The organism is Bilifractor sp. LCP21S3_A7 (genome assembly GCF_052118825.1).
Lineage (GTDB): Bacteria > Bacillota > Clostridia > Lachnospirales > Lachnospiraceae > Bilifractor.
This window is the reverse complement of the sequence record NZ_JBQKGL010000017.1, coordinates 1-45199: the sequence shown is the minus strand read 5'-3', so window position 1 is coordinate 45199 and position 45199 is coordinate 1. Positions and strand designations below refer to the sequence as shown.

Genomic DNA, 45199 nt, shown 5'->3' with positions numbered 1-45199 from the left:
AATCGGCGCATCGATTCAGGGAGGCAAGCTGGCCGGAGATGCTGGAGCCGGAGACGTGCTTCTGCTCGATGTCACACCGCTGACCCTTTCCATCGAGACCATGGGAGGAATCGCGACACCGCTGATTCCGAGAAACACCACAATTCCGACGAAGAAGAGCCAGATCTTCTCCACGGCAGCGGACAACCAGACCGCAGTGGATATCAACGTTGTACAGGGTGAGCGTAAGTTCGCCAGAGACAACAAGTCCCTCGGACAGTTCCGTCTGGACGGAATTCCGCCGGCAATGCGCGGCGTTCCGCAGATCGAGGTAACCTTCGATATCGATGCGAACGGCATTGTAAACGTATCCGCCAAGGATCTTGGAACGGGTAAGGAGCAGCACATCACGATCACTTCCGGATCGAGCATGAGCGACGCGGAGATCGATAAGGCAGTCAAAGAGGCAGCGCAGTACGAGGCTGAGGACAAGAAGAGAAAGGATGCCGTAGATACGAAGAATGAAGCGGATTCGACGGTATTCCAGGTAGAGAAGGCTCTGAAGGAAGTCGGCGACAAGGTGCCGGCGGATCAGAAGAGCGGCGTTGAGGCAGACCTGAACGCACTGAAGGACCTGCTCGCGAAGGCTCCGGCAGACGGAAGCCTGACCGACGCGCAGGTAACGGACATCAAGGCGGCGAAGGAGAAACTGATGAATTCTTCACAGGCTCTGTTCACGAAGATGTACGAGAACATGCAGCAGAATCAGGGCGGCCCGAATCCGGGCGCAGGCGCAGGCCCGCAGGGCGGAGCCCAGGGCGGAAGCAGCGCAGGCAATAACGGCGGCGATGACGTCGTAGACGCTGACTACAAGGAAGTCTGATGTCAGGACCGGTAAATTACACAGACCGGAATGCTTCTGAGATACATTAAGATACATCATTAAGAGAAGATTATCACGATATAGCAGAGAGATCTGTGAAAGCGGCAGGAAGGCAGAAATGTCTCCTGCCGCTTTTCGAATTTACGCGAACAGTGAGCCGCAGCCGAATGCGAAGTATTCGTGTGCGGCGAGCGTCGCGATAGCGAGATAAAACTCGCGCAGCGTGTTTTATCTCGTTTGTACAAAAGGGAGCTGACCTGGGGAGAAGCGGAGATTGTTAACAGGAGGTGAAGGAATGTTAATGGTGCAAAAAAGAACGGATTCATCGAACCGTGCGGTGGCATCCCGCCGCGGATTATGATATTATCGGTATGTTCGAAAAAACGACGATAAGTGAGCAAAGTTTCCGCATACGTGTATTCCTGCGCCTGCGGTGATCCTGTCTGCATTTTCGAAGAACTTTCGTCGGGAGGTGATTTCATTGAATGAGATGATAAATACAGAGGAGCTGGAAGACCGGAAGGAAATGGTCGAGGCGTGTATAAAGGATGGCGACAGCAAGAAGCTGAATGAGATTTTCAGCGATATGGAAGCCATTGACTTCGCACAGATCGTGGAAGCACTCGAGGACGAGGAAATTCCAAAGGTCATGCAGCTTCTGAATGATGAGAACAGAACTGCGCTGATGGAGGAGTCCAGCGATGAGATGCGGATTCGTCTTGCGAAAACTCTGGATAATCACGCGCTTCTCGATATGTTCGCGGATATGCAGAAGGATGATATCGTAGATATGCTGGGAGATTTCCCTACCGGCAGAAGAAAAGAGGTTCTTAACCTCATGAAGGCGGATGACCGGAAGATTATCACAAACCTTCTCCAGTATCCGGAGGAATCGGCCGGAGGCCTGATGTCCACGGCTTACCTGGCTCTGAATGAGAATCTGACGGTATCCGAGGGCATTCACAAGATTCATGAGATCGGGCCAAAGACCGAGGTTATCGAGATTATTTACGTGACGGACCGGACACATCGCCTGACGGGAACCGTCGATCTGCGGGATCTCCTGTCGAGTCCCGGGTCAAAGCTGATCCGTGATATCATGCATGACAATGTGATCTATGTCACTCCTGAGGTCGATCAGGAGGAAGTCGCAAAGCTGGTATCCCGATATGATCTGCAGGCAATTCCGGTTGTCAGCGCGAAGAAACAGCTTCTCGGAATCATCACCGTAGATGATGTCATCGACGTCATCATTCAGGAGCATGATGAGGATATGCTTCAGATGGCCGGTGTAAGCTCGGAGGAAAGCCTCAAGACCTCCCTCGGGCAGTCGATCCGTTTCCGGCTTCCGTGGCTCCTGGTCAACCTTGCGACGGCATTTCTCGCTTCGTTCACGGTAAAGGCATTCGAGAGCACCATCAATAAGGTTGTCGCTCTTTCTGCGATCATGACGATTGTATCCGGAATGGGAGGCAACGCCGGTACGCAGACAATGTCCGTCCTGGTCCGTGAGCTCTCGCATAACAAGATAACGTTCGCGGAGGCGATGAAAGGGTTCTTTAAGGAAATACTGCTTGGCATTATCAACGGTGCCGCCAATGGTCTTGTGACAGGCGTCATTGTCTGGTTGATCTATGGAAATTTCTATCTTGGAGTGATTGTGTTCATCGCCATGATCGGGAATATGATCGTCGCGGGTGTCTTCGGCTTCCTGGTTCCTGTTGTGCTGGATAAAATCCATGCGGATCCGGCCGTTGCGTCCTCAATTTTCGTGACGACAGCGACCGATGTTCTTGGATTCTTTATCTTCCTCGGACTGGCAAGGCTCACCCTTCCGTTGCTCCTCGGTGCCTGAGTCCGTCTGAATTTGCAGCCATAGCGTATGTCTGTCTGAATTTCCAACCATAGTGTATGTCCGTGTGGATTTGCAGTCATAGCGTATGTCCGTCTGAATTTTCAGTCAGGTCATGGCTGCCCATCCTCTGAACCAATGACGCGAAGACCGGAGTCTGAGAGAGCCATGCATATTTCGTCAGCGAATGTCAGAGCATATGTCCGGCATCAGCATCGGCAGATACTTTTCATAATTAATTCCGTCGAGGAAGGAAGTGCCGGCTGCGATGGAGTCGTGAACGCCGGCGGACAGAAAGTTTCCGGCAGTCCTGACGGTTCTGTCCCAGCTCCATCCGTTGAGACGTCCGCCGAGGACAATGGCGGCGAAAAGATCGCCGGTTCCGGAAAAGTGCCCTTTTTCGTGCGGGAAGAGATACAGAGCTTCTCCCTCGTTGTTCACAAGCAGGTTGCCGATCTTCGGTTGTGTTCCGTCAGCGGAGTGATTGCCGGGCTGTAAGTCATTGCTGCCGGAGGAGATGACCCGGAAGGTGTCTGTGGATCTCCCAGAGCCTTTTCCCGGGGATTTCGACAGAGAGTGGTCTGACATATCCGGCCCCAAGACGGGAAATGTGGAATCACCTCCCGGGGATTCAGACATAGTGTGATTGCAGAGCTCCCCGGATAAACCCGTGACGAGAATTGTTTTTCCCGGCTTGTTCAGAAGGGAACGGGCCCGGTCCCGGATCTGTTCCAGAAGCGACGCTGCAGGAGAGGAAAGAAGTTCTGCGGGTTCGGCGCCGGTCAGAAGACAGAGCTCTGTGGTGTTTGGGGTCAGGATATCGGCCTGTTCGGCGAGAACCTTCATGTCGCAGAGCAGATTGGGTGAAAAATTTGCGTAGGTGAAGCCGTCATCTCCCATGACGGGATCGACCAGAAGTGTGGTTTCCCCGGTCTTGAACTGTTCCAGGAAATCCCTGACGAAAGAGGTCTGAGAGGAATCCGCCAGATAGCCGGTCAGAATGCCGTCGAAGCTGGCATGAAGCGAGGACCAGTGTGAGAGATAATGCGGCAGGTCCGCGGTGCAGTCTCTGGAGTAGTATCCCGTGTATTCGGTCTGCGCCGTCAGTACAGCGGTTGGTACCGGATTCACGGAAATTCCCATGGCGGAGAGAACCGAAATATCCGCCACCAGAGAACAGCGTCCCATGCCGGAGAGGTCGTTAATTGCGGCTGTTTTCTTAATCATTGAGCCATCCCTTTCAAATTTCATCTCAATCAATTCAATCATCAATCCTTATATTTTATAAGATTGGATCAGTAAAGATATAATCAGTACTCACTAATTTTTCACACCCAGTAAACCACCATATGTTACATCGTGGCACAAACGGTATAAGCTACGGATTGCTCCGTGCTGCGCACTCCCGCAATCTACAGGTATTCGCATACAGCCTCTTACGTGCGCTTCGCGGCAGGCAGCCTGTCTGCGTTTTCGAAGAACTGATACAACAGACGCCCGGTAAAGGACCCGCTTGTGCGGTGTGCCTTCACCGGGCGTCTGTCGCTCCGGACCATTTTTATTTTTCTTCAATAAACAGGCAGTCCATCGGGCAGGCCTGCGCACACTTGCCGCAGGCAATGCATTTGAATGCCTTTTCGGTTGCGGGATCCTTTCTCATCACATGCATCGGGCAGACCTCAACGCAGGTTCCGCAGCCTGTGCAGAGTTTCTTGTTCACCATGTAAACACCGAATTTGTTCTGTGTGATAGCGTTCTGCGGGCAGTTCCGGGCACACTTGCCGCACTGAATACAGGTCACCGGTTTGGTCTCGAAGGGGAATACTTCGTTTACCGTCTCGATCCGCAGAGCGGCAAGATCCAGATCGTCGCTCTTGAAATAGGTATTCGCGCATACCTGTACGCAGGTGAGGCAGTTCATGCACTCGGCTTCTTTGTTAACCTTCAGACGTTTCATAACTTGACATCCTCCTTGTCAATAGAAATAGTACTGCATTTCCCTTTTGCGGTGAATACCGCAAAAAAACACCCAGAGTCATCACTTCTGAGTCTGTTTCAGATTACCGAAAGATTGTGCAATATTTAACATACTTTCATAGTATTAATCTATCGTATTCAGGATATTTCGTCAATACGGGAATGGCAGAATCAGGCAATTTTCTGTACCGAATCAACAAAAAAATCAGAAGAGCTTCCTGAAAATATGACGAATCTGCACAGCGGGCAGGTAATGCCAGATAGATTTTGTCTTGTTGTTCGGCGCTTCTGGTCTTGAACCTTCTGATGACAGAAGTGCATAATAGAAAAATCGACAGAAGAACAGACATGGAAGAACGGGTATCAGAGGAACAACCGGCGGAGGTACAAGTTCCGGCAGCTCAGCGTCGGGATAATGAAGGGATATACGATAAAGATACATTGTACTACACACTGTATAAGCTACGGATTGTTCCGTGCTTCGCACTCTCGCAATCCTACAGGTGACCGACTTCGTCGGTCTGTCGCGGCGTTCGCCCTACCGCTTCACACTTTGTGTGAGCGGACGTGGCTCACTGCCCGCGCATATTCGCATTCCAGCGTTGCTTTGCACCGCTCCATGCTCATACCTGTTGTCGTCGCTAATGTTCTTGCTCACTGGTGAGCAAGCTCTCCGTGGGCCAAGAACATTGCGACTGGACTTATACAGTAGATATATGAAAGGAATTATTGATGAAGGTTTTACATATCGGGGAAAAGGGAAATATTGAGAAGTACGCAGCCGGAAACCCGTATCTCTCCAGGCTGGAGATCATAGACATGCCGAGGGGGCTGACGGATATCGAGTACCTTTCTCGGGCGAAGGATGCGGATTACATTGTAGCGGATGCCATCTCGAGGGTATCCGGTGACCTGATCGCCGGGATGCCGAATCTTCGGATGATTCACTCTGAGGGAGTGGCTTATGACCAGATCGACACAGAGGCGGCTGCTGATCGCGGGATCTATGTCTGCAGCAGTCAGGGAATGAATGCTTCCGCGGTAGCGGAGCAGACGGTTCTTCTGATGGTTGGGATGCTGCGGGATGTGGTGAACGGAGACCAGGCGGTCCGGGACGGACGGCAGATTCAGGTAAAAGGCGGATATATCCGGTCAGGATCGCTGAGGGAGCTGTCTGACTGCACGGTCGGGCTGGTGGGATTCGGAAATATTGCCAGGCGTACCGCACATCTTCTGAAGGCTTACGGAACGCGTGATATTTTCTATTATAAAAGACATCCCCTCTCGGCAGAGAGGGAGAAGGAGTACGGCGTGCAATATCTGCCGCTGGACAGATTGCTGGAACAGAGCGATATTGTCAGTCTGCACCTTCCCGTTACGCCCGAAACGGAATACATGGCGGACTTTGATTTCTTCCACAAGATGAAGGAGGGATCATATTTCGTGAATACATCCAGGGGAGAGCTTGTGGAGGATGATGCGCTGATTCACGCCCTGGCATCCGGAAAGCTGGCAATGGCCGGACTGGATACCCTCGACTGCGAGCCGGTGCAGAAGGATCATGTGCTGCTCGAACAGCCGCGGGAGATTTCGCGAAGGATTATTTTCAGTCCGCACATCGGCGGAATCACCGGCGCTTCCTTTGCCCGCAGCATGACGATGGTGCTGGAGGATATCAAAACTGTCGAAGAAGGCGGAAGACCGGCGCGAGCCGTGTGATCGCTGTCCACGGATAACGTTAAGTCATGGAATTTCTGCTCTTCAGAAAAACCGCGGGCCGATAACCTAACTGATTTCTGTTAAAAAAATACCGGACCGCGGGTATTGTCATACTGCAAAAAGGTTGCTATGATTTTCCCATAAATAAAAGTCAGAGACATCTGTGATACAAGGAAGTATCGTCGGCAGACAGCCGGGTACTTCTTTTTTTACGCGAACAGTGAGCCGCAGCCGAATGCGAAGTATTCGTGTGCGGCGAGCGTCGCGATAGCGAGATAAAACTCGCACAGCGTGTTTTATCTCGCTATCGTATCCTATATTCTGAATACAGACAGTGCAAAGGGGCATGTGGATTTATTCTGCATGCCCTTTTCTGTTTTCGCAGGTTTTCCGATAACGCGGAGAGGGCTGTCGGTTGAACGATTGGACTCGTCGCGTGACATCTGCAAGGTTGTTTGATAATGCGGAGAGGACTGTCGGTTGAACGATTGGACTCGTTGCGTGACATCTGCAAGGCTGTTTGATAATGCGGAGAGGACTGTCGCACATGAAGCGCGAGAAAGATTGTACACGGTTTTTGGATTGTGTATATTGTGTTGTATATCGTGTTATATATCGTGTTGTGTATCGGGTATTCAGAGACGTCTCTCCAGAGTAACTGTTGATTGGTTTTTGGATAAGTAGTGAGGTGAAGCACATGTCGACCGGTTTACTTTCAGTATTTATTATCCTGGCTATTATCGTTATTGCGGTCTTGACAAAAAGGTGCGCAGAGGTTCTGATTGCAGGATCACTGCTCGCGTGTCTGGTTTATTATAAAGGGAGTTTCCTGACAAAGTGGTGTCAGCTCATCCAGGACACACTCGCTGAAAATGTCTGGATCATCATCGTTTGCGGCCTTTTCGGCAGCCTGATTGCGCTGCTGACGGCATCGAAGGGAAGCTATGGATTTTCACGGCTTGTTTCCAGATTTTGCAACACGGAACGCAAGACGTTATTTACTTCCTTCATTCTCGGCATTCTCATCTTTGTAGATGATTATCTGAATGTGCTGACCATCGGTGTGTGCATGAAAGGTGTCTATGATAAGAGAAAGATCCCGAGAGAGGCACTGGCTTATATGCTGGATGCTACGGGCGCTCCGGTATGCGTTATGCTTCCGTTCTCCACATGGGCAGTTTTCTACGCGGGCATCTTCGCTGATCAGGACAGCGTGCAGAAGCTCGGCTACGCGACCGGTCTTCAGGCCTATACGCACGCCATTCCGTATCTGTTCTACCCGATTTTCACTCTTCTGATTGTGTTCCTGTTCTGCCTTGGCGTCATGCCGAAGATGGGCACGATGAAGAAGGCGTATCAGCGTGTCGCTGAAACCGGTATGGTATATAGCGAAAAGAGCCGCAAATACAACCATGACGAAGAGGGATACACGGAGGAAGGCAATATCTGGGATTTCATCATTCCGATGGGTGTGCTTGTCGCTCTCGCGATCGCGACAGGCAATCTGCTTCTTGCGGTCGTGGTAGGCATTCTGGTCTGCTTTGTGATGTACATACCGAGAAAGGTCATTCGCATGGAGGATTTCTATACGACGATCTGCAAGGGATTTGCCGACATGCTTCCGATCCTGATCCTTCTGATCATGGCGTTTTCTCTGGAAAAGGTGCTGGCCGACATGAAGATGACGGATTTCATCATTCAGATTGCAGAGCCGGTTCTTACCAGATCTGTGTTCCCGGCGGTTACCTTCATTCTTGTCGCGGTGCTGGCATTCACAACCGGATCTCTCTGGGGCATGAGCGCTATCGTAACTCCGATTGTTTTTCCGCTTGGAGCAGCGGTTGGCGCAAATACGATCCTGATCATGGCAGCGGTTATTTCCGGAGGTGCTTTCGGAAGCCACGCGTGCTTCTACACAGACGCGACGCTGCTGTCTTCGCAGAGCGCCGGCATCGACAACATGGAGCACGCACTATCGCAGCTGCCTTATGTGCTGATAGCTGCCGGTGCCTCGGTTGTCGCGTATCTGGTCTGCGGATTTGTCATGTAGCGCAGCGGGTTATCGGATTTGTCATGTAGCGCAGCAGGTTATCGGATATGATATGAGATGCGTAAATATCCGGACAGGCAGTGATCGGGCAATTGTTGCGGGAGGAAATCTGTGGCCGGACATGTACAGCCTGTGGTGCTCCGTATAGCGCGTGGCGTTTCATACAGCCTGTGGTGCTCCGTATAGCGCGTGGTGTTTCACTTAGCCTGTGGTGCTTCGTATAGCGCGTGGTGCTTCACTCAGCCTGTGGTGCTCCATACAGTACGTGGCGCTTCATACCGTCCGGTTGTTTATTTAGAAAGAGGAATGATTATGAGCAAGAGTAAATTTGTGGTAACCGTGAACCGACAGTTTGGCAGCATGGGAAGACCGATCGCAAAGCGTATGGCAGAGGATCTGGGAGTCGAGTATTACGACAGAGATCTGATTGAGAAGGCCGCGCAGGAGCTGGATCTTCCGGCCTCGGTGATTGAGGAATCGGAGGAATCGGCGAGGAAGGGCGTCGAGAATCCGTTCTCCCGGATGCAGTTTCCGCTGGGAGGAGGCACAAGTGATGTGCAGGACAAGATTTTTCATACACAGCAGAATATCATTAAGTTTCTGGCGCAGAGGGAATCCTGCATTATCGTCGGCCGGTGCTCGGATTTTATTCTGGCTGAGATGCCGAACACGATGCATATCTATATCTACGCTTCCTATTCAGACAGACTGCATCACTGCATCTATGATCTGAAACTGGAGGAGCAGGAGGCACGCCGCATGATCAAGGCGGTAGATGACGCGAGAGATGAATATCAGATGCATTACGCGGGCTATCTGCCGGATGATAAGAGGTATAAGGACATCATGATCAACAGCAGTCTGTTCGGCGTGCAGGGCACTGCGGAATATCTTACGGACGCAGTCAGACGGAAATTCAGTTTGTAAGGCGATGATCGTCAACTGCCCACTGCCTGAAGGCAGTGGGTTTTCGCCTGCAGCAAACGACAGGCAGTGCAGTGGATTACGCCTGCAGCAAATGACAGGCAGTGCAGTGGATTTCGCCTGCAGCAAATGACAGGCAGTGAGTTTCCGCCTGCAGCAAACGAAAGGAATTTATTTTATGAAATATTTGATCAGAAGTACGGCGGTATACAACGGACATGACGCTCTGCCTTCCCCGGAGTCGATTCTTGTGGAGGATGGAGTGATCCGGAAAATTCTTCCGTATGATGTGAACGCAGAGTCGCTTCTGGATAAAAGGGAAGCAGAGGCGTTTCCGGATAAAAAGGAAGCAGAGGTGCTTCCGGACAAAATGAACGCAGAGTCGCTTCCGGATGGGATAAAAGTTCTGGATTTCGGCGACCGGCTGGTGATGCCGGGATTCATCGATGCGCACACGCATTTTTTTACCGGAGCCATGGAGAACAGCGAGCATGTGTGCAGTGAGATCGCGGATTCGGTCTCCGAGGACGACTGTGCGCGGATCGTCGGAGAATACGCGGCAAAGCACCCGGAGGAAAAGGTGATCCGGGGAAGCGGATGGTTTCTTCCAAAATGGAGGACGACGACGCTTCCGACGAAAAAAAGTCTCGACGCGGTGGTTTCGGACCGTCCTGTTCTGCTGAAATGCGCGGACGCGCACAGCTACTGGCTGAACAGCGCGGCACTTCGACTGTGCGGGATTACGCCGGACATGAAGCCTGAGAGCGGTTCTGTCGGTCTTCTTCCGGATGGAGAGCTGAGCGGAATGCTGATCGAGCCGGCTGCGTATGAGCCCGCGGACAAGGTGTTCCGCACCTTTCCGGAGGATGAGTATCGGAAAATTATTGAGGATTTCGAGAAGGTTCTGGCAGGATATGGCATCACCGCGCTCAGCGAGATGTTCGCACCCGATTACAATGAGGAGAACAATCATCTCTGTGAGATGATTCATTCGATGGCAGAAGAGGACAGGCTGAGCGCTCATCTGTACCTGTTTCCGCGTCTGTTCGGTTATACGGATTTTTCCGCGGCAGAGAAATGGAAGAAGCAGTTTGCCGGGAAGTGGTTTGACATCCCGGGTGTGAAGGGATTCCTTGACGGGGTTACAGAGACCTACACCGGTCTTCTGCTGAAGCCCTATACGGACCGGCCGGATACCTGTGGAATCGGGGTGCCGCTGCGGGAATATGACGACGTCAGACAGTCTGTCATTGCCGCAAACAGGGAAGGATTTTCCGTCAGGCTGCACTGCATTGCGGATGGCTCCGTCCGTATGGCGCTGAATCTCTTCGAGGATTCGATCCGCGCCAACGGGGACAGGGATTATCACAATACAATTGAGCATATCGAGAATATCGATTCCTCGGATATCCCGAGGTTCCGGAAGCTTCACGTGATTCCGTCCATGCAGCCGGCACATCTTGTTCTGGATGAGAACGGCAAGATCCTCCATATCGGAAAAGAGAGAATCCGCTATGAATGGCCGCTCCGCTCCATGGCCGAGGCGACGGGAACGCTGGCGATCGGAACCGATTTTCCTGTGGTCGGCATTGATCCGTTTCAGACGATATATACCGCAGTCACGCGAAAGGATTATCAGCATCATCCGACCGGATTCAATCCGGAGGAAAAACTGACGATGCTGCAGGTTCTGTCCGGATATACCTTCAACGCCGCGCGCGCATACCACATGGAGGACAAGATCGGCAGCCTCGAGGAGGGAAAATACGCAGACATCATTGTGCTGAAGGAGAACCTGTTCACCATGCCGGAGGAGGAGATCATGGACAATCAGGTCGTCTTCACAATGTGCTGCGGAAAAATCACGAACGATACGCTGAAGACAGGATCGGTCAGAGACCGGTCTCTATGCCGTCCGTTCCGGACATGATCCGGAAAAGTTCCAGCCGTGAGGAAATATGAAACTTCCGGTAGATGTTCTGCATGTGCTTCTGCAGAGTGTTGTCTGTGATATGGAGCTGCTCGCGGATTTTTGCATTCGGAATCGCCTTCATGACAAGCCGGACGATCTCAGCCTCCCGCCGGGTCAGTCCGGCTTTTTCGATCAGGGCGTCTGTCCGTTCTGTGGTGAGGGCTGCGGATGCGGAATTCGGCAGAAGCGCATCCGGAGCTTTCAGAAGCAGACGGCCGTAGATGTAGTTCAGATGCTTGTCGAGAGACTTCAGCAGGGTCATGTCGTCTTCTGAGAAGGGCGGATCCTCCCGGGTGCGGAACAGTGTGATCACGCCCAGAAACTTCCGTTCATACACGATCGACATTTGAAGAGTGTCATAGATATGGTACGGGCGGTAACACTTTTCATAAATCGCGGAATGAAGGCGGCTTTCGTTCTTCAGAAGATCGCTCTCCCGAAGCACCGTGGAGACCTTGGAGTGGAGCATCCACTGGATTTCGTCGTCCTCGTAGTTATCGATGTATTTCTGCTCCGCAGCGGTAAAATCTGCCGGATCGCAGTACACGCCGTTAAAGGTGAAGCGGGGCGCATCAGGGTCCGCAGTCAGAAGACTGGCATAGGGGCTCGGAATCAGCATCCGGAGATAGGAGAGGAGATCGTGGTTAATTCCCTCGGCATCGTTGGAAGTATACAAAGAATACAGGAGATCACTGAAGATCAGCAGATGATTGGTATCCATTATTCTGTCACCTCATTTTAAGTTGGTTCATTTACTAGGGGAAGCTGCGGTACCACGGGATCGTACAGGATTATGGTATCCTGGGAAAACGTACCTGCAAATACCGGAAATCAAGTATAAAAATCGCAGAATCCGGGAATGGCAACGGCTTTCGGACTTTGCTAGAATATAATCAGCAGTTAAATATAACAGCACCGATACAAAGGCGTATCTGTCACTTGTCATGACGGATGCGCTTTTTTTATCAGTATCTGCGGTTACAGAACCTGCAGTTATAGAACTGTCAGTTTACAGAGTTATCAACAGTTAGAAAGAGTTATAAACAGGAGGGAAAAACTATGGCAGACACAGCAAAGACAATCAAGGATCTGGATCGTATTATAGGTCTTATCGAGACGGACAGCAAGGATATTCCGAAAGATGAGAAGAAGAGAATGGTTGCAGAGACGCTGGATTACTTCAACAACTATGTCAGCCCGGGCTGGCTGAAATACAGAAAGTCCGTATCCTCCGATTCGGAAGGCGGAGCGGTTCTGGAGTGGGAGGACGGCGGCGCGTATGTATACGGGCTGAACGGTGAGAAATTCATCGACTGTCTCGGCGGCTTCGGAATCTACACCTGCGGACACAGAAATCCGGAAATCCTTGACGTCGTGAAGAAACAGCTCGATCATCAGGCACTTCACTCACAGGAGCTGCTTGATCCGCTGAGAGGATATCTGGCAAAGGCGCTCGCGGACATCACCCCGGGTGACCTGCAGCAGTGCTTCTTCACAAACGGCGGCGCAGAGGCCGTTGAGATGGCTCTGAAACTGGCACGTATCGCTACCGGCGGCAGATGGTACATCTCCATGGTAGGCGCATTCCATGGCAAATCCATGGGTGCGATCTCTGTAGGAGGCAAGGATACCTACCGTGTACCGTACACACCGATGGTACAGCAGGTACAGCATGTTGAGTACGGAAACGCAGAGGATGTAAGAAAGGCAATCAAGAACCTTCAGGCAGTCGGTGAGAGCGTTGCGGCAGTTATCGCGGAGCCGATTCAGGGTGAGGCGGGAGTCATCGTTCCTCCGAAGGGATATCTGCAGCAGCTTCGTGACATCTGTGACGAGACCGGCGTTGCGCTGATCTTCGATGAGATCCAGACCGGCATGGGCCGTACCGGCACGATGTGGAGATGTGAGGCAGAGGGAGTGACACCGGATATCATGACCTTCGGTAAAGCCTTCGGCGGCGGCATCATGCCGATCACCGGAATCATTTTCAAGCCGAAGATGTGGGGACAGCAGCTGATCGACAACCCGTGGCTGCTTGGCTCTCCGACCTTCGGAGGAAACCCGGTATGCTGCGCGGCGGCACTTGCGACGATCCGCTATATGCTGAAAAACGATATCCCGGGCGTATGCAGAGAGAAAGGAAAGATTCTGAAGGCAGGACTTCAGTCCATGGCTGAGAAGTACCCGGATATCATTCAGGAGGTCCGCGGAGAAGGATTGATGCTCGCCGTAGAGTTTGTGAACTGCGAGGTCGGCTACGCGACCGCTAAGGGCCTGTTCGCCCGGAGAGTCATGACAGCGGGAACACTGGTGAACGCGAAGACTATTCGTTTCGAGCCGACAGCAGTTATCTCCGAGCAGGATATCAAGGATGTTATCACGAGACTGGATGAGTCGCTCGCGGACGTAAGAGCGGCAAAGTAAGTTCAGGATCATAATTAACGTCTGCGCTTATGAAATAAGGTAAGTTCAGACGATAATAATATTACGCGAACAGTGAGCCGCAGCCGAATGCGAAGTATTCGTGTGCGGCGAGCGTCGCGATAGCGAGATAAAACTCGCGCAGCGTGTTTTATCTCGTTGTCTGCATGAGCAGCAGGGTAAGCGCTATGTAAGAATAGCACCACATGCGGCATAAGCTCCGGATGGATCCGTGCTGTGTACTCTCGCAAAGCCTATATACAAGGAGGAAACGGATGGAAATCGTAAAGAATTATATCAATGGTGTCTGGAAGGAATCCGTATCCGGGAAGACAGAGGAAGTGATCGGACCCGCAGACGGCAGTGTGATCGGTGTTGTGACAGACAGCGTGCCGCAGGATGCGGAGGAAGCCATCGCCGCCGCGAAGAAATCCTTCTATACAGACCGCACCTGGAGGGATATGCCGGGTGTGGCAAGAGCGGGAATCCTGTATCGGATTGCGGAGCTGATCGATGAGAATGCCCATGATCTGGCCGTGACAGATACCCTGGACAATGGAAAACCGCTCCGCGAGGCGGAGGGTGACGTCTCAGACGCCGCCGAATGCTTTCGTTATTATGCCGGCCTGATCGATAAGCCGGAAGGCGGCGCTTATGCAACCAATAATGGATTTGGTGAAATGCTGAATATGACCGTGAAGGAGCCGGTGGGTGTCTGTGCGCAGATTACGCCTTGGAACTACCCGTTGCTGATGTCCTGCTGGAAGCTGGCGCCCTGTCTGGCAGCCGGAAACTCCCTGGTATTCAAGCCGAGTTCCAAGGCACCCCTGTCCACTGCAAAGCTGTTTCATCTCTTTGAAGAGGCGGGGCTTCCCGCCGGAACGGCAAATCTTGTGCTGGGCAGCGGATCAAATGTCGGAAATGTATTCGCGGAGAGTGAGGATGTCGATATGATCACCTTTACCGGAAGCACAAAGGTCGGTCAGGGAATCGCGCGGGCGGCAGCCGGCAACCTGAAAAAGGTAGGTCTGGAGCTTGGCGGAAAATCTCCGGTGGTTATCTTCGATGACTGTGACCTTGAAGCCGCTGTGGAATGGGTCATGATCGGAATTTTTTTCAATGGCGGCCAGGTGTGCTCGGCCACTTCCAGACTGATCATTCAGGATGGAATCCATGATGCCTTCATCAAACGTCTGGTTGAGAAGGCATCCAAAGTTACCATCGGCCCCGGAATGGAGAATCCGGATATTGGACCTGTTGTTTCCGAGGACCAGATGAACAAGATCCTGTCCTACATCAGGACCGGAATCGAGGAGGGTGCCGAGCTCGTATGCGGAGGAAAACGTTATACAGAGAACGGGTGCGACAAGGGCTATTACATCGAACCGACTGTCTTTGATCACTGCAGGCCGGATATGCGCATCGTAAAAGAAGAAATTTTCGGACCGGTTCTGAGCGTGCTTACGTTCCACACAGAGGAGGAAGCCGTAGCGCTTGCAAACGATACGGAATACGGACTGGCCGGAGCGGTGATCACCCGGGATGGCGCGAGAGCACTTCGCGTCACCAGAGAACTCCGTGCAGGAATCACGTGGATTAACTGCGATCAGCCTACCTTCTGCCAGGCACCATGGGGCGGCTACAAGAAGAGCGGCATAGGACGTGAGCTGAGCGTACAGGGACTGGATGAATATCAGGAGACGAAGCAGATCAATATTAATCTGCATCCGGAGAATCCGGTCGGGTGGTATGTACACTGAGCAGGCTCCCCGCGTGCCAGGAACATTGCGACTGGACTTGTGTATAAGCTGCGGATTGCTCCGTGCTTCGCACTCTCGCAATCCAACAGGCATTCGCACTTTCGTGCCGCTTGCGCGTCACTTCGTGCTCATACCTGTTGCCTTCGAAAGCGCATCCAGTCTCTTACACGCGCTTCGCGTGTGACGATCCTGGATGCGTTTTCGAAGAGCTTATACACAAAAATGAGTATTTTATTTTGGGGCGTGTTCTTATAGAATAGGGAACTGATGACAGGCAAAGATGCTTAATCATAAGAGCATCTCTGCCTGTCTTTTTTTACGCGAACAGTGAGCCGCGGCCGAATGCGAAGTATTCGTGTGCGGCGAGCGTCGCGATAGCGAGATAAAACTCGCGCAGCGTGTTTTATCTTGTTATGCGAAAGCAGCAGTCTCCGGGGATGCCGGGCCGTGTGCGGGCCGGCCGGGAGGCGGGGAAGAACTGCAGAAGAGCTGTATTCACTGTTGTGATGTGCATTCCCGGAATAGGAGGTAGAAAAAGTGGAAGAAAAAAGACTTGATTTTGTGAAATCCGTTCCTGAAATCTTCGGCAGCCTGGTATTCAACGATCAGGTTATGAAGGAACGTCTGCCGAAGGACGTATATAAGGCGGTTCATAAGACAATTAAAAACGGCAGCCATCTGGAGCTTGACGTGGCGAATACGGTTGCGGCGGTGATGAAGGAGTGGGCGATCGAGCATGGCGCGACGCATTTCACACACTGGTTCCAGCCGATGACCGGACTTACGGCGGAGAAGCACGACAGCTTCATCTCTCCGACCGGAGACGGCAAGGTAATCATGGAGTTTTCCGGAAAAGAGCTGGTAAAGGGCGAGCCGGATGCTTCCAGCTTCCCGTCAGGCGGTCTCAGGGCGACCTTTGAGGCGCGCGGCTATACCGCGTGGGATCCTTCTTCACCGGCATTTATTAAGGACGGATCTCTCTATATTCCGACGGCCTTCTGTTCCTTTGGCGGAGAAGCTCTGGACAAGAAAACCCCGCTTCTGCGTTCCATGGAAGCACTGTCCAAGGAGGCGGTCAAGGTTCTTCATCTCCTCGGAAATGAGAAGGTTACACATGTTGACACCACGGTTGGTTCCGAGCAGGAGTATTTCCTGATCGACAAGGATATGTACCTTCAGAGAAAGGATCTCCTGATGTGCGGACGAACCCTGATCGGAGCTCCGGCACCGAAGGGGCAGGAGATGGAGGATCACTATTTCGGCGTTCTGAAACCGAAGGTCTCCGAATACATGCATGATCTGGAGCAGGAACTCTGGAAACTCGGCGTTCCGGCGAAGACAAAGCACAACGAGGTTGCGCCCTCTCAGCATGAGCTGGCACCTGTATTTGAAACTGCCAACGTCGCGGTGGATCACAACCAGCTGACGATGGAGGTCATGAAGAAGGTGGCGGACAAGCATCATTACGCATGCCTGCTTCACGAGAAGCCTTTCGAAGGAATTAACGGATCCGGCAAACACAACAACTGGTCCATTGTCACCGATATGGGCGAGAACCTTCTGGATCCAGGCAGAACACCGGCGGAGAATACCCAGTTCCTGGTATTTTTGATGGCTGTTATCGAGGCGGTCGATGATTATCAGGATCTGATGCGTGTATCCGTGGCAACCGCAGGAAACGATCACAGACTGGGAGCGAACGAGGCGCCGCCGGCAGTTATCTCTATCTTTGTGGGAGACGAACTCGCCGCGGTGCTGAAATCCATCGATGACGGAACTGCCTTTGTGGGAACCGGAAAGACGAAGATGGGAATGGGCGTTCATGTACTGCCGCACATCACCAAGGATACGACCGACAGAAACCGTACATCACCGTTCGCATTTACCGGAAACAAATTCGAATTCCGTATGCCGGGTTCTTCTCTGTCAGTAGCTGATCCCAACATCATCCTGAACACAGCTGTTGCAGAGTCTCTTTCCCGCATCTATGACGCGCTCAAGGATGTGGCGGCAGAGGATCTTGACGCGGAGATTCACAAGCTTCTGAAGAAGATTCTGGATGAGCACAAGAGAATCCTGTTCAATGGTAACGGTTATACGGATGAATGGATTTCCGAGGCGGAGAAGAGAGGCCTCGCGAACCTGAAATCTCTTCCAGACGCGATGCCGAAGCTGCTTGACAGTAAGAACGTGGAGCTCTTCACAAAGCATAAAATCTTTACAAAGGAGGAGATTGAATCCAGATATGAGATCTTCCTGGAGAACTATTCCAAGACCGTGCACATTGAGGCACTTACCATGGAGGAGATGGTACGGAAAGACTTCACCAGCGGACTTCTCGGATACATGAAGGATCTGACGGAGGAAAGCACGCAGAAGAAGGCACTGCTCGGAGATGAGGGCGGTACATATGAGACCGGAATCCTGAAAAAACTGGACAGCCTCTCCGGAGAAATCGGAAGCGCTCTGGCGAAGCTGACCGAGGACACAGCAAAAGCAGAGAAACGCGATGGTCTTGAGGGAGCTCGTTATTATCATGACGTGATCCTCACGGATATGGAGAATCTTCGCAGCTATGTAGACTCGGCAGAGATCTACGTTCCGGAGAAATATCTGCCGTATCCGACCTACGGAGAACTTCTTTTCTCACTTCGGTAAGAAAATCCGGAAAAGGACGGCCGGAGAGACGGAAATCCACAGAGACCGGACACCGGCAGATTGGGACGGAAATCCACAGAGACCGGACGCCGGCAGATTGGGACGGAAATCCACAGAGACCGGACGCCAGAAGAATGGAATGCATCGTGAATATCAGGAACTGTCGCGGGTAAAAACGCGGCAGTTCCTAAAACTGTATTTAAAATCAGATTTGCAGGGTAATTGATTTTAACCATAATTGAAAGCGGAGCCCGCCCGGAATAAAGTACAGGACAAGTACAGAAAACGGCCCGGATGATTATTTAAAAGCAGATATTCTGCAAAATATGAGAACAAATGGCGCAAAAACTGCTTGCATATCCCTGATAATCACTATATAAAAAAATCAGAAGCTCATAAATCCTGCGGGATCATTACCTGCAGACTGCACAGATGAGGAAGAATAAGTATGGATGAGTATACACAGCATATCAGAAAGTATCGACAGCTTCAGAAGGATCATGATGCCTGCGGTATCGGTGCGGTTGTAAACATTGATGGACACCAGGACAACCGGGTTCTGGACGATGCGCTTGCCATCGTTGAGAAGCTGGAGCATCGTGCCGGAAAGGATGCGACCGGGACAGTCGGAGACGGTGTCGGCATACTGACACAGATCAGTCATGACTTTTTCCGCAAGGCCGCGGCGCAGGAGGGCATTGCGCTGAAAGGCGCCGGAGATTACGGCGTTGGCATGTTCTTTTTTCCACAGGACACCATGAAACGCACCTTTGCGATGCGGATGATGAAGGTCATTGTGGAGAAGGAGGGACTGAAGCTGCTCGGCTGGAGAACAGTTCCGACAAATCCCGGCATCCTCGGAAAGGCTGCGCTGGACTGCATGCCGTATATTATGCAGTGCTTCATCGAGCGGCCGGAGGAGCTCTCCAGAGGAATTGAATTTGACCGGAAGCTGTACGTTGTGAGACGTGAGTTCGAACAGAGCTCCGATGATACCTATATCTGTTCCCTGTCATCGAGAACCATCGTATACAAGGGAATGTTCCTGGTCAAGCAGCTGAGAAGGTTCTACGGCGATCTCCAGGACAAGGATTACCGGACGGCGATTGCAATTGTGCACTCCCGGTTCTCCACAAACACGACTCCGTCCTGGAACCGCGCGCATCCGTACCGCATGATTGCGCACAACGGAGAGATCAATACGATTCGCGGCAACATGGACCGTATGCTCGCCCGTGAGGAGACCATGACCAGCCCGATCATGGAGAAGGACATCGACAAGATTTATCCGGTGATCAGCGCGTCTGGTTCCGATTCGGCGATGCTGGACAACACGCTGGAATTCCTCTACATGAACGGCATGGATCTTCCGCTTGCCATGATGGTGACCATTCCGGAGCCGTGGAACCACAATCGCTTCATGGACGAGGACAAGAAGGATTTCTACCATTACTATGCGACCATGATGGAGCCGTGGGACGGCCCGGCGGCAATTCTGTTTTCCGACGGAGATGTACTCGGTGCGACCCTTGACCGGAACGGACTGCGTCCTTCCCGGTATTACATCACCGATGACAACCGGCTGATCCTCTCCTCTGAGGTGGGAGTTCTGGATATTCCGCCGGAACACGTGGTGAAGAAATCCCGCCTGACGCCCGGAAGAATTCTTCTGGTCGACACGAAGAAGAAGAAAATCATCTCCGACGACGACTGCAAGAAATACTATGCTCACCGGCAGCCGTACGGTGAGTGGCTGGACCGCAACCTGCTGAGACTCAAGGACGTTCCGATTCCGAACAAGAAGATCCCGGTACACAGCCAGGAGATGAGAGACCGCCTCTACAAGGTATTCGGCTATACCTATGAGGATGTCAAGGATTCGATCCTTCCGATGGCGGAAAACGGCGTTGAGCCGACCGCCTCGATGGGACACGATGTTCCGCTTGCGGTACTGTCCAGACAGCACCAGCTTCTGTTCAACTACTTCAAGCAGCAGTTTGCGCAGGTTACCAACCCGCCGATTGACTCTCTCCGCGAGGAAATCGTCACGGATACCACCGTATATATCGGATCGGACGGCGATCTTCTGAATGAGAAGAGCGGCAACTGCACGATGCTGGAGGTCAGCCATCCGATTCTGACCGGCGTCGACCTGATGAAGATCAAGTCGCTGGATCGCCCGGGCTTCCACGCACAGGTGGTTTCCCTTCTGTATTACAAGAACACCTCCCTTGCGAGAGCGCTGGAGCAGCTGAACATTACGGTAGACCGTGCCTATGCAAACGGAAAAAATATCATCATTCTCAGCGACCGCGGCGTGGATGAGAACCATGTTCCGATTCCGTCGCTTCTCGCGGTATCTTCTGTCGAGCAGCATCTGGTCCGCACGAAGAAGAGAACGGCCGTTTCGCTGATCCTGGAGAGCGCGGAGCCGAGAGATGTTCATCAGATCGCGGCGCTGCTGGGATTCGGTGCCCGTGCCATCAATCCGTATCTGGCTCATGAGTGCATCGCGGAGCTGATCGATATCGGCATGCTGGACAAGGACTATCACACTGCGATTGCCGACTACAACAAGGCCCTTCTCGGCGGAGTCGTAAAGACAGCCGCGAAGATGGGTATCTCGACGATTCAGTCCTACCAGTCCGCGCGTATTTTCGAGGCGATCGGTCTGGACAAGGAGACCATCGACAAATACTTCACCGGAACAGTGAGCCGCGTGGGCGGCATCGGCGTCAAGGAGATCGAAGAGGGTATCACCTTCCGCCACAATCATGCCTTTGATCCGCTTGGACTGTCCGTGGATACCTCTCTGGATTCCGTAGGCTTCCATTATCTCAGAAGCGGCAAGGACAAGGAGGATCACCTGTATAATCCGGAGACCATCGTCACCCTGCAGCAGGCGGTAAAAACCGGCGACTACGACAAGTTCCGTGAATACACCGATATGGTGGATGATTCCAAGAGACCGCATACCCTGCGTGGACTGCTGGAATTCGTGCCGAAGCAGGATCCGGTTCCGCTGGAGGAGGTAGAGCCGGTGGAAAGCATTGTGAAGCGCTTCAAGACCGGTGCCATGTCCTTCGGATCGATTTCGAAGGAAGCGCACGAGACCATGGCCATCGCGATGAACCGGCTGGGCGGCAAGTCGAACACCGGTGAGGGCGGTGAGGATCCGGCCAGATATGGAACCGAGAAAAATTCGGCGATCAAGCAGGTGGCTTCCGGACGCTTCGGCGTCACCAACGCGTACCTGAACAGCGCCGCTGAAATTCAGATCAAGATGGCACAGGGCGCAAAGCCGGGCGAGGGCGGTCATCTTCCGGGCAAGAAGGTCTATCCGTGGGTTGCCTCAACCAGATTTTCAACCCCGGGCGTAGCTCTGATCTCTCCGCCGCCGCACCATGATATTTACTCCATCGAGGATCTGGCACAGCTGATTTATGATCTGAAGAACGCCAACCGGGACGCCCGGATCTCCGTCAAGCTGGTATCCGAGTGCGGCGTCGGAACGATTGCTTCCGGTGTAGCCAAGGCGGGTGCCCAGGTCATCCTGATTTCCGGATACGACGGAGGAACCGGCGCTGCGCCGATCTCCTCAATCCATAACGCTGGCCTGCCGTGGGAGCTCGGCGTCTCCGAGGCGCATCAGTCCCTGCTTCAGAACGGCCTGAGAGACCGTGTCATTATCGAGACAGACGGAAAGCTGATGAGCGGCCGCGATGTCGCGATCGCCGCCCTGCTCGGCGCAGAGGAATACGGCTTCGCGACAGCACCGCTGATCTGCATGGGCTGCATGATGATGAGAGTCTGCTCCAAGGACACCTGTCCGGCCGGCGTGGCCACACAGAACGAGAAGCTCAGAAAGCGCTTCGCAGGCAAGCCGGAATATGTCATGAACTTCATGATTTTTATCGCAAGGCAGCTTCGTGAGATTATGGCAAGGCTCGGATTCCGCACCGTGGATGAGATGATCGGCCGGACCGACTGCCTGGAGAAGCGGACCAATCTGATCACAGACCGCGCGGCGGAGGTCAATATGGACCTGATCCTGGATCCGTCCTACGCACACGCGGAAAAATCGCACTTCGACCAGAAGGACGTATACAACTTCCATCTGGAGAAGACGCTGGACGAGGCGGTTCTTCTCCCGAAGTTCAGAGACGCCCTTTCAGGAAGAGCCGGAAGCAGACCGGACAGACAAGAGATTACGCTCAAGGTTTCCAGTACGGACCGCGCATTCGGAACCATCCTCGGATCCGAGATCACCAGGAAATTCGGCAGTGATCTGGACGACGACACCTTTGTCGTACATGCGGTAGGCGGCGGCGGACAGTCCTTCGGCGCGTTTGCTCCTAAGGGCCTCTCCCTCTATCTGGAAGGCGATGCAAACGACGGCTTCGGAAAGGGTCTTTCCGGCGGAAAGCTTGTCGTCGTGCCTTCTCCGAAGGCTCCCTTCCGTGCGGACGAGAACATCATCATCGGAAATGTTGCCTGCTACGGCGCGACCTCCGGAAAGGTTTATGTGGCCGGTATTGCGGGTGAGAGATTCTGTGTCCGCAACTCCGGCGTGACGGCAGTCGCGGAGGGCTGCGGCGATCACGGCCTTGAATACATGACCGGCGGAAGAGCCGTTATCCTCGGGACAACCGGGAAGAACTTCGCGGCAGGCATGTCAGGCGGAATCGCGTATGTACTGGATTCCGATCACACCCTCTACCGCAGGATGAACAAGGATATGGTTACCCTTCAGGAGCTTACGGACAAATACGACATCCAGGAGCTGAAGAACATTCTGGAGGATTATGAGAAGGAGACCGGATCGAAGCGGGCGGCCGAGATTCTGTCTGACTTTGAAAAATGGATTCCCGACTTCAAGAAGGTCGTGCCGAATGACTATCAGAGAATGCTGACGGCGATCGGAAAGTACGAGGAGCAGGGAGTAAAGCATGAGAATGCCGTACTTGAGGCGTTCGAAGAAGTAACAAGGAGGGTGTCCTGATGGGTAAAGCGACAGGTTTTCTTGAATACAGCAGAAAAGACAATGCCGATGTTCCGGTAAAAGAACGGGTGCAGAATTTCAGGGAGTTTCATGTGCCCCTCGGAAAAGAGGACCGGATGGAGCAGGGCGCGCGCTGCATGAACTGCGGCGTTCCCTTCTGCCAGTCCGCAATGAAGCTGAACGGGATGGTGACCGGATGCCCTCTTCACAACCTGATCCCCGAGTGGAACGACCAGGTGTACCGCGGCCATTTCCGGCACGCGTTCAGCAGACTGATCAAGACCAGCAATTTCCCGGAGTTCACCGGAAGAGTCTGCCCCGCACTCTGCGAGAAGGCATGTATCAACGGCGAGTACGGGGACCCGGTGACAATTCATGACAATGAGCGGTTCATCATTGAGACCGCCTTCGAGAAAGGGTACATTCAGCCCCGGATTCCGCAGGTCAGAAGCGGAAAAAAGGTAGCTGTCGTGGGAGCGGGGCCTTCCGGACTCGCCGCGGCGGACGAGCTGAATCACAGAGGACATTCGGTGACCGTTTTTGAGCGTGAGGACCGGATCGGGGGACTCCTGATGTACGGTATTCCGAACATGAAGCTCGACAAAAGCGTCATCTGTCGCCGCCAGAAGCTGATGGAGGCAGAGGGTGTGGTCTTCCGCACCGGTGTGAATATCGGAGAGGAGTCTGTGAAGGAGCTTGAGAAGGAATACGATGCCATCATTCTGGCGTGCGGCGCAAAGCAGCCAAGAGCCCTTGCGGGAGCGGATCCGGACAAGATTCACGGGATTTACTACGCGGTTGATTTCCTGAAGGCGACGACAAAGAGCCTTCTCGATCACGGCATGACGGACGGTGTCTGGAAGACCGAAGCAAGCCGTGATGCCGAGACCCTTCTGAAGCAGAAGGATTTTATCAGCGCGAAGGGAAAAAACGTCGTCGTTGTCGGCGGCGGCGATACCGGAAATGACTGTATCGGAACATCAATCCGGCACGGCTGCAAATCCATCACAGCGCTTGAAATGATGCCGGAGCCGCCGGTGGAGAGAAGCGCTTCCAATCCGTGGCCGCAGTGGCCCCGTGTGAAGAAGACCGACTACGGTCATGAGGAGGCGATCGGGCTGTTCGGTCATGATCCAAGAGTCTACGAGACCACGGTCAAGGAATATCACACCGACAAAAAAGGAAACCTCAAGGAAATCGTGACCGTCAGGGTCAAGTTTGAAAACCGCAAGATGGTCATGATTGAGGGAACGGAGAAGACTCTTCCCTGTGATCTGCTTCTGATCGCTGCCGGTTTCACCGGGTGCGAGAACTATGTGGCGAAGGCCTTCGGTCTGAAGCTTACGGCGAGGAACACCGTTGAAACGGAGCCGGACCATTACAAGACCAATGTGGCGAAGGTCTTCACGGCAGGCGACATGCACCGCGGACAGTCCCTGGTGGTCTGGGCGGTCACCGAAGGCAGAAAATGCGCCTGCAGCGTCGACGAGTATCTGATGGGCTACACCAACATGAGAGAAGCGTGAGGATGCACACGGTTCGTGCTTAAAAATAAGTATTTTCAATGGCTCCTTATTCTTATAGAATAGGAAACTGATGACAGGCAAAGATGCTTTCAACAGAGTATCTTTGCCTGTTTTTTTACGCGAACAGTGAGCCGCATCCGAATGCGAAGTATTCGTGTGCGGCGAGCGTCGCGATAGCGAGATAAAACTCGCGCAGCGTGTTTTATCTCGTTTCGTGTATAAGTCCAGTCGCAATGTTCTTGCCCCACGGAGCAATCCGTAGCTTATACAGAGTGTGGTGTTATTTACAGCACGGAGCAGTCCACATCTTATACGTAGGTGGCGCTGTTTATATTATGAAAGAAAGAGGATGAGATTATGTGCAGTATACTAGCTTATTGCAGTGAAGGCGGATCGGAAGAAGCACTTGCCAGAGCCCTGAGAAAAACCACCTCCCGCGGACCCGATGCTTCCAGACTGATCAACACAGAAAAGGGATTTCTCGGATTCAATCGTCTGGCCATCATGGGTCTTACACCGGAAGGAATGCAGCCTTTTGAACTGAACGGCAATTACTGCGTATGCAACGGAGAAATATACGGATTTCGTCCTCTGAAGGAAGAACTGATCCGGAAGGGGTATACTTTCCGGTCAGACAGTGACTGTGAGATTCTTCTCCCCCTCTATAAGGAATACGGTGTCTCCATGTTCCGCAGGCTGGATGCCGAGTTCGCGCTGGTGATCTACGATGCGGACTCGGATGAGTACATCGCCGCGAGGGATCCGATCGGCATCCGTCCGCTTTACTACGGGTATGACAGCAGACACGTGATCCTGTTCGCCTCTGAGCCGAAGAACCTGATCGGTCTGTGCGACAAGATTTATCCGTTCCCTCCGGGCACCTACTATAAAGACGGCGATTTCCACACCTATCATGATCCGTCATATGTCGGCGGGGATTACAGCCACGACGACGCGGAGACCATCAGCGCGAACATCCATGACAAGCTGGTCGAGGGAGTCCGGAAACGGCTGGATTCCGATACACCGGTCGGCTTCCTTCTCTCCGGAGGCCTGGATTCGTCGCTCGTCTGCGGCATCGCCGCAAAGATGCTGGACAAGCCTCTCGAGACCTTTGCCATCGGAATGGATATAGACGCAATTGATCTGAAGTACGCCAGAGAGGTCGCGGAATATATTCACAGCAACCATCACGAGGTCATCATCACGAGAGACGATGTCATCAATGCCCTGGATCCTGTCATCGCGGCGCTCGGGACCTACGATATCACCACGGTCCGCGCTTCCGTCGGCATGTATCTGCTGTGCAAGTGGATTCATGAGAACACGGACATCCGCGTCATCCTGACCGGTGAGATATCCGATGAGCTCTTTGGATATAAATACACGGATTTCGCGCCGAACGCGGAAGCGTTCCAGAAAGAAGCCGAGAAGCGGATCCGGGAGATCAATGTCTATGACGTGCTCCGCGCAGACCGCTGCATCTCCGTGAACTCGCTGGAAGCGCGAGTTCCGTTCGGTGACCTGGATTTCGTGGATTACGTGATGCACATTGATCCGGAGAAGAAGTTGAACACCTATGGAATCGGAAAGTATCTCCTGCGTCACGCCTTCGAGAAGGACGCGTGCATCCCGCACAGCATTCTGATGCGTGAGAAGGCCGCATTCTCCGACGCAGTGGGACATTCTCTTCGAAACGATATCATTGAATACGCGGACAGCTGCTACACAGATGAGGAATTCCATGAAAAAATCCAGAAGTACACCTATGTGCAGCCGTTTACGAAAGAATCGCTTCTCTACCGCGAGATCTTTGAGAAGTACTACCCGGATCAGGATCAGCTGATTCCGGCGTACTGGATGCCGAACAAGGAGTGGGAGGGCTGCGACGTCAACGACCCGTCCGCCCGCGTGCTTTCCAACTACGGCGCTTCCGGTGTCTGAGGACAGCAATATCTGAAGCTGGAAAACAATGACAACGGAAACTGTGAAAAACTGATAAAAAAGTAAGCTAATCCCCCGGTCTGGCCGGGGGATTTATTATATTTCTCTAAAGATGATTAGCATAGAGAGTTTCGTGTTAAAATATTAGGAAAAGTTACTGTCTGCGTCATATCTGCGGGACAGAGAGCTCACAGCCGGTAATGTTCTGACAGAGGTTCTGTGAAATCATGATCTTGCCGTCTGCAGGTGATCAGTAACTGGTTGAGAGGAGCATTATGAGCAGCGAGATCAGATATCCGGATTATGACAGGAGCCTTCTGGCATTGACAGCTTCCGTTCTGAAATATTACGGAGTCTGTGATTATGGACATACCACACTGCCGGAGATGGATTCGCTTCTGGGGCAGGGCGCGGACCGCGTGATTGTGATTATTCTGTCCGGAATGGGAACCGCAAATCTGAAGCGACATCTGTCGGAGACGGATTTTCTTCGGGCAAATAAAGTGTGCGATCTGTCGGCAGTTTTTCCCTCGTCGACAGCCGCCGCATGTGCCACGCTGCAGAGCGGGGAATCGCCGCTGGAGCATTCGTGGCTTGGAAGAGACCTTTATTTTCCCGAGGTGGATCGAAACATCTCACTTTTTTGCAATCGGGTGCAGGGGACGCGGAAGAAGGCGGCGAACTATAATGTTCCGCTGAAGTATATTCCGTATCGACCATTATCAGACAGGATTCGCGAGGCGGATTCCCTGGTGGAGACACATTTTCTCTCACACCGCGAGGGTGAAAGAGTCTGGAGCTTCCGTCAGGCGATGCAGCGGATCCGGAAAATCGCTTCAGGTTCCGGGAAGAAATATATCTGCCTGTTTTGGGATGAGCCGGATCTGGAGATGTACACCTTCGGCACGGCATCCGGAAAGGTACACAACCGGATGCGGTTTCTGAACCGCGAGATCGAAAAGCTCTCCGGAGATCTGTCAGATTCGCTGGTGGTTGTCACCTCGGATCACGGAATGATCGATTCGCACTGGATTTATCTGGAGGATTACCCGCATCTTGCCGGACTTCTGGAGAGAGCCCCTTCCGTAGAGCCTCGTGCGGCGGCCCTGTATATCAGGCAGGGGAGGAAACTGGAATTCGAGGAGGTTTTCCGCGATCTGTTCGGAAGTGATTTTCTTCTCCTGAGCCGGGAAGAGGTTCTGGACAGAGGCCTGCTCGGATCCGGACACCCCGGAGAGAAGACGTACGGTGCCATCGGGGACTATCTGGCGGTTGCCGCCAGAAACGTGAGCCTCGGATGGAAGCACAGGAAGCGGGAGAAGAAGAAGATCGGAAGTTATGCGGGGCTGACCGCAGAGGAGATGACGGTTCCCTTCATTGCTTGCACAAAAAAATGAAAATTTCAGGTACGGTAGCGTGTCCGGAAGGGCACGCTATTGGTCGTTATTGCACAAAATGACAGAAGGGAGTAATATTTTATATGTTAAAATACAGAAAATCTAAGTAACTGTATAAGCTATGGATTGCTCCGTGCTCCGCACTCTTGCAATTCTGCAGGTGACCGACTTTGTCGGTCTGTTTTTTCGAAGAACTTATACAGCAGCCGACATACCGCGCAAGCGGGTGAGGCTTAAATGGAGCAGAAAAAATGAAATTAAGTATGTGGATGATCGCCAACCGTCTGGCGCCGCTTATGGATATCCGGACGGAGATTCATAAGGATGCCAGGCCGATTCTGAGCAGCGCGCGGCTGGCTTATGCAACGAACTGTGTGCATGTCTATGCGGAAAAGGATTATGTCGTCTATGAGGGCGAAGATGGAGATCGTATCCAGATCTATAATCTGAGTGTTCTGGAGGCGTTTGAGATCCTTCAGGGCGTATTTGACTATTATCAGGACTGGGAGGCCAGGGTAGAGGAGGATGTCCGCAAAGGGAACTACAGGGACATCATCGAGCAGACGGAGTTTATCTTCCGGAATCCGATTCTGATACAGGACGGGAATACCAAGGTTCTGGCCATGAGCCATGTGGACAAGTTAGAATCCATGGATTCCGAGTGGCAGTACATCGCCCGCTACGGCTATTCATCTCTGAACAGTATCTATCAGATTGAATATGAGAATCTGGAACCGGAGAACCGGGAGAGCTGTTCGGTCTTTCACTGGAAGCAGAAGGTGGAGAATTCGTTTCACGGCATTTCCAAGGCACTGTATATCGGCAATACAGAGTGCGGAAGGATTTCCGTCGTCGAGCGCGGCCATGCGGTGAATGCGGGAGATGTGCAGCTTCTGGACAGGCTTGGGCAGATTCTTCAGCCGTATATCGGCATCGCGATGCAGAATCAGGTGAGACCTGAGAATCCGCTGTATGATTATCTTTTTGAACATTCAGAGGATAAGGAGAAAGTTCTGCGGCAGCTCGCCCATTTTGGCTGGAGCGAGGATGAGAACTTTGAGATCGCGCTGCTGGATCCGGAGGGGATGGACAACGGGATGAATCCCACAAAGGCCAGAAACGTCATCGAGCATGCGATCATGCACAATTTTTCAGGATGTTTTGTGATGCAGAAATCGCCGTATGTGATAATTCTGACAAACCGGAATCTCTATCGGGATCGTGTCTTCCAGACTTTTCTCGTGTCGTTTACCGAGCAGAATTCCGTGTACAGCAGCTTCAGTCTGCAGGTGCGCGGCATAGAGAACATTCCGTGTCTGTACAGGCAGGCCGTGTACGCGCTGGAGGCAGGAAGAAGGGACAGCAGACTGATGGAGGAGGATGAGCTTCTCCGGCACATCTTCCGGTTCGGAAGCTATGCCAGCCGGTTCATCATCGAGGCGCCGGATATGCAGGACAAGATCTGTGCCTGCCATCCTGCGGTGGTCCGGCTGTGGGAGCAGAAGGTGCGAAAGGGAAAAACCGAGCCATACGACACGCTGAAGACATTTCTGGAAAGTGAACGTTCCATTCAGCGAACCGCTACCGAGATGTACGCCCACCGGAATACCATCACCTACCGGCTTGGGAAGATTCAGAGCATCCTGAAGGAGGATCTGGATGATCCGGAACTCCGGATGTATCTGCTGCTCAGCATGATGATTCTGGAGATGCAGCAGAGCCGGGAAGAAGCCGGGGAGAAATGCTTTTCAGAGGCTGCAGGAAAATAAAAATATTCAGATAAAAATGTTCTTCAAGGTCGTTCAGGCGCACATACAGTCACACGGAACGGGGCAGCTGGCCTTATACACATTGTGGCGCCCTGCTTGGGGGCACGGAGCAATCCGCAGCTTATACCGTTCGTGACGCGGGGACTTATACAGTTTGTGGTACGATTTATCGTATGAGGGTTTTATATAACGGAAAGGAAAGATGAGGAATCAGGAACCGGACTCCCCGCCGGCTGCGTTTCCTGCGGCTGCGGAGGCATCCTGAGATGGCGCTGAATAATCTGCGCCGCCTGTGCTTTCTGTGGCGCCTGTCCCTGCAGAAGCTCCGCCACCGGTCTCAGCAGAGGCACCGCCACCGGTCTCTGCCGCGGCACCGCTGCCTGCTCCTGCCGTGGCACCGCCGTCAGTTCCGGCACTGCCTGCAGTTCCTGCCGTGACACCGCCGCCTGTTCCGCCGGAAACCCCGTCTCCGGTTCCTGTATTCGTTCCGGAATTACCGCCGGATGGAGAGGCTGCCTGTCCTGAATCACCGCTGCCGGAGGATTGCTGATTTCCGGAGTCGGAAGCATTCTGTGAATTCGCGGCAGATCCGCCGGCAGCTCGTCCGGAAGCGGCAGAACCATCATATGCGGACGTATCCCCGGATACAGCGGGAGATGTCTCATACCAGGTTCCTCCGGGCTGACTGCCATAGGACTGATACTGGTTGTAGTAGTAGTCCGAGGTATTCTGGCGGCTGTTGATAATGTCGTCGATATTGTCGGGCGCGTCGGAGCCGGAAGTACCCTTGCTGTCGGAGCCCGTTTTTGAAGTGTCCAGATCGGTTTTCTTCACACCGCTTTTGTTCATCAGGACAACGGAGTACATACCGGTTTCGTTGAAATAGGATTCATACGCGTCGGCGTCCCGGACTACAATTCCGGAGAGGGGATCGCTGATCACGACGGTTCCGGCATCCTGGTCATAGCCGGCCAGAATCATGCAGTGCTCGTTCCGATACCAGGTATAGGTGTATCCGTCGTACTCATAGGACTGCGATGTGATCAGGGGATCCGACATATACATCGTGCCCCAGATGACGACGGGATATCCTGCCGCCACGACCTTGCACAGATCGGACAGAGAGGTCCCCGAGGTGTTGATGGCCGCGATGTCAAGATTTTTTTCCTTGATGTACTTCTCGGCGGCGTTCACAATTCCTCCCGCAAAAACGCCGGCGCCGCTTTCTGTGTGGGGATCACCTGCGTACTGGTAAGCGAGATTGTCGCCGTATTCCAGATAATTATCGGCAATTTCTGTTTTCTGAAGGTCACATCCAAGGGAATTCAGAGCGATTGTAAGAGCAACGGATTCGCAGCCGGTGGGAAGCTCGGGATTCTGCAGAATCTCGGGAACATCGAGGACTACCTTGCTGTCGGTGAGATCTGAGGACAGGATGGAATCCAGAATCGTATCCGCGGAATCGACGGACCAGTCTGCGTCGGAGACCAGATCCGCATCCGCTGCAGGATCATCAGAATTCGCGTCAACTGCCGCGGGAGATAACTGTGTCTGGGCACTGACCTCGGTGGAAGATGAGGAGCCGCATCCGGCAAGCATCGCCGTGGCAAGAGCGGGTACAAGGAGTAAAGATAAGATTCTGTAATTTTTTATCATAATTTTCGCCTTTTCCCTTCCTCAGCTGTGCTGAATGGAAGGATTTATGCATGACCTTCGTCAGCTGCGCTGTATCGAAGGCCTTTCTTCCGCGAAAGACCCTTCTTTTCATCAGTGTCAGAATTCTTCATTAACGAAAAGAATTTTAGCACAAACGAGGCGTGAGAAAAAGCGAAAATGTTGTGAACAATGTCAGAGATTCCAGATTATGGTGAACAGTACCACCAGAAATGAGAGGCAGGACAGACGCACCATAATTGATATTCTCTTCTGCGGGGACAGCTTTTTGGAGGAGAAGATACGGGACCTCCGTATTGTGTTATTGGTATTAGCTGTACTGTTTATCATTGTATTTGAAGTATTCGAAATGGTATTCGTAGTCGCATTCAAAGTAACACCTCCTGCTATCTTTATGATAGTAAAAGGTGTTGTGCGAATCTATCACCGGACAGCTAAATGTGCGTTAAAGGGAAGTTAAAATCCGGATTGTAAAAGGAAAACCGGATTCGGGCATGCCTGTGACTCGGGGCACTGCGTTCCGGCAGGCCTGTGAGTCAGAGAGCTGTGTTCCGGCAGGCCGTCTGTTCTGTCAGCCGGGAAGCTGGGACGCATACTTCTCGTAGAGTTCGGAAAGCCGGTCATATTCTTCGGTACTGAGATTTTCTTTTGCGTACTGCATCAGCCCGTCGTAGTCGCGGTTCTGGATGTAGGAGCCTGCGGCAGCAATGGTGGACGGCGTCAGGTGGTTCTGCAGAATCTGTGCGGCCTCTTCCTTGTCGGAATCGGAGATGGAGCCAATCGCCTGCTGAACGGCAGAGGAGTCCGGACTGTTTCCGGCAGCCTCAAGGATCTGCTCTGTGATGGTATCGCTGAGCTTATCCGTGATTGCGTCCGCGGCCAGCTTCTGAACATGGCTGCGGTTCACATAGAGAACAGCAGCTGCGACAATGAGCAGCAGAACGAGTGTGAGCAGAACGTTTCCGAATATATGAGAGCGGCGTCTGCGCCGGCGGTATCTTGACATAGTATTCCTCCTTTAATATAAATTAAATTGTAACACAAAAACGCCGAAGCGACTCTGACTCACTTCGACGTCTTTTTTTAAAAATGAGGGGGGAGATGTGACAGCCGGTATGTCTATCAGCTGTCTGACTTATACATTAAGGGATAATTGTGTCGAAAGTGTGGACTTGAGGTAAAAGAATTCTAAAAAACCGGGGAGGATTGCTGCCCTGCGGGTAACTGTCCATTGCTCCTTCCAGTAACTGCCCATTCCTTGACAAGCCATATGAAATTCAGTAAAATTATTTTGCATGAAAAGCACGAAAATACGTGCCTGCTTCAAAACCGATTTGTTGGTTTTGCCAGTAAAGACGGAGGCGCTCCGACAGGATAGTCAGAACGGGAATCCCCTGTTTTCGGGCGGCAGCCGACCCATGCAAATATCCGGAATGATAAGGAAGAACGGAGGAATCAAATGTATCAGGACGATTACAAACGCTGGTTAAATGCGGATCTCATTGATTTTGATCTGAAGAAGGAACTTCGTGATATTGAGGGTGATGACGAGGCGATCAAGGACCGCTTTGCAGTGAAATTGCAGTTCGGAACGGCAGGACTTCGCGGAACGCTCGGCGCCGGCACAAACCGGATGAACATTTGGGTTGTAAGACAGGCCACCCAGGGTGTGGCGGACTGGGTGAAGACCCAGGGCGGAACGCAGACCGTGGCAATCAGCTATGACAGCCGTCTGAAGGGATGGAATTTCGCAAGGGATGCGGCAGGCGTGCTCGCAGCAAACGGAATCAAGGTGCGCATCTACGATGAGCTGATGCCGGTTCCGGCACTGAGTTTTGCGACCAGATACTACAAGTGCAACGCCGGCATCATGGTGACAGCATCTCATAACCCGGCAAAGTATAACGGATATAAAGCTTACGGACCGGACGGATGCCAGATGACCGATGACGCGGCTGCTGTTGTATACGATTCGATTCAGAAGACCGATGTGCTGACAGGCGCAAAGTATATGTCCTTTGCGGAGGGCGTTGAGAAAGGGCTGATTCAGTTCGTCGGCGACGACTGCAAGGAAGCATTATATGCCGCGATTGAGGCTAGACAGGTCAGACCGGGTCTTGCAAAGACCGCGGGACTGAAGCTCGTGTATTCCCCGCTGAACGGAACCGGACTCGTACCGGTTACCCGCGTGCTGCAGGATATCGGAATCACGGATATCACGATTGTTCCGGAGCAGGAGTACCCGAACGGATATTTCACAACCGCTCCGTATCCGAACCCGGAGATTTTCGAGGCATTGAAATACGGACTTGAGTTGGCGAAGAAGACCGGTGCGGATCTGATGCTGGCGACAGATCCTGACGCGGACCGTGTCGGCATTGCCATGAAGTGTCCGGACGGGTCCTATGAGCTGGTATCCGGAAATGAGATGGGTGTGCTTCTGCTGGATTACATCTGTGCCGGACGCATCGAGAAAGGCACCATGCCGAAGAACCCTGTGGCGGTGAAGTCCATCGTATCGACTCCGCTGGCGGATCTTGTGGCAAAGCATTACGGCGTGGAGCTGAGACATACGCTGACCGGATTCAAGTGGATCGGCGATCAGATCGCGCAGCTGGAAGCTGCCGGAGAAGTGGATCGCTTCATCTTCGGATTTGAGGAGAGCTACGGATATCTTGCCGGTCCGTATGTGCGGGACAAGGATGCCATCATCGGATCCATGCTGATCTGCGAGATGGCAGCGTATTACAGAAGCATCGGCTCCTCCATCAAACAGCGTCTGGAGGAGATCTACAAGGAGTACGGCCGTTACCTGAACAAGGTGGACAGCTTCGAGTTCCCGGGACTTTCCGGAATGGACAAGATGGCGGGAATCATGGCGGAGCTTCGCCAGAATCCTCCGGCAGACTTCGCGGGCAGGAAGGTGGTAAGCATCACCGATTATGAGGAGCCTGAGAAGACAGGCCTTCCGAAGGCCAATGTACTGATCTACGGTCTCGAGGACGGCGCTTCCGTTGTTGTGCGTCCTTCCGGCACGGAGCCGAAGATCAAGGCGTACTATACGACAAAGGGAAAGGATCTTGCGGAGGCCGAGGCCGAGAAGGAAGAACTCGCGGCAGCGCTGAAGCCGATCTTTGAGTAAGCAAGACAAGGTGCGTACAAATACAAAGCGTGTACAAATGCGTTGAGGATAGGCAAATTCTCTGAAAAAATCAGTCAAGAAAAATGCGGTCATAAGACCGCATTTTTCTTGTACAGGCGGCATACAGACGGCGCCATGATATTTGACAGGGGCATAAAATTAAAAGTAAGCTTGTCTGGTTCCGGATATACATCTCGAATCGCGGAAGAACAAATGAATGATATCGGGATGATATCTGGTTTATCTTGTTGTATTCGCGATTATTTGTTATATCTTGTGTTAAGGTAGAAAGAAAAAGTCATGTAAGCCGTTGAAGAGGGCGGCCGCACAGGCTACAATGAATAAGGAAATAATAAATCCAAAAGCATCCGGTTGAGTTTGTGTCGAAATCATTAGGCAAGTAAAAGAACCGCAAAGCAGAAGAACCGCAAAGCAAAAGAACCGCTAAGCAGAAGAACAGCAAACAGAAGTACAGCAGAGCAAAGGAAGCACAAACGGCTATATGATTCATTATGGCGCCATACTGCCACATACTACCGTATACTGCGTCAGAAGCGTTATAAGCGAAACAGGAGGACATCGATGAGGATTGCGCAGATTCAATCGCATGTGTACAAAAACAAACAGGAAAATCTGGACATGCTGGCGGAGAAGCTGAACCGACTCGACGGGAAAGCAGTCGATCTGGTGGCGGTCGGAGAGATGTTCACGACGCCCTATGAGACGTCCTGTTTTCCTGAATACGCGGAGCCGGAAGGCGGCGAAAGCTGGAGACAGCTTTCTGATATGGCGAGAGAGCATCGGATCTATCTGTCTGCCGGGTCCGTCCCGGAGGTGGACACAGAGGGCCGCGTATACAACACGGCTTATGTGTTTGACCGGGAGGGAAGACAGATCGCAAAGCACAGGAAGACGCATCTGTTTGATATCAATGTAGAGGGCGGGCAGCATTTCCGGGAATCGGATACGCTGACAGCTGGAAAAGGGGCGACCGTCTTCGACACGGAGTTCTGCAGGATGGGTATCTGTATCTGTTTTGACTGCAGGTTTTCGGAGATGGTGCGCGAGATGGTCCTGTCCGGCGCGAAGGTGGTGCTGGTTCCGGCATCCTTCAATATGACCACGGGTCCTGCGCACTGGGAGCTGATGTTCCGTTCGCGGGCGGTCGACAACCAGTGCTATATGGTCGGGACATCGGATGCCAGAGATCCATCCTTTTCCTACGTGTCCTGGGGACATTCCATGGTGGTTTCACCGTGGGGAGATGTCGTGGCAGAGATGGATGAAAAGGAGGGCGTGCAGATCACGGATCTGGACCTGCCGCTGGTGGACAAGGTGCGCCGGGAGCTTCCGCTGCTGCAGTCACTCAGAGGCTGACGGCTTCAAAGAAGCTTGAAGTTTTATGCCGTGACCGTTTATTCGGTTAATGGTTTCTGCAGTTATTCAGAGGCTGACGATTTTGACGAAAATAAAATTTTCAGACCAGATTCAGACGATATATAGTAAGATAATACTAGAACGCTATGCCCCGCGGACGGTGCATCAGAATATGAACGAGATAAAACACGCTGCGCGAGTTTTATCTCGCTATCGCGACGCTCGCCGCACACGAATACTTCGCATTCGGCTGCGGCTCACTGTTCGCGTAAATAACTCAGCTGCTTTGTTGCCTTGCAGCTCCCGCAGCTGCCACATATATGAACAGGAAGGAATCAGATATGGAAATTTCCAGCGCAGTATATATTTTCCTTGAGGACAAGAAACGAATCGACAAGTTCGGACCGGAGGATGGACATCCGGCGATGACCGGCCTGAACATCCTGCATTTCCTGCAGGAGCGGCTTCGGAATAATGAGATGGAGAAGTTCGCAGAGATTGTCCAGGGGTGTCAGTTCATTCCCTATGATGAGACGCAGACGGACGCGAGAACGGACCGGTCGGGCGATATCCTGGGGCTTCTCTGGAGAAAGGGCTCGATGAAGCTGTATAACAGCGAGGACTACGCAGATGTCGTGGACTATGTGTACATCATCGATCTGGACAGCCGATACCTTCGGATTATCAATAACTATGAATACACCATTTCATTCGATGAGATGGAAACGCTGTCGGACGATGATTACCTGGAGAAGATTGCGGCGTATGAGGGAGACGAGGAGGAGTCATGATCGCAACAGTAACGATGAATCCCTGTATCGACAAAACCCTCACCATCCGTGGATTTTCCTACGGCGGGCTGAACCGCGTACAGACGAAGCGGTCAGATTTTTCCGGAAAAGGAATTAACGTCTCCATCGTGCTGAATCAGCTTGGAATTTCGGTGCGGACCTTCGGTATCAATTACACGAAGAACGGGCAGGATTTTTCGAAGGGGCTGGAGGCGCTCGGCATTCATTATGAGGCATATATGGCGGAGGGAGAGGTCCGGGAAAATATCAAGGTCATGAACGAGGAAGACCGTGTCACGACCGAGCTGAATCAGAAGGGAGATCCGCTGGACGAGAAAACCATACGGGCGTTCACGGATCAGCTGATGGAACAGCTGTCGGATCCGGAGATCGACATGGTAGTGATCACCGGAAGCGTACCGCTGGGCGTGCCAGCCTCATTTTACAGAGATCTGACCGCTGCGTGCAGGAGGATTGGGAAAAAGGTGATTCTGGACGCGGAAGGAGAGCTTTTTCTGGAAGGAATCCAGGCCTGTCCCGATGTAATCAAGCCGAATCTGTATGAGTTTGAGACGGCATTCGGCCTGGAAAATCCGGGCAGGGAGGAGATCCTGCGAAAGGCGGGAGAAATCATCGATGGAGGGGTCGGGATCATCTGCCTGTCTATGGGCGCGGAGGGCGCCATGATCGTCGGCCGTGAGGGGGCATGGATCTGTCCGCCGGACAGAATTGATGTCAGAAGCACACAGGGAGCCGGAGATTCCATGGTGGCCGGAATGTGTGTGGCGATGGAAAAAGGCCTCCCGCTTTCGGAGATCCTCCGTTATGGAGTGATTGCCGCGGATGGGTCGCTGATCCGGGAAGGCACGCAGCTTTGCACAAGAGAGAATTTTGAAAGGTTCCGGAAGGAAGTCCGGGTCTTCAGAGCAGATTGACTAAGAAAAAACTGGAGGGACTGGAATTTTATGAGATGTCCATATTGTGGTGAACAAAATCCGGATACTGCGAGGCGATGTTCCCGCTGCGGCAGACGGCTGGATAAGGTTCGGGTAAAAAAGAGAGAGCGCCAGCTGCTGCTTATGGGAATTATCCTGATTCTGGTGATTCTTGCCGCGGGAATCGGCGCGATGTTCGGCATATCGAAATTCCTGAAAGACGGACAGAACAATTCTCCGCAGAAGGTCACGATTAAGGCAACGCCGACTCCGGAGGAGGAATCGGTCACAAGTTCCTCGTCTTCGGTTTCTGTCTCTTCCACCTCAGAGCCATCTGTGACGCCGGGGGCAGAGGAGGACAAGCTGACAGCCTCCATTGTGGACGCAAGCCGTCAGTCGCAGATTGATCTGCTCGGGTATTCACAGGTAACCGTGGCGAGCGCCGATGCGACATCGACGATTTCGCAGGCGGGAATCGACAACACACCGCATGTTCTGTACGATGGATCGAAGGACAGCAGCTGGCAGGAAGGAGTGGACGGATCCGGAATCGGTGAGAGTGTCACCTATCATCTGGATCAGGTCTGCAAGGTGAGATTCCTTGTGCTGCGCCTCGGAAACTGGTACGGCTCGGATGATAATTACACCATGAACAACCGTCCGAAGACGATGACCTTCGAGTTCGGCGATCAGAGCGTTCAGGTCACCTTCCCGGACGAGAAGAAGGAATTCTGCGTGGAGCTCTCGAAGGATGTCGAGACATCCGAGATCAAGATGACCATCGACGAGGTGTATAAGGGAACGGATTATGATGATACCTGCATCAATGAGGTTGACGTCTACGGAGTTCCGACCGGAGAGACAGCGGCGGGAGCGGGAACGGATACAAACGGTGCGGCAGGTACAGGGACGCAGTCTGCCGGAGCCTCAGGATCCGGTACCGATGCTTCCGCGTCCGGAACTGCGGGAACGGCAGGCGGCGCAGCTGGCGGAGCAAATGGAAGTACAGGAGCAGGAAACACAGCCGGCGGAACCGGAACCAACGGCGCGGGAACGAACGGTACGGATATCTACGGAGGTGCAGGAAGCTACGGCGGAACAGACAGCAGCACATATGGCAGCGGCAATGCCGGCGGCAGCTACAGCAGCGGCAATGCCGATGGCACCTATAACAGCGGTTACGGAGCAGGGGCCGGCTATGGGGACGGCACGTACGGTGGGACTGCGAACTACGGACAGACGAATAATTACAATGGATATTAAAAACTGCCTTCAATTCATACAGAATTCATGGTATGATGAAATTTGTCCGGAGGACATCAGGCAGGATGAGTTTTATTTCATACAGAATTCATAGCGCATTGAAATTTGTCTGAAGGACATCGGGCAGGATGAGTTTTTGTCCCAAGAATAAGAGGACAGGATCATCAGAAGAAGGTAAGCAGTAGAGAACAGTATTGGAGGTGTACAACAATGAAACTGCAGAACATTAAGGATGTAGACGGTTTTTTCAAGGTGATTGATAATTGCAAGGGCCGCGTAGAGCTGGTTACCGCAGAGGGCGACAGGCTGAACCTCAAATCTAAGCTCAGCCAGTATGTATCACTGGCAAATATCTTCTCGAATGAGGCAGCAATTCCGGAGCTGGAGATCGTAGCTTCCGAGCCGGAAGATATCAAGGCACTGATGGATTTCATGATCCAGGGAAACTGACGGATTTCGAGATCCGGCAACGGACGGATTTCAAGATGAGATTGCAGAGCAGAAAATAGCATAATGAATAGGAAGGATAACCGCCGGGCGGATGCAGAGATGTATACTCCCAGGCGGTTATTTTTTTGCCGGGGAAAATGGTATTACCAATTGTTGGACAATACATTATTCAATAAAAAATAATTCAGATACTTGCATATTGATGAAAATGGTTTTATATTAATAAAAAACCATACCTTGGAAACATAATATTCGTGAAGGTACATAAGGTACTGTAACAAAGACAGGCAGGGATACAGCACTTTTGTATCGGAAATGAACAGCAATTGTGCAACCCATAAATAAATATCAGCAGGCATTATCAGAGGATTGCTTTTCAGATTGCGGGAAAAGCGGTCCTTTTTTGGGACGATTCACGGAAACGTTTTCGGAAGGCCTGCACAGGTTTCAGGGATGGTGTGATTTAAGAGAAATCATGCATATGAGAATAATCAGCTATTGCAGTATTTGAATAGGAACAGGATGGGAAGGGAGAGAGATAGATGAGAGAGAAGAAGAGCTACAGAAAGCTGTTGCTGAGGGCTTCTGCACTGGCTATGTCGGCCTTTATGATGACAGCGGCGGCACCGCCGGTGTGGGCGGACGGGACGCAGGAGAACAGCGTTGTTTCGGAGTCCGCCGGGAGCACGGATGACAAAACCGGGGTAAAAGCGGGTTCAAATGACAAGAAGGGTGAATATACGATTACCTTCAAGGACGAAAGCGGCAATGTTCTGGAGACATTCGATGCATCGAAGGGTGAAACCTGGGGACCTTCCGGTAATATATCGGTGCGTTCCACCTTCTATAATAACGGGAAAGATTACGATATCGTGAGCGGACCGGACGGGGCACTCAGCGCGGAATCTGATAGTATGCAGGTTTCCTTTAAAGATGACATTAAAGGCGATATGGTTTTCATATACCGCGAGCATCCAAAAACTGTGGATTCTACGGCTTCACAGAAGACCTACAAGTGCATGACCGAGGATAGTGGCATGCTGCTTTATATGTTCACCGGGTCTGAGGACAAGATTCCGGAGACGCTGGCGCCGGGAAACAAGCTGTACACCAGATCCTCAAAGGAGAATGACAGCAAGGATACCGCAGTTGAGAACGTCTACTACACTCTGACCAAGGATACTGACACGCGTTATCCGGTCACCGTCAACTATGTGAACGCAGATGACGGAAGCACGATTACGTCCAGAACCTTCTATGTAAACGGAAAGACAAAACCCTTCGTGGCTCCGAATGCATTCTCCGTGACCGAGGATGGAAAAACAGTGAATTATCATGCGAAGGATCCAACGACGATTACACATGAGGTTTCCGATACCACAAGGACTTATACGATCCGGTATCAGAAGCAGACGGCAGATTCGGGACAGAGCTACAGCTGGTACATTCTTCTGTACAACTCCGAGACAAACCGCTGCATCGATTCGAAGGTTGTCAAGGTGAAACCGGGCAAGGATGGAACCTTCACGCCGGAGAAGAAGATCACGAAGAACGGAATTACTTACACGATCAATAAGGCGTTTGACAAGTCGTTCACCCATTCGTATGACGACAGCAATCACACGATGTATGTCTACTATGATCCGGAAGGCTACAGCAATTCGTCCGAGGTCAAGAGTAGAGAGATCAATATCCAGTATGTAGACATCGCAAACGGAAATGTGCTTCAGAGCCGGACACAGACCGTAACCTCAGAGGGTGATACGAGAATTGATTTTCCGGACAGCTTTGATATCGATAACGTACATTATCTTCGGATCGACGGCCAGGCTGCGTATGTAGATCACAACTTCTATTCCCCGAAGGAGACCTATACCGTTTATTACTACGATGAGAACAACACCGCATTCCAGAAAGTGGTCATCACCAGAGAGGAAGTGCAGGAGGTGACCGTCACAGACGGCGGTACAACGTATCGGGTCATCCCGGGAATTACAAGAACGGTTATGCGGAATACAGACACAGGAGTCAGTACGGTAGTGTCAACCAATGATTCCACAGGCGCAGCGATCGCACCAGTTGCTGCCGGGAACGTATCGAATGGAACGGCGAATACCGGAAACAGCACAAACGCGAACGCAGGAAACGGCACTGCAGGAACGGATGAAACTTCTTCCGCTGCAGGTGCAGGAACAGCCAACACTGCAGGAACGGATAACAACGCAGCGGGAAGCGACAAAGATTCCGGTGATGTTTCCATTGATGGTGTTCAGGCAGACGAGATTCAGACACCTGAGAGCAATATCAAGCTGAATTCCGACAAGGACAAGAATTCCACAAGGAACCTTGTCATCATGGTGATCAGCATTGCGGCTCTTGCTGTGTGCGCGGTTCTTGCGGTTCTGCTTGTACGCAGAAGAAAAGCCCTGAAACACTGACGGTACTATGCGGGAGGAGAGAGAACGATGAAGAACAAGAATACATTCCGAAAATGGATGGCGCTGTTTCTTTCCATTTCCATGGTGGCGGCAAGCGGTATTACATCCAATGTAAGACTCCGCGCTGCTGAGGATACACCGGTACAGGAGACAACCGCCGAGGGAACGACGAGTGCAGATACCGATGCTTCCGCTTCGGAGAATGCGGATGAAACAACGGTAGCAAACGTAGATCAGAACGATACCACCAGAACCGAGGAGATCGGTCTGAACGGTACCGAGCAGGCAGCGGAGGAAAGTGCGGCTCCGTCTGAGGAAGAAAATAAAAATGCGGAAACCGCAGCAGAAGCTGAGCAGGGAACGACACCTGCAACTGTTGCCGACTCCGAAAATAAGGAAACGGCGGCGGATTCTACAGCATCTTCTTCCGTATCCTCATCTTCTGAGGAGGAAGACAAGAACCTTACTGCATCTGAGCAGATCGATGAAGCCCGCAAGGACGCGACCAAGAGAGAATATTCTTATGAGGATGATCTGGTAAGCGTAACAGCAACCCTTGACGACCCGAAGGCAGTTCCGGATAACGCAGAGTTCCGTGTAACGCCGGTCACAAAGGACAGCACGGATTATAATTACGATGCTTACATGAACGCTCTGAACGACGACGCAGCAGCATCGTCTGATTCTGATACAGAAAAACAGTACACCGACGAGAACACCCTTCTGTACGATATGGCCTTCATCTATCCGGTAGAAGAGAAGGATGAAGACGGCAATGTAACACAGAAGGAAGTAGAAGTACAGCCGGCAGAAGGCGCGGTAAAGATCAGCGTAAACTTCAAGAAAGATCAGCTGACCAAGAGCCTTGACGCAGACAAGGATTCCGATGTTGAGATCAAACACCTTCCGCTGACCGATGCGGTGAAGGAGAGCAACGACACAACAGCAGATGCTACCAATATCAATGCAGATGATGTGAAGGTAGAGAATGTAAAAAATGCGGATGTTTCTGTAGAAGACCGGACTTTGTCATTTCAGGCAAACGGTTTCTCTGTTTATGCTGTTTCAAGCATCGAGCAAACGCATACTGACATTGCGGAAGGTACGAGCAGAGATTATAAGTCAATATTAGGAAATGCTGTAGAATATGGTATTGTAGCAGACACATATACACAGAAAAATCATACACAGACTAATTTTGCCGTAAATAAATATAATAGGGAGAACGATCAAGTTGTAGAAGCAGACATTGCTGGACCGCAGGATGTACCGTTCTATATTGGGGATTTTTCAAAAGCTGGTTTGAGATTTGGAGGAAGTACAAACTCAAATTCCGTTATCTATGATGTATATACGCAAGACACCACATCAAATATTACTATCAATAATACACAAAAAATTACTGTTAACAGACTTACAGACGAATACGATAACAACTATGTTAATCATCTGATTGCAACAGTTGCGGATATGTCTAATACGCTGGCAGGGGAGAGCGAGAGCAATGTCAACACATTAAAAGAAGAAAATGTTGATCAAAATAAATATATAATCGATACGAGAAGTGCTGGTGACAACGCAACAATTTATTTTAAGGTAGATAATAATGATACAGGTTTCCTTAATGCGATGAATTGTTCCGGCGGGATTCATATTAGAAAAAAGTCAGGACAAACAATCATCTTCAATATATTAAAAGATAGTGACGTAACACTTAAGCAATTCCAGTATGCTGTTGGCGATGACAATTATACTGTGACAAGCACAGATCAGTCGGATAGCGATAATAATAAGAAACTTGATCAACAAGTCTGCCAGAAGATTATCTGGAACTTTGTAAATGCAACAACGGTGAATCTGGATACCACAGCAGGTACTATTCTGGCACCAAAAGCAAACGTGAACAGTAATAATACGTCACAGGGATGGGTTGTTGCCGGTGGTACAGTGATTACAAATTCTGAGTGGCATTTTGCTTATCAGGCTAGACAGTATCATTCCAAGGGAAATGCTTTCTTTACGGCGAAGAAGGTTCTCCTGGTGAATAATCAGAAGCAAAGCTTATCTGATGGAGAGTTTACATTTGCGTTATATAAGGGCGAAAAGCCATCAGCAGATGCTAAACCTGTGGAAGAAGCCACCAATAGTTCGGATGGATCGATCTCGTTTGGCAAGTTGGAATATAATGAAAATGATGTTAATGGCGGGCCAATTACATATACGGTAAAGGAGATCGCTGGGAAAGATAAGGCAATCAAATACGATACAACAACATATACAATAAAAGTCTATTTGGCAGACGATAATAATGGAAAAATTAACACAAAGGTCAAACTTGTAAATAAAGATGGTACGGAAACGCCTTTGACATCGGCTGAGCAGATGACGTTCACGAATACTAAGAACAGCGAGGCGACCGGAAGTGTAACCTTCAGTGGAACGAAGACGCTGGAAGGCCAGGCGCTGACCGGCGATGAATTTAACTTCAGCGTAAAGGAAGGGGACAATGTAGTTTCTACAGGCAGCAACGCGGCGAATGGAACGATTACGTTCACACCGATCAGATATACACAGAAGGATGCTGGATCACATACGTATAAGATATCGGAGGATATCCCGGCTGATGCCTCGAAGGAGACGGACGCCCAGGGCAATAGTTACTATGTGAAGAACGGCATTCGCTACAGCAGCCAGACATACACCGTAACCGTGGATGTGAAGGATAACGGTAAGGGCGGACTGGAAGTACAGGCAAGCAAAAACGCGAATGCACTGAACTTCAAGAACAGCTATGCGGCGAACGGAAGTGTAACCTTCAGTGGAACGAAGACGCTGGAAGGCAAGACTCTGACCGACAATGAATTCAACTTCAGCGTAAAGGAAGGCAAAACTGAAGTTTCGACAGGTAGCAACGCGGCGGATGGAACGATTACCTTCACACCGATCAGTTATAAACGGAGTGATGTTGGAAAACATACGTATACGGTATCGGAGAAAATTCCGGACAAGGCCGTTGAGAAGAAGGATGCGCAGGGTAATACTTATTATGAGAAGGACGGCATCTGCTACAGCAGCCAGACATACACCGTAACCGTCACTGTAACGGATATCGGTAACGGAACGCTGAATGTAGAGGCAAGCGACAACGCGAAGAAACTGAACTTCACGAACAGCTATGAGGCGAGCGGAAGTGTAACCTTCAGTGGAACGAAGACGCTGGAAGGCAAGACTCTGACCGACAATGAATTCAACTTCAGCGTAAAGGAAGGCAAAACTGAAGTTTCGACAGGTAGCAA

27 protein-coding genes are annotated in these 45199 nt (G+C 51.8%); 22 read left to right on the top strand and 5 right to left on the bottom strand.

Going from position 1 to position 45199, the window contains the following annotated elements:
- Both ACTQ1O_RS13130 and mgtE read left to right on the top strand, forming a co-directional pair.
- Window positions 1-862: Hsp70 family protein (locus ACTQ1O_RS13130; protein WP_441487643.1), on the top strand; the 862-nt coding region annotated here is incomplete at its 5' end.
- Between the two features lie 490 nt (window positions 863-1352).
- Window positions 1353-2717, top strand: a complete 1365-nt coding sequence (gene mgtE, locus ACTQ1O_RS13125; RefSeq protein WP_441487645.1) for a magnesium transporter — start codon at window positions 1353-1355, stop codon at window positions 2715-2717.
- Between the two features lie 177 nt (window positions 2718-2894).
- Here mgtE and ACTQ1O_RS13120 read toward each other — a convergent pair whose 3' ends face one another.
- Window positions 2895-3941, bottom strand: coding sequence for a bifunctional hydroxymethylpyrimidine kinase/phosphomethylpyrimidine kinase (locus tag ACTQ1O_RS13120; RefSeq protein ID WP_441487642.1), 1047 nt, complete (start codon window positions 3939-3941; stop codon window positions 2895-2897).
- Between the two features lie 331 nt (window positions 3942-4272).
- Window positions 4273-4671: a 4Fe-4S dicluster domain-containing protein gene (locus ACTQ1O_RS13115; protein ID WP_441100486.1), complete on the bottom strand. Its 399-nt coding sequence runs from the start codon at window positions 4669-4671 to the stop codon at window positions 4273-4275.
- A gap of 752 nt (window positions 4672-5423) precedes the next feature.
- On the opposite strand from ACTQ1O_RS13115, the gene ACTQ1O_RS13110 reads away from it, so the two are divergent.
- From ACTQ1O_RS13110 to ACTQ1O_RS13095, 4 genes are all read left to right on the top strand, one after another.
- On the top strand, window positions 5424-6410 hold the full coding sequence (locus ACTQ1O_RS13110; RefSeq protein WP_441487641.1) for an NAD(P)-dependent oxidoreductase: 987 nt from the start codon (window positions 5424-5426) through the stop codon (window positions 6408-6410).
- A 697-nt stretch (window positions 6411-7107) separates the two neighbouring features.
- Window positions 7108-8460: a Na+/H+ antiporter NhaC family protein gene (locus tag ACTQ1O_RS13105; protein WP_441476194.1), complete on the top strand. Its 1353-nt coding sequence runs from the start codon at window positions 7108-7110 to the stop codon at window positions 8458-8460.
- A gap of 312 nt (window positions 8461-8772) precedes the next feature.
- On the top strand, window positions 8773-9387 hold the full coding sequence (locus ACTQ1O_RS13100; protein ID WP_441100491.1) for an AAA family ATPase: 615 nt from the start codon (window positions 8773-8775) through the stop codon (window positions 9385-9387).
- A gap of 175 nt (window positions 9388-9562) precedes the next feature.
- The gene (locus ACTQ1O_RS13095; RefSeq protein WP_441487640.1) at window positions 9563-11314 is read left to right on the top strand and encodes an amidohydrolase; all 1752 of its coding nucleotides are present in this window, start codon (window positions 9563-9565) and stop codon (window positions 11312-11314) included.
- Here ACTQ1O_RS13095 and ACTQ1O_RS13090 read toward each other — a convergent pair.
- On the bottom strand, window positions 11277-12077 hold the full coding sequence (locus tag ACTQ1O_RS13090) for a response regulator transcription factor (RefSeq protein WP_441487639.1): 801 nt from the start codon (window positions 12075-12077) through the stop codon (window positions 11277-11279). The genes ACTQ1O_RS13095 and ACTQ1O_RS13090 overlap by 38 nt on opposite strands.
- A 338-nt stretch (window positions 12078-12415) precedes the next feature.
- On the opposite strand from ACTQ1O_RS13090, the gene ACTQ1O_RS13085 reads away from it, so the two are divergent.
- The 8 genes from ACTQ1O_RS13085 (at window position 12416) to ACTQ1O_RS13050 (ending at window position 29833) form a co-directional block, all read left to right on the top strand.
- A complete protein-coding gene (locus ACTQ1O_RS13085; protein WP_441476197.1) occupies window positions 12416-13780 on the top strand; it encodes a putrescine aminotransferase in 1365 nt (454 codons plus the stop codon).
- Between the two features lie 272 nt (window positions 13781-14052).
- The gene (locus tag ACTQ1O_RS13080; protein WP_441487638.1) at window positions 14053-15537 is read left to right on the top strand and encodes an aldehyde dehydrogenase family protein; all 1485 of its coding nucleotides are present in this window, start codon (window positions 14053-14055) and stop codon (window positions 15535-15537) included.
- 612 nt (window positions 15538-16149) lie between these two features.
- Window positions 16150-18195 (top strand): glutamine synthetase III family protein, encoded by a 2046-nt coding sequence (locus ACTQ1O_RS13075; RefSeq protein ID WP_441487644.1) that lies wholly within the window; start codon window positions 16150-16152, stop codon window positions 18193-18195.
- A 448-nt stretch (window positions 18196-18643) separates the two neighbouring features.
- On the top strand, window positions 18644-23197 hold the full coding sequence (gltB, locus tag ACTQ1O_RS13070) for a glutamate synthase large subunit (RefSeq protein WP_441487637.1): 4554 nt from the start codon (window positions 18644-18646) through the stop codon (window positions 23195-23197).
- Window positions 23197-24723: a glutamate synthase subunit beta gene (locus tag ACTQ1O_RS13065; protein WP_441487636.1), complete on the top strand. Its 1527-nt coding sequence runs from the start codon at window positions 23197-23199 to the stop codon at window positions 24721-24723. The genes gltB and ACTQ1O_RS13065 overlap by 1 nt, the downstream gene beginning before the upstream one ends.
- A gap of 357 nt (window positions 24724-25080) precedes the next feature.
- Window positions 25081-26667 carry an asparagine synthase B gene (asnB, locus tag ACTQ1O_RS13060; protein WP_441487635.1) on the top strand — a complete coding sequence of 529 codons (1587 nt, stop codon included), beginning with the start codon at window positions 25081-25083 and terminating at the stop codon, window positions 26665-26667.
- Between the two features lie 275 nt (window positions 26668-26942).
- Window positions 26943-28064: an alkaline phosphatase family protein gene (locus ACTQ1O_RS13055; RefSeq protein WP_441487634.1), complete on the top strand. Its 1122-nt coding sequence runs from the start codon at window positions 26943-26945 to the stop codon at window positions 28062-28064.
- Between the two features lie 251 nt (window positions 28065-28315).
- Entirely contained in the window at window positions 28316-29833 is a 1518-nt protein-coding gene (locus tag ACTQ1O_RS13050) for a PucR family transcriptional regulator (RefSeq protein ID WP_441487633.1), read from the top strand.
- Between the two features lie 210 nt (window positions 29834-30043).
- On the opposite strand, the gene ACTQ1O_RS13045 is transcribed toward ACTQ1O_RS13050, so the two are convergent.
- Both ACTQ1O_RS13045 and ACTQ1O_RS13040 read right to left on the bottom strand, forming a co-directional pair.
- Entirely contained in the window at window positions 30044-31489 is a 1446-nt protein-coding gene (locus ACTQ1O_RS13045; protein WP_441487632.1) for a C39 family peptidase, read from the bottom strand.
- 589 nt (window positions 31490-32078) lie between these two features.
- On the bottom strand, window positions 32079-32513 hold the full coding sequence (locus ACTQ1O_RS13040; RefSeq protein WP_441487631.1) for a hypothetical protein: 435 nt from the start codon (window positions 32511-32513) through the stop codon (window positions 32079-32081).
- Window positions 32514-32966: 453 nt separating this feature from the next.
- Between ACTQ1O_RS13040 and ACTQ1O_RS13035 the strand changes: the two genes are divergently transcribed.
- From ACTQ1O_RS13035 to ACTQ1O_RS13000, 8 genes are all read left to right on the top strand, one after another.
- Window positions 32967-34649, top strand: a complete 1683-nt coding sequence (locus ACTQ1O_RS13035) for a phospho-sugar mutase (protein WP_441487630.1) — start codon at window positions 32967-32969, stop codon at window positions 34647-34649.
- Window positions 34650-35231: 582 nt separating this feature from the next.
- Complete coding sequence (locus ACTQ1O_RS13030; protein WP_441487629.1) at window positions 35232-36026, top strand: carbon-nitrogen hydrolase family protein; 795 nt, start codon at window positions 35232-35234, stop codon at window positions 36024-36026.
- 341 nt (window positions 36027-36367) lie between these two features.
- Window positions 36368-36817, top strand: a complete 450-nt coding sequence (locus ACTQ1O_RS13025; RefSeq protein ID WP_441476207.1) for a hypothetical protein — start codon at window positions 36368-36370, stop codon at window positions 36815-36817.
- Window positions 36814-37752: a 1-phosphofructokinase family hexose kinase gene (locus ACTQ1O_RS13020; protein ID WP_441487628.1), complete on the top strand. Its 939-nt coding sequence runs from the start codon at window positions 36814-36816 to the stop codon at window positions 37750-37752. The genes ACTQ1O_RS13025 and ACTQ1O_RS13020 overlap by 4 nt, the downstream gene beginning before the upstream one ends.
- Window positions 37753-37782: 30 nt before the next feature.
- Window positions 37783-39015, top strand: a complete 1233-nt coding sequence (locus ACTQ1O_RS13015; RefSeq protein ID WP_441487627.1) for an NADase-type glycan-binding domain-containing protein — start codon at window positions 37783-37785, stop codon at window positions 39013-39015.
- A gap of 210 nt (window positions 39016-39225) precedes the next feature.
- On the top strand, window positions 39226-39465 hold the full coding sequence (locus ACTQ1O_RS13010) for a polya polymerase (RefSeq protein WP_441100523.1): 240 nt from the start codon (window positions 39226-39228) through the stop codon (window positions 39463-39465).
- Between the two features lie 542 nt (window positions 39466-40007).
- Window positions 40008-41903 (top strand): hypothetical protein, encoded by a 1896-nt coding sequence (locus ACTQ1O_RS13005; RefSeq protein WP_441487626.1) that lies wholly within the window; start codon window positions 40008-40010, stop codon window positions 41901-41903.
- Window positions 41904-41930: 27 nt separating this feature from the next.
- A partial coding sequence (locus tag ACTQ1O_RS13000) for a Spy0128 family protein (RefSeq protein ID WP_441487625.1) occupies window positions 41931-45199 on the top strand: 3269 nt, incomplete at its 3' end.

Excerpts from the sequence above, each read along its gene's own strand:
- mgtE (WP_441487645.1), top strand. The coding sequence starts at position 1,353 with ATGATAAATACAGAGGAGCTGGAAGACCGGAAGGAAATGGTCGAGGCG.
- ACTQ1O_RS13120 (WP_441487642.1), bottom strand. The coding sequence starts at position 3,941 with ATGATTAAGAAAACAGCCGCAATTAACGACCTCTCCGGCATGGGACGC.
- ACTQ1O_RS13115 (WP_441100486.1), bottom strand. The coding sequence starts at position 4,671 with ATGAAACGTCTGAAGGTTAACAAAGAAGCCGAGTGCATGAACTGCCTC.
- ACTQ1O_RS13110 (WP_441487641.1), top strand. The coding sequence starts at position 5,424 with ATGAAGGTTTTACATATCGGGGAAAAGGGAAATATTGAGAAGTACGCA.
- ACTQ1O_RS13105 (WP_441476194.1), top strand. The coding sequence starts at position 7,108 with ATGTCGACCGGTTTACTTTCAGTATTTATTATCCTGGCTATTATCGTT.
- ACTQ1O_RS13100 (WP_441100491.1), top strand. The coding sequence starts at position 8,773 with ATGAGCAAGAGTAAATTTGTGGTAACCGTGAACCGACAGTTTGGCAGC.
- ACTQ1O_RS13095 (WP_441487640.1), top strand. The coding sequence starts at position 9,563 with ATGAAATATTTGATCAGAAGTACGGCGGTATACAACGGACATGACGCT.
- ACTQ1O_RS13090 (WP_441487639.1), bottom strand. The coding sequence starts at position 12,077 with ATGGATACCAATCATCTGCTGATCTTCAGTGATCTCCTGTATTCTTTG.
- ACTQ1O_RS13085 (WP_441476197.1), top strand. The coding sequence starts at position 12,416 with ATGGCAGACACAGCAAAGACAATCAAGGATCTGGATCGTATTATAGGT.
- ACTQ1O_RS13080 (WP_441487638.1), top strand. The coding sequence starts at position 14,053 with ATGGAAATCGTAAAGAATTATATCAATGGTGTCTGGAAGGAATCCGTA.
- ACTQ1O_RS13075 (WP_441487644.1), top strand. The coding sequence starts at position 16,150 with ATGAAGGAACGTCTGCCGAAGGACGTATATAAGGCGGTTCATAAGACA.
- gltB (WP_441487637.1), top strand. The coding sequence starts at position 18,644 with ATGGATGAGTATACACAGCATATCAGAAAGTATCGACAGCTTCAGAAG.
- ACTQ1O_RS13065 (WP_441487636.1), top strand. The coding sequence starts at position 23,197 with ATGGGTAAAGCGACAGGTTTTCTTGAATACAGCAGAAAAGACAATGCC.
- asnB (WP_441487635.1), top strand. The coding sequence starts at position 25,081 with ATGTGCAGTATACTAGCTTATTGCAGTGAAGGCGGATCGGAAGAAGCA.
- ACTQ1O_RS13055 (WP_441487634.1), top strand. The coding sequence starts at position 26,943 with ATGAGCAGCGAGATCAGATATCCGGATTATGACAGGAGCCTTCTGGCA.
- ACTQ1O_RS13050 (WP_441487633.1), top strand. The coding sequence starts at position 28,316 with ATGAAATTAAGTATGTGGATGATCGCCAACCGTCTGGCGCCGCTTATG.
- ACTQ1O_RS13045 (WP_441487632.1), bottom strand. The coding sequence starts at position 31,489 with ATGATAAAAAATTACAGAATCTTATCTTTACTCCTTGTACCCGCTCTT.
- ACTQ1O_RS13040 (WP_441487631.1), bottom strand. The coding sequence starts at position 32,513 with ATGTCAAGATACCGCCGGCGCAGACGCCGCTCTCATATATTCGGAAAC.
- ACTQ1O_RS13035 (WP_441487630.1), top strand. The coding sequence starts at position 32,967 with ATGTATCAGGACGATTACAAACGCTGGTTAAATGCGGATCTCATTGAT.
- ACTQ1O_RS13030 (WP_441487629.1), top strand. The coding sequence starts at position 35,232 with ATGAGGATTGCGCAGATTCAATCGCATGTGTACAAAAACAAACAGGAA.
- ACTQ1O_RS13025 (WP_441476207.1), top strand. The coding sequence starts at position 36,368 with ATGGAAATTTCCAGCGCAGTATATATTTTCCTTGAGGACAAGAAACGA.
- ACTQ1O_RS13020 (WP_441487628.1), top strand. The coding sequence starts at position 36,814 with ATGATCGCAACAGTAACGATGAATCCCTGTATCGACAAAACCCTCACC.
- ACTQ1O_RS13015 (WP_441487627.1), top strand. The coding sequence starts at position 37,783 with ATGAGATGTCCATATTGTGGTGAACAAAATCCGGATACTGCGAGGCGA.
- ACTQ1O_RS13010 (WP_441100523.1), top strand. The coding sequence starts at position 39,226 with ATGAAACTGCAGAACATTAAGGATGTAGACGGTTTTTTCAAGGTGATT.
- ACTQ1O_RS13005 (WP_441487626.1), top strand. The coding sequence starts at position 40,008 with ATGAGAGAGAAGAAGAGCTACAGAAAGCTGTTGCTGAGGGCTTCTGCA.